The following is a 56,783-nucleotide window of genomic DNA, read 5'->3' as shown; positions in this document are numbered from 1 at the left end:
GTGCGTGGTGACTCATCGGTACGTCGAAGTGCCGGGCCGGAGGTGGGGGCGCTGGTTGGCGGGGCGGGTGCGGCCACCGTGACCGTCCCGGGAAACCGCCCCGTGTCCCCCGCGCCCCTTCACGCGGTCTCCTGTTCCTGGATCGTTCGTGCTGCCCGGCGCAGTTCCGTCAGGACCGCGCGGACCGCCTTTCTGGCCGTGCGCTCGGGGCGGCACAGGGCGTCGATATGGCGGCGGGCCTGCACGCCGCTGAGCGGCCGCAGGACCAGGGCCGGGTGTCGGCGGGAGGTCCAGCGGGGCATCAGGGCCAGGCCTCCGCCCGCGGCCACCGCCTCCGCCGCCACCGAGAACTCGTTGATGGTGTGGGCCAGGTGGAGCCGCCGCCCCGCCGCCGCGGCGATCGCCTCGATGGTCGCCCTGACCGGGAAGCCCTCGTGCACGGCGATCCACGGTTCGTCGGCCACGTCACCCGGGGTGACGCGCCGCTTGGCGGCGAGCGGATGGCCCGCGGGCATGGCCACGTCCAGCGGCTCGCGCAGCAACGTCGTCGCGGTCACCGCGCGCGGCCACGGCGGGGCGTGGTCCAGGCGGTGGGCCAGCACGATGTCGTACTCGCGGGTCAGCCGCGGGAAGTCGTCCTGCGCGACGTCCTCGTCGGCGAGCGCGAGCACCGGATGACCGGGGCCGGCGAATGCGCGCAGCAGCAGTGGGAAGAAGGCCGCAGCCGCGCTGTGGAAGGCGGCCACCGACACCTCGCCGTCCGGCCGCCCCACGAACTCCTCGACCGTGTGCCGGGCGCGCGCGAGTGCCGTCTCCACCTCGATCGCCGCGCCCGCCAGCGCCTGCCCGGCGTCCGTGAGCACCAGCCGCCGCCCTTCACGCTCGGTCAGCGGTACGGGGATCGAGCGCTGCAACAGCCGCAACTGCTGGGAGATCGCCGACGGTGTCACCAGCAGCGCCTCGGCGACCGCGGTGACACTGCCCAGCTCGCCGAGCTCCCGCAGGATCCGCAACTGCCGTTCGTCCACCCCCTCAGTGTAGAAGTACCGTGTAGGACTGCTAAAAGATCCTTTTAGAAAGTGGTTCTGGGCTTCAGTGGCCTCGCCGGTGCACCGTGGGCAGGTGTCCGACGCCCGCCGTACCGATGCGGTACTCCTCCTGGTCGCGCTCGTCTGGGGTTCCAGTTATCTGTCCGCCCAGACCGCCACCGCCGCCCTCCCCGTCCTGCTGGTCCTCTTCGTGCGCTACGCCCTGTCCGCACTCGCCTGTCTCGGGCTCGTCGCCTCCCGCGCCGGGTCACGGCACCGCTCCCGCCGCTGGACCCGCGACGAGCTCCGGGTCGGTGTGCCCCTCGGGGTCACCCAGGCCGCGGTCCTGGTCGTGGAGACGTACGGCGTCGCCCACACCACCGCCGCCAACGCGGGGCTGATCATCAGCCTGACCATCGTCCTCACCCCCTTCCTCGACCGCACCGGCCACCCGGGCGGCCTGCCTCCCGCCTTCTACGCCGCCGCCGGCGTGTGCGTCCTGGCCGTCGGGCTCCTGATGTCCGGCAACGGCTTCCACGCGCCCCGCCTCGGCGACCTGCTGATGCTGGCCGCGGCGTTCGTCCGGGCGGCGCACGTGGCACTCGTCGGCCGGCTCACCGCGGGCCGCGCGATACGTCCCCTGCACCTGACCACGGTGCAGACCCTCGTCGGCTCGGCCCTGTTCCTGGCACCGGCCGCCCGCGAGCTGCCGACCCTGGCCCGCACCGACGCCGCGACCTGGACGCAGCTGGTCTATCTCGCCCTGTTCTGCAGTGTGTTCGCCTTCCTCGCCCAGACCTGGGCGGTCCAGCGCACCTCCGCAAGCCGGGCGAGTTTGCTGCTGGGCACCGAGCCGATCTGGGCCGCCGCGGTGGGCATCGCCCTCGCGGGGGAGCACTTCACGCCGGTGACCGGCCTCGGCGCGGCCCTGATGGTCGCCGGCACCTACTGGGGGCAGGCGGTGGAACGCCACCACCGGACGGCGACGGCACCGAAGGCCTCCGCGCCCGCGGCCACCTCCTCCCCGACCGCAAAGGAACCCCCATGCCCGGCCACGACACTTACGAGCACCTGATCTCCCTGCTCGACACCTCCTGCGTCGACTACCGCCTCATCGACCACGAGCCGGAGGGCACCACCGACAAGGTCTGTGCGCTGCGCGGACACCCCGCCTCCGAGGCCGCGAAGTGCATCGTGCTGCGGGTCAAGGTGGACCGGCGCACCACCCGCCACGTCCTCGCGGTCGTCCCCGGGGACCGGCGGGTGGACCTGGGTGCCGTCCGCGCGTTGTTCGACGCCCGGTACGTCGGCTTCAGCGACGCGGAGACAGCCGAGCGGCTCGCCCGCACGGTGCCCGGCACGGTCCTGCCCTTCAGCTTCGATCCCGAGCTCGAAGTCCTCGCCGACCCGGACGTGGTGGCACAGCCGAAGCTGTACTTCAACGCGGCCCGGCTGGACCGGTCCCTGGTCATCTCGGGTGGCGACTACGCGCGGCTCGCCCGCCCCCGGGTCGAGCCCATCGCGAGCCCTGCCGCCTGAGGCCGCGGTGTGACGCCCGGTGTCAGACCGGCTCGTCCGCGAGTTCCCGCAGCGGCCAGGTGCCGTCCACCACCGCGTCCGTCTCGCCCTTGCGGCGCAGGAAGCTCTGGAAGTCCGCCGCCCACTCGGCGTACCACTCGATCTGGCGGCGGTGCAGTTCCGCCGGGCCGAGGGTCGCGACCTTGGGGTGGCGGCCGGCTATCGCGCAAGCCAGCCGGGCCGCGGCGAGGGCGTCGGCCGAGGCGTCGTGGGCGGCGTCGAGCCGGACGCCGTACTCCGTGCAGACCGCTTCGAGGTTGCGTTTGCCGCGGCGGTAGCGGTCGGCCCAGCGGTCGATGGTGTACGGGTCGACGACCGGGGCCGGATCGACGCCTCCGAGGCGGTCCCGCAGGGACGGCAGGCCGTGCCTGCGCAGTTCCGCGGAGAGCAGGGTCAGATCGAAGGCCGCGTTGTAGGCGACGACCGGTACGCCCGTCTTCCAGTACGCCACGAGGACGTCGGCGACCGCGTCCGCGACCTGGTCGGCCGGGCGGCCCTCGGCACTGGCGCGCTCATTGCTGATGCCGTGCACGGCCACCGCGTCCGCCGGGATCTCCACGCCCGGATCCGCCAGCCACTCCCGGCGCCCGAGGGGCTGCCCGTCCCTGACCTCGATCACGGCCGCCGTGACGATGCGCGCCTCGCGCGGATCGGTTCCCGTGGTCTCCAGGTCGAAGCCGATCAGCAGCTCCCGGTGCCAGCCCATGGGTGGTCCCCCCTTCTTGGTGGTGCTTTCCCCCAGTGGTCTCCACGATCCCATGGGCCACTGACAATCCGAGGACCGCATTCCGCTTACGGGCTTGCGCGGGGGGACAGTTCAGGACACCGGCCGTGAATCCGCCCAGGCCACCTCGAACTCCTCACGATAGGTCGGGAAGAGACCGGCCTCGTCGGCTTCGCCCGACCTGACCAGCTTGCTCCCGCCGCGCAGGACCAGCACCGGCGCCTCCATGCCCCGCGAGCGCCGCAGATAGGACTGCACCACGGCGATGCCGTCCGCGCCGTCACCGTCGACGAGGTACGCCGTGAAGCGGGGCGTCTCGTCGTAGACCTGGATCTCGAACGCCCCGGGGTCGCGCAGTTTGGAGCGCACCCGACGCATGTGCAGGATGTTCATCTCGACCGCGCGGCTCATCTCGCCCCGCTTGATGCCGAGTTCACGCTCGCGCCGCTTGACCGCGCTGGAGGCCGGGTTGAGGAACAGCAGCCGTACCCGGCAGCCGGACTCGGCCAGGCGCACCAGGCGGCGGCCGGAGAAGTTCTGCACGAGCAGGTTGAGGCCGATGCCGACGGCGTCGAGCCGGCGGGCGCTGCCGAAGATGTCCTCGGCGGGGAACTGGCGCATCAGCCGCACCCGGTCGGAGTGCACGGCGACCACGTCCCCGTACCGGTCGCCGACGAGGTCCTCGACCGCGTCGACGGGGAGCCGGCGTGCGGAGGGCACGTCGCCGGCCGTTCCGAGTATCTCCAGGAGACGGGCGGAGGCCCGCTCGGCCTGGCCCAGGACGGCCTCGGACAGGGCTCTGTTGCGTGAGACGACGTTCCGGGTGACCTCGAGCTCGTCCAGGGCGAGTTCGACGTCCCGTCGCTCGTCGAAGTACGGCTCGAAGCACGGCCAGTGCTGCACCATCAGCTCCCGCAACTGCGGGAGGGTGAGGAAGCTGAGGACGTTGTCGTCGGCCGGGTCGAGCAGGTAGCCCTTGCGGCGGCTGACTTCGCGTACGGCGACCGCGCGCTGCACCCACTCCTGGCCGGCGGGTCCGGCGGCGGCGACCACCCACTCGTCGCCGTGGACGGGTTCGTAGATGGGGCGCAGCACGGCGGCCACGACGGCCCGCAGCCGTTGTTCGACGAGGTTCAGCCAGATGTAGGCCCGACCGGCACGCTGGGCGCGGGTACGGACCTCGCGCCAGGCGTCGGCGTCCCAGTCCAGCTCCGGCCCGATGGTGGCACCCGCGTCCATCGGCCGTGCCAGGGACACCGTGCCGGGCGGGGCGTCTGCGGAGTTCCCCTCGTGACCCTCGTCACCAGGGGGCAACTCCAGCCCTCCCGAGCCCACCCGCGCACCGCCTTCCGCTCCCCCGAGCACTCCCCGTGCCAACGATCAAGGAAGGGTACTCCGGGAGCGGTCGGCGGTGCAGCCGGATGGACAGGTCGTTTCTCAACTACCGTCCGTCGGAGCCCCGTTCTCCCCGGCGAGGGCGGGCGGAGTGAGCGGATTCATAGCGGTGACGTCACGTGGGGCGATGGAGAAGCCCTGCCAGTGGACCGGCATGGGCTGCTGGTCCTCGTCCCGGGCTATGTGGTGGAAGCCGACGTTCACCCAGGCCACGGGGTGGGTGAGGGTCTGCCCGCTCACCCACTTGTCGACGGACTTGGGATGGGTCCGGGGGCAGCGCGGGTTGTTGCTGGCGAACAGCTCGCACTTGTTGTACTGGGTGAAGTAGACGTCGTGCTGGGTGAAACCGCGGCCCGGGTAGCGGGTGGTGGGGCCGGGGACGATCTCGTACGACCGCGCGTGCCCGTCCTTGTTCTTGCCGGTCGCGCTGACCATGCGCCACCAGCGATAGGCCTTGGCGTCGCCGGCGCGTTCCTTGGTGACCTTGGTGCGGGTGGTCTTGGTGGTCGGGGTCAGCCGGCCGCGGGTGGTGACGGCCGAGTCGTACTGCTCGACCCGGTTCTTGGTGAAGCCGTCGAGGGCGAAGTCGAGCCGCCAGAACGCGTTGTGGCTGTGGCTGGTGGCCTTGCCCTTGGCGCCCTTGCCGATGGGCCAGCCGCGCCCGTCGCCCGCGTCGTAGTCGACCGGGGAGAGGCTGCCGGTCGCGCCGACGTTCATGTTGACGGTGCCGTCGTCCTGGAAGCGCCACTCGGTCATGTACTCGTACCAGCCGACCTGGTTGACCGTGTAGACGAGCAGGTCCTTGCCCTGGGCCTGGTAGACCTTGTTCCCGGTGTCGCCCTGCATGCGGTAGGCGTGGCCGCGGGAGCGTGTGGTGGTGCACAGGCCCTTGACGTTCGGGTTCTCGCCCGGGTACTGGTCCGGGATCTTGACGGTCTTGATGGTGCCGCCGGGGCACTCGGCCGCCGCCAGCGGCATCAGGTCCTTGGCGAAGTCCTGGCCCGTGAGGTCGTCGTACTCCTCCTTCCCGTCGTCGTACGGGACGTGGATCTGGCCGAGCCGGGCACTGTTGAGGACCTTGATCGGCTTGGGCTCGCCCTTGGGCTGGTAGGAGACGTCGTCCAGGACGAGGCCGGCCATGCCGTCGTAGCGCCAGCACATCCGCCAGGTCGTGCCGGTGGAGAGCTTCTGCTCGATGCGGTAGGCGGCGCTGCAGTCGGCCGCCGCCGCGGCGGCCGCTCCCGGCTGGGCGGCGGCCGGTCCCGCGCCGGTGGTCAGACCGGCGGCCAGCGCGGCCACGGCGAGACCGAGGGCGGCCGGCCGCTTGCGAGCACGGCTGATGGTGTTCACGCGCATGAAGGAAGTGACTCCCTTGCAGGAGATGCAGGTACGGAAGATGGACGAAAGCCGGACAAAACCTGTCGAAGGCCGGATGGCGGTCGAAGACCGGTCGAAGGCCGGCTCAGCGGTCGAGCTCGGCGACCTTGCGGGCGCTCAGGTCGATCACCAGGGACCTGGTGTCGATCCACGGCCCGTTCCTGACCTTCAGGAACAACCGCACGCAGCGGTGCTCACCGCACGCGTCCAGTGCGGCGGGCTGGGCACCGGGCGTGGCCCGGTAGACGCCGCCGCTCAGCTTCAGCTGGTCCGGGGAGGTGAGCTCCTTGCCGGTGGCGTCCTGGTAGTCGGCCTTGAGACCGGCGCCCAGCGGGTCGCCGATCAGGAGGTTCGCCGCCTCGATGCTCTCGGCCCGGCTCGGCGGCGGCTGGACACCCTGCTGCTCGGTGGTCCCGACGACCTTGCCGGCATCGAGGTCGACGGTGCGGGTGACGAGGGTGTCGTCCCGGTAGTCGTAGAACGTCACGTCGGCGCGCCGGGGCGCGTTCGTGGCGTCGGTCTCGTCCGCTTCCGGTTCGGCGAGGTCGACGGTGAGGCGCTGCGGGCCGCGCTCGCCCCCGACGTCCTCGCTCGCGTTGAACATCTGCCGGCTCACGGCTATCTGCTCGACCCGCTCGATCTCGTCGCCGGTCAGCGGATCACTGCCCTTGCCCTTCTCACCCTCGGCCGGGGCCTGCTCGACCACGCCGGGCGCGACGGCCGCGCCCTGCTCCTGGCCCTCGTCCCGGCCCTGTCCCGCCTGCTGTGTGGACTGGCTGCCCGCCCGTCCGCCACCCGTTTCGTCCGCCCCCGCCGATCCCGGCAGGGTGATGGCTACCATCGCGGCGGTCGAGGCCACCGCGATGGCCGTACCGGCCACCACCTTGCCGAGATGACGGTGCACTGCGTCGCGCACGTCTTCCCCCCTGCTCCCCCAAGATCCCGGGAGTGCGAATTTGCCCCACTGGTTCGGCATACCGGCCGCATGAGGCGGGGTATGCACTGGTCGCTCGGTAAGAGGGAGCCACGTCATAGGTGGTTCCACCAGTTTCGTGGACACTCGGGGCCAAGGCGCCCCAGCGGCGCAGGACACCTGGAAGAGTCGTATCCATGCAGGTCTGGCCTGGAGAGGCATATCCGCTCGGCGCCACGTACGACGGCGCCGGCACCAACTTCGCGGTCTTCTCGGAGGCCGCGGACCGAGTAGAGCTGTGTCTGTTGCACGACGACGGCTCGGAGACGGCGGTGGAACTGCGGGAGAGCGACGCGTTCGTACGGCACGCCTACCTGCCCGGCATCATGCCGGGACAGCGGTACGGCTTCCGTGCGCACGGGCCGTACTCCCCCGAGCGAGGTCTGCGCTGCAACTCGTCGAAGCTGCTGCTCGACCCGTACGCGCGTGCGATCAGCGGCTCGATCCACTGGGGCGAGGAGGTGTACGGCTACCACTTCGACGAGCCCGAGCGGCGCAACGACCTGGACTCGGCGCCGCACACGATGACGTCCGTCGTGGTCAACCCGTACTTCGACTGGGGCGACGACCGGCGGCCGCGCACCGAGTACCACCACACGGTGATCTACGAGGCCCATGTCAAGGGCCTCACGATGCGGCACCCGGGGCTCCCGGAGGAGCTGCGCGGCACCTACGCCGCCCTCGCGCACCCGGCGATCATCGAGCACCTCACCGAGCTGGGCGTCACCGCGCTGGAGCTGATGCCCGTACACCAGTTCGTGAACGACCACCGGCTGGTCGACATGGGCCTGAACAATTACTGGGGCTACAACACCATCGGCTTCTTCGCCCCGCACAACGCGTACGCCTCCTGGGGCGACCGCGGCCAGCAGGTCCTGGAGTTCAAATCGGCCGTGCGGGCGCTGCACGAGGCCGGCATCGAGGTCATCCTGGACGTGGTCTACAACCACACCGCCGAGGGCAACCACCTGGGTCCGACGCTGTCCTTCAAGGGCCTCGACAACCCGCAGTACTACCGGCTGACGGACGACCCGCGCTACTACATGGACACCACGGGCACCGGGAACTCGCTGCTCATGCGGTCCCCGCACGTCCTGCAGCTGATCATGGACTCGCTGCGGTACTGGGTGACCGAGATGCACGTCGACGGCTTCCGCTTCGACCTCGCGGCCACCCTGGCGCGGCAGTTCCACGAGGTGGACCGGCTGTCGTCGTTCTTCGACCTGGTGCAGCAGGACCCGGTGGTCTCCCAGGTGAAGCTGATCGCCGAGCCCTGGGACGTCGGCGAGGGCGGCTACCAGGTGGGCAACTTCCCGCCGCTGTGGACCGAGTGGAACGGCATGTACCGCGACACCGTACGGGACCTGTGGCGCGGCGAGCCGCGCACCCTCGCCGAGTTCGCGTCCCGGCTCACCGGCTCCTCCGACCTGTACCAGGACGACGGGCGGCGCCCGCTCGCCTCGATCAACTTCGTGACCTGCCACGACGGCTTCACCCTGCGCGACATGGTCTCGTACAACGAGAAGCGCAACCACGCCAACGGCGAGGACAACCGGGACGGCGAGAGCCACAACCGCTCCTGGAACTGCGGGGTGGAGGGTGAGACCGACGACCCGGCCGTGCTGGAGCTGCGGGCGAGGCAGAGGCGGAACTTCATCGCCACGCTGATGCTGTCCCAGGGTGTCCCGATGATCAGCCACGGCGACGAGGTCGCGCGCACCCAGCGCGGCAACAACAACGCGTACTGCCAGGACAGCGAGCTGGCCTGGGTCCAGTGGCCGGAAGCCGAGGGGCCCGAGAGTGAGCTGCTGGACTTCACGCGCGCGCTCGTGCGGCTGCGCAAGGAGCATCCCGTCTTCCGCCGACGGCGCTTCTTCCACGGGCGGCCCGTGGAGGGCACGCACGACGAGCTGTCGGACATCGCCTGGTTCACCCCCGAGGGCAAGGAGATGACGCAGCGGGACTGGGACCGCTCGCAGGCGTCGGCGCTCACGGTCTTCCTGAACGGCAACGCGATCTCCGAGCCCGGCGCGCGCGGGGAGCGGATCACCGACGACTCGTTCCTGCTGATGTTCAACGCCTCGCCGAAGACCCTCGACTTCGTGGTGCCGGTCAACCACGGCCGGCAGTGGCAGGTCCTCGTCGACACCGCCCGCACGGACGGGGTACCGCCCGGCACGGTGGCGAAGGTGCAGGCCGGGGACCGGCTCACCCTGGTGGACCGGAGCATGACGGTGCTGCAGCGGCCGGTCTAGCCGGTCCCGCGCGACGGCATATGGAGGGAGTGATGACACGAACGGCCGCCAGGCGGGTACGTAGGTCTGCATGACACCTGAGCGACCTGACCCGGCGGTGCCGTCGGCCACCTACCGGCTGCAGCTGCAGCCCGCCTTCCCGTTCTCGGCCGCGGCGGCGGCCGTGCCGTACCTGGCTTCGCTCGGCGTCTCGCACCTGCACCTGTCGCCGGTCCTCGAGGCCGTCCCCGGCTCGGCGCACGGCTACGACGTCGTGGACCACGCGCGCGTACGCGAGGAACTGGGCGGCGAGGAGGGGCTGCGGGCGCTGGCGCGCACCGCGCGGGATCACGGGCTCGGCCTGGTGGTGGACCTGGTGCCCAACCACATGGCCATGGCCCCCCGGCACAACCACGCCCTGTGGGAGGTCCTCAAGGAGGGCCCCAAGTCGCCGTACGCGCGCTGGTTCGACATCGACTGGGAGGCGCAGGACGGGCAGGTGCTGCTGCCGGTGCTCGGGCATCCGCTCGGCACGGAGATCGAGCACCTGCGGGTCGACGGGAGCCTGCTGCGCTACTACGACCACGTGTTCCCGCTGCGGGAGGGCACCGAGGAACTGCCGCTGCCGCAGCTGCTGGACGCGCAGTGGTACCGGCCGGTGTGGTGGCGGCTGGCCCGTACGGAGCTCAACTACCGGCGTTTCTTCAGCATTTCGGAGCTCATCGGGGTGCGGGTCGAGGACCCGGAGGTGTTCGAGGCCACGCATGCCAAGATCCTGGAGCTGCTCCACGAGGGCGTGATCGACGGCCTGCGCATCGACCACCCCGACGGCCTGGCCGACCCCGACGCCTACCTGCTGCGGCTGCACGAGGCGACCGGCGGCCGCTGGACGGTCGTGGAGAAGATCCTCGCGGACGGGGAGCCTCTGCCGGCCTCCTGGCCCGTCGCGGGCACCACCGGCTACGACGCCCTGCGGCACGTCGACGGTCTCTTCGCGGACCCGGCGGGGGCCGGGGAACTCCTCGGGCAGTACCGGCGGTTCGCGGCCCCGCAGACGGACCGGGGCGGGGACTGGGACGCGACCGTGCGGCGGGCGGCGTACAAGGTGCTCACGCACGAGCTGGCGGCGGAGACGGACCGGCTGACCCGGGCGGCGAGCCGCCTGTGCGCCCTGTCGCCCGAGCCGGCGCTGCGTGACCGGGCGCCCTGGGCGCTGCGCACCGCGCTCCAGGAGCTCCTGGTCCGGCTGGAGGTCTACCGGCCGTACGCCTCCGGGGACGCGGCCCGGGTCGTCACCGAGGAGGCCGCGGCGGAGGCCCGGCTCGCCTTCGTCGTCCCCGAGGAGGCCGCCGCGGTCGACGTCGTACGCGACCTGGTGCTCGGGCGTTACGGCGACGGTCCCGGGCACGTGGAGTTCCGGACCCGGTTCGCGCAGACCTCGTCGGCGCTGCGCGCCAAGTCCGTGGAGGACACGGCGTTCTACCGCTATGTGCCGCTGCTGTCGGCGACCGAGGTGGGCGGGAACCCGGGGAGCCCGGCCGTGTCCCCGGAGGACTTCCACGCCTACTGCGCGCGCGTGCAGCGCGACTGGCCGGCGTCCGGGACGGTCGTGTCGACCCACGACACCAAGCGCAGCGCCGACGTGCGGGCGGCGCTGGCGGTGCTCACCGAGTGCCCGCAGCGCTGGGCCGACGTGCTGGCCGAGGTCACCCGCACCGGCGAGGGCGTGCCGGACGCGCAGCTGGCCTGGGCGGCCTGGCAGACGGTGTTCGGGCTGGGCCCGGCCGCCCCGGAACGCGTCCAGGAGGCCGTGCTGAAGCACGTGCGCGAGGCCGGCCTGTACACGAGCTGGACAGAGCAGGAGCCCCCGTACGAGGAGGCGGTGGCGGCGTTCGTCGCGGCGGGGCCGTGCGGGGCGCCGGGCGAGCACGTGAGCGCCTTCCGGAGCCTGCTGGAGCCCCACATCCTGGCCAACCTGCTCGGCACCGCCCTGGTCCACCTGACGATGCCGGGGGTGCCGGACATCTACCAGGGCACGGAGAGCGAGTACCGCGCCCTGGTCGACCCGGACAACCGCCGGCCGGTGCGGTTCCCCCCGGAGCATCCCGGTGCCAAGGACGCGCTGACGCGCGCGGCGCTGGGTCTGCGCGCCCGACGGCCCGACGTGTTCGGCGACGCGGCGACATACGCGCCCCTGACCGCCGAGGGCCCGGCGGCCGCCCACTGCGTGGCGTTCACGCGCTCGGGAGAGGTCCTCACGGCCGTGACCCGGTTGTCGCTGCGGCTGGCGGAGGCGGGCGGCTGGCGGGACACCGTGCTGCCGCTTCCGGCGGGCCGGTGGGCCGACGTCCTGACACCGGGACGGGAGTTCACGGGGCACGCGCGCGTGGCGGAGCTTGTGGAGGGTCTGCCCGTGGCGCTGCTGGAGCGGGTGGGCTGAGGCGGACCGGCGGTGTGCCGCGGTGGCCTCTCGCCCGGCGTGCGCCACTCGCCGCGCGCCGCGGTCCCGTCCTCGCGACCGGCGTGCACCCGTGCGCGCTCCCGGGGCGCGTGCCGGAGGGCCGGCGCGTGGTGATGGCCGTGGGAGTGCTGGAGCCGAGGGGGCTCGACGAGGGCGTACGCGTGCGTGGGCACGCGGCGGCCGGTGGGTGCTGTCGGCGTCGGCCGGATGTGGACCGTGGCGGCGGCGTGTGCGAGGCCCGCCGCCCCGGCGGGCCGGATGCGCGCAGGTCCCCGGCACGTACGGCTCTGCCCGTCGGCGGTCAATGCTTCCGGGCGCCCCCTGGAGCCTCCCCCCAGGCGTCCTTGACACGTCAATGACCGCGTGGGCTACTGCGATGGCGAAGCCGGGCGGATGTGACGGGGGTGAGTCTCCTGCCGGAGCTGCGCTACCCCACGGTGACCGAACTGGTCGCGTCCGCTCGGGCGCTGGCCGCCCACCGGCCCGGCGTGTGCGCCCTGAGGCAGGTGGGCGTCTCCCGGGCGGGCAGACCCCTGCTACTGCTGTCCGTAGGGCACGCCCGCCGTGCCGTGCTGGTGGTCGCGGGCGCCCACTCCAACGAACCGACCGGTGGCGCCACGCTCCTCGCGGTCGCCGAACGGGTGCTGGGGGAACGGGGGTTGCGTGACGGCACGTCCTGGCACTTCCTGCTGTGCGCCGATCCCGACGGGGCGAGCCTCCATGTCACCCCGGCGCCGCGCAGCCTGCTCGACTACCACCTCGGGTTCTTCCGGCCCGCGGGACCGGAGCAGCCGGAGTGGGCGCCTTCGGTGCTGCCTCCCGACCGGCTGCCGCCGGAGACGCGTGCCCTGACCGGGGTCATCGACGAGCTGCGTCCCTATCTCCAGGTGACCCTGCACGGGACGGATCTGGGCGGCAGCTGGGTGCAGTTGACGAAGGACGTCCCGGGCCTGGCCGAGCCGTTCGCCAAGTCCGCGGCGGAGCTGCACATCCCGGTGGAGACGGGTGCCTCGGACGCGGCGGGCTGGCCCGCCTCGGGTCCCGGCGTGCACGTCATGCCCGCGCCGGGTGCGGGCGCCGCCTACCCGAGCATGCCGGACGACGCCCGGCGCAGCACCTGGTACCACACCCACCGGTACGGCGGTCTGACCGCGATCGTCGAGGTGCCGATGTGGGCGAGCGACCTGGTGGACGACCCGGCTCCGCACCCGGCACCGGCCGCGGCGATGCGGCAGCTGGCGGGACGGCTGCTGCGGGACTCGCTGGAGGTGGAGCGGGTGCTCACCGACGCGCTGCCGCGGCTGCGGGGCGCCGACGGGCCCCTGCTGCGGGCCGCCAGGTGGGGGCTGGAGCTGGTGCCGGGGCTGGCCGCGGACCTGATCCACACTCCGCCCGCCGACAACACCAGGGCGTACGTGGGCAGCGTGGACGCCTTCGCGCGCCGGGTGCCGCTGCGGGCCGCGGCCATGCTGCTGCGGGTCCTGCGGGAGACCGACGACCGTGCGGCACCGCCTCTCGAACGGCTGGTGGCGACCTGGAGCCATGCCTTCGGGGAACGCTTCCGGGCTCGCTGGGTGCCCCTGGAGCATCAGGTCGAGCACCAGTCCCGCACGGTCGTCGCGGCGGCGCTGCACGCCCGCGACCGGGTGGTGTGAGACTGCCGTCAGGCGTCGGCGACGGCGACGGCGTCAGCCGTCAAGCGCGAAGACCGCCCCCGTGCGCGCCTGCAGCACACAGGTGTTCGAGAAGGTCTCCCGGTACTCGACGGGCCGTCCGTGCCACTGCCCGCGCGCGTGGGCGGTCACCGGTGCGTAGATCATGGAGCAGTACGCCTCCCGGGTGGGTACGGCGCCGATGTCGCCATCGGCGGCCGCCAGTTGCGCGCAGGCCTCGGCGGCGCGTCCGTGGCCCTGCGGCGGGTCGCAGAGCAGGAGGGTGCCGCGGGTGTCGCTGGAGCGGGTGTCGCCCGTGGTGAGCGTGACGAAGAGCCAGTCGCCCCCCGCGGACCGCTGGGGCGCTGCCTGCGCCGGGGCCGCTGTGGCGAGGAGAAGGGTGGCCGCCGCGAGCAGGCCGCCCCGTACCGCTGTCGCTGTGGTGGTGTACGTCATTCCCGGTGCATCGGCACGGCGGCCTCGGAACCCCAGCCCGACTCACCCGAACGGGAGCGGGCGGGCGCGTACCGTCCGGCGAGCTCGAAGGCGGCGAGGACGACCCGCGACTGGTACTCCACCTGGCGTGCGACGGGGATCCAGCGCGCCCCGCAGCCGTCGCGATAGTCGGCGCACCACTCGTCGACCAGCCGGTCCAGCTCCGGCAGCGCACCGGCCGGGTCGATGCCGGAACGGGTCACGAGCTGGTGCAGCAGCCCCGCCGTCCGCAGGGCCAGGCGTCGCCCGGCGATGCGCAGGGCCGTCAGGTGGGCGGTGCTGAGGGGCGGCAGCGGGCGCTCGCCCACGGCGACGTCGGGGTCCCACGCGTCGGCGAGGCCGGGGCAGACCAGTAAATAGTCCTCGACCGGGGCGAGCAGGTGGGCCGCGTCCGGTGCGGCGGCCAGGTGCGGCCGGATCCGGGCGAGGATCCGCTCCAGGAGGTCCGCGTCGTGGCGCAGGGTGTGACTCACGGTGCGCAGCACCGCGGCGGCGTCGGCGGGCGTCGTGCCGTCCGCCACGGCGGCCACGCCCCACATGGGCGCCTCCACGACGGCGGTCACGGTGCCGTGCCGGTGCGGGTGGAACCAGGTGGACTCGACGGCGGCCTCGGTGATCGCCGCGGCCAGGTCGGTCGGTCTGGGCGGCGGTATCCGGTAGACGGCGGGCCCGAGGTTCGGCCAGTACAGGGTGTCGTACGGGCCCAGCTCGCGCGGTATGCCGAGGCGGGCCGCGGTCTGCGCGACGCGCTGCGCGAGGCCGGGCAGGTCGCGGGTGAGCTCGACGAATCCGCCGCCGACGTCGACGCCGTGCAGGGAGCACTGGAAGAAGGGCCGCAGTTCGTCCTGGAGGCCGAGCAGGGCCCGGGTTTCGGGGAGTACGGCGCCGGCCGCGCCGTCGGGCAGCCATTCGGGCTGTTCCAGGAAGCCGGGCCGGAAGAAGTTCCGGAAGTAGTGGCCGAGGGTGTACGGGCCGCGCAGCCAGCGTTCGTTGCGGCGCAGGCCGTCCGGGTCGAGGCAGAGCAGCAGGTTCCAGGTGGCGTCGGCGCCCACGGTGAGCGTGGGATCGGCGAGGGCACGCTCGGCCAGCCGCAGGACGGTGGCACCGCCCACGGGCTCGTTGGCGTGCGGGCCCGCCACGACGAGGGCCTGGCGGCTGCCGTGACCGACGGAGAGCAGCCACATGGGGGTGCCCGCGCGCGAGGTGCCCGCCCGGCGCAGCCGGGCGTCCTCGGGGTGGCGGGCGACGAGGGCGGCCGCCCGGGCGCCGAGTTCGTCGACGGTCGGGTAGCGGAGGAGTGGCGGCAGGGCGCACCTCCACACAGTGGTGCCGTCGGTTCACCTGATGTACATGGTGTACGCACAGTCAGTCACGAGTTGAGGGGTACGTCAACACCACGAAGGGCAAAGGGACTTGATACAACACAGTGGGTAAAGCGTGGGCCAGAACCAAACATTGATTCCGTGGACTCCGTGGACTCCGTGGAATCGGTGGGCTCAGTGGGTCGAGAGCCGGAACGCCATCCGTCCGAACCCGACCTGGTCGCCCTCGCGGACCACGGCGGCGCCGATGACCCGTCGCCCGTTCACGGTCGTGCCGTTGGTCGAGCCGAGGTCGCGCAGCACCCACATGCCGCCCTGCCGGCTGAGTTCGGCGTGCACCCGGGACACCGTCTCGTGGGTCAGACGCAGCCCGTTCGCCGGGTCGCGGCCGATCCGCAGCGCGTGGCCGTTGCCGGGGTGGGGCAGCAGCAGCTTGGGCAGCCGCTCGGCCTGCCAGGCCCTGCGCAGCCGTACGGTGAATCCCGAGACCGCCTCGACGGTGCCGAACACCATGCGGGAGAGGCGGCTCTCCGTGGGCAGGTCGGCGGTGAGCACCGCGAGCTCGTCGGAGCGGCGGGCCGAGAGCGCCAGTTCCATCCGCCGGACGAACGTGTCGTGCGAGAGCCGTCCCATCGCGACGCCGTCACGGAGCACCTGCAGCGCCTTGTCGCGCTCCGCGTCGGACAACCGCGCGGGGTACGTGTTGAACTCGAAGGACGACGTCACGCTCGTGATTGTCGGCCAGTGAACGCCGGGTGTCCAGAAAACCCGGAAACGGCCGCCACTCCACGCCCACCTGGCGACACCTGCCGCAATGGGACGGATTCACCGGCACATTGATCGCGTTTGAAGCACGATGGACGGGCTACATCACTGAGCAGACGAAGGGGAACCGTCCGTGCAGTTCGAGGTGTGGGCACCGCAGGCCGATCGCGTGACGCTCCATTGCGACGGCGCCACGCGCGCGATGGAGCGCGATCCGGCGCGCGCCGGCTGGTGGCGGAAAGACGCGGAAGCGCGGGACGGCACGCGGTACGGCTTCGCGGTGGACGACGGCCCGGTGCTGCCCGATCCGCGCTCGCGCCGGCAGCCGGACGGCCCGGACGGGCTGAGCGCGGTCGTCGAGCACGACCGGTACGCGTGGCGCGCCCGGTGGCCGGGCCGGCCGCTGCCGGGCGCGGTGCTGTACGAGCTGCACGTGGGCACGTACACGCGCGAGGGCACCCTGGACGCGGCGGCCGAGCGGCTCGGACACCTCGTGGAACTGGGCGTCACACACGTCGAGTTGATGCCCCTGTGTCCCTTCCCCGGGCGGCACGGGTGGGGGTACGAGGGGGTCTCGCTGTGGGCCGTGCACGAGCCGTACGGCGGCCCCGAGGCGCTGAAACGCTTCGTCGACCGGGCGCACGAGCTCGGTCTGGGCGTCGTCCTGGACGTGGTGCACAACCACCTGGGGCCCTCCGGCAACTACCTCCCCGCCTTCGGCCCGTACTTCACGGACACCCACCACACACCCTGGGGTTCCGCGGTCAACCTGGACGCGCCCGGTTCGGACGAGGTGCGGACGTACCTGCTGGACAGCGCGCTGGCATGGCTGCGTGACTACCGGATCGACGGGCTGCGCCTGGACGCGGTGCACGCGCTGGCCGACACGCGCGCGTGCCACTTCCTGGAGGAACTGTCGACGGCCGTGGACGGCCTCGCCGACGACCTGGGCCGGCCCCTGTTCCTGATCGCCGAGTCCGACCTGAACGACCCGCGGCTCGTCACCCCCCGCGCGGCGGGCGGGCTCGGGCTCCACGCGCAGTGGAACGACGACTTCCACCACGCCCTGCACGCCGCGCTGACCGGCGAGTCCCAGGGCTACTACGCCGACTTCGCGCGCGCCCCGCTCGCGGCGGTGGCCAAGACCCTCACCGGCGGCTACTTCCACGACGGCACGTACTCGAGTTTCCGGGACCGCCGCCACGGGCGCCCCCTGGACCGCAACCGTGTGCCGGCGCACCGGCTCCTCGGCTACACCCAGACCCACGACCAGGTGGGCAACCGCGCCCAGGGCGACCGCCTGGCCGCCTCCCTCTCCCCCGGCCTGCTGGCCTGCGCGGCGACGCTGACGCTCACCTCCCCCTTCACGCCGATGCTGTTCATGGGCGAGGAGTGGGCGGCGGGCACGCCCTGGCAGTTCTTCACCGACCACACCGATCCCGAGCTCGCCGAGGCCGTACGCAAGGGCAGGCGGCGGGAGTTCGCCCCGCACGGATGGGCCGAGGAGGACGTCCCCGACCCGCAGGACCCCGCGACCCGTGACCGCTCCTGCCTCGACTGGTCCGAGCCGGAGAGCGAGCCCCACGCGCGCGTGCTGGCCTGGTACCGGCGGCTCATCGCCCTGCGGCACGAGCAGGCGGACCTCACGGATCCGGATCTGGCCGACACGAAGGTGGCGTACGACGAGGAGAGCCGCTGGCTCGCCTTCCGGCGCGGGGACATCCGGGTGGCCGTGAACCTGGCCCAGGAGCCGGCGGCGATCCCCCTGGGCTCCCGCCCCGCGCAGGTCCTCGCCGCCTGGGAGCCGGTCGAGGCGCCGGGCGCGGACGGGGCGCTGCGTGTGCCCGGCGAGTCCTGCGTGGTGCTCCTGCAGGACTGAGTCCGTCCGGCTCGTCGCCCCTCGCTGGCGGCCGGGAAGGCGTCACCAACCCGGAAACCGGACGTCCCGGTGCCGCTACTCGTCCGTCTCCTCGTCCCGCAGTTCCGTCACCCGTTCCAGCAGGATCGCCTCCCAGGCCAGCCGCAGCCGGGTCCTGAGAAGGGGCAGGGGGGTGTCGTCACGGCCCTGGAGGCGGGCGGCGAGGTGGACGACCGTGTCGCAGCGGGCCAGCCAGAGGCCGCGCAGACAGGGGCGGGCGCCGTAGCCGGCGAGGGTGGCGGCGCGGACGGCGGCCGGGGAGCCGACGGCGCGGGCGAGGCCGGCGATGTCCTCGGCGGGGTCGCCGATGACCGCGTCGGTCCAGTCCAGGACCCCGCGCACCCGGCCGTCGGCGCTGACCACCAGGCGGTCGCCGGTGAGGCCGTGGTGGACGAGGACCGCGCTGCCGGACTGGGCGGCGAGCTGGACCGCGGCCGGGGCCGTGAGCTGCTGGAGGCGGGCGGGGTCGAACTCGTCGGCGGCGGCGAGACGCGCGGCGGAGCGCTCGGCCTCCCGGCGCAGGCCCTCCAGGGACCGCGGGCCGGTGCGCGGCACCCCGAGCGCTTCCGCCTGGCGGACCGGCACCTCGCGCAGGCCGGTGAGCAGCCCGGCCAGGTCGGCCTCGCCGACCGCGGACACGTCGTGCTCCTCTCCCGAGCCGCCGGGCACCTTGGTGTCCAGCGTGTACGTCAGCCCGGGTGCCCACTCGCCGTGCGCCACGCTCACCGGCACCGCGACCGGCAGGTGGGGGCGGACGAGGTCGCGCAGGCGCAGTTCGCGGCGGCGGCGGACCGCGGCCTCACGGTCGGGGGCCAGGCGCAGCACATGGCGGGTGCCGACCCACCAGGTGGCGGGCTCGCCGCCCTCGACGACGGGCCGGACGTCGGGGCCGGCGGCGTTGGCCGCGCTCTCCTTGAGGAGCGTACGGACCAGCCGGCGGACGGTGTCCGCGGTGGGTGTCGGTGCCTGGGTCATGGTCGCGCCGTTGTCGTTCCTGAGGACGTAGGGGCTCCTGCTCCTGCCGGTGTCACCGCTGCTGCGTCTGTGTCAGTCCACTGTCACCATCTCGCGGGTCGTGTCGTTGAGGCGGCGGCCGCCGTCCCCGGTGACCGTGACGATGTCCTCGATGCGTACCCCGAACCGGCCCGGCAGATAGATCCCGGGTTCCACGGAGAAGCACATTCCGGGCACGAGGGGCTGTTCCTCGCCCTCGATCATGTACGGCGGCTCGTGCGTGGTGACGCCGATGCCGTGGCCGGTGCGGTGGATGAAGTACTCGCCGTACCCGGCGTCGGCGATGACCGCGCGGGCGGCCCGGTCGACCTCCTGGCAGGCGATGCCGGGCCGTACCGCCGCGAAGCCCGCCTGCTGGGCCTCGCGCACGAGGTCGTGCACCCGTCGCTCCTCGTCGGTGGGCTCGCCGACGTGGACCGTGCGGGAGGTGTCGGATCCGTAGCCGTCCTTGAGGCCGCCGAAGTCCAGGACGACCATGTCACCGTGCTCGACGACCCGGTCGCCCGCCTCGTGGTGCGGGTTGGCGCCGTTCGGCCCGGAGGCGACGATGGTGAAGTCGACCTGCTCGTGCCCGTGTGCCCGCAGCAGCCGGGCGAGGTCCGCGGCGATCTCGGACTCCCTTCGGCCCGCGAAGGGAACGTTCCGGATCTCCTCGAACGTGGCGTCCGCGGCCGCACCCGCGGCCGCCATCAGCTCCAGCTCCGCCGCGTCCTTGACGGCGCGCAGCATCGGCAGCGCCTCGGTGAGGGACGCGTAGGACGTGCCGGGCAGGGCCCTCTGCAGTCCCAGGAGGTGCATCGCCCAGGCGTTGTCGCTGACGCCGAAGCGGCCGGAGGCGTCGAGGAGGGCTGCGGTGGCGGCGTAGGGGTCCTTGCCGTCGGTCCAGTCCCGCAGGGTCATGGCGGACGCACCCGCCGCCTTCGCCGCGTCCGGGGCCTCCAGGGCGGGGACGACGAGGACGGGGTCCTGTTCCGGGGCGAGGACCAGGAGGGTGAGCCGTTCGGTGGTCGCGGGGGGCGCGTAGCCGGTGAGCCACACCAGGTCCGGTCCCGGTGCCACCAGCAGCGCGGCCAGCCCGGCGTCGGCGGCCGCCCTCGCCGCCCGCTCCATACGGGCCCGGTAGTCGTCGGCGGTGAAGGGCGCGGCCGTACTGCCGGTCATCCGGGCCTCCCGGGGCAGGTGAAGGGACTACGGGCAGCATCCTGCCCGGACAGCGGGGGCAGCGCGAGCCGGTTGCCAGGTCTTTCGGTCACGCCGCCGCACACCTCGGCTGACGTCAGGACGTTGCGCCACCTGAAAGCCAGCGCTCGGGCCCCTCGTTCCAGCAGGCGCACATCAGGCGTACTCGCCCACATCAGCCCTCTGCATCCGGACGACTCGGACGACCGGGCGCGCCGAGCGCGTACGCGACCGGCTACGACGGCTGCAGGACCGCCGGACGCGCTGCTCCAGAGGGCCGTACGCATTCTCGGGCTGCGCGAAGACGACCCGCCGTCCCCGGTGCTGACCCGCCGGGGCAACCTCGTCATCCGGGCGCCCTGCCGCAAGGCCCTGCTGGGCCGACCCGTGGCCTTACGGACCGGTCGACGGCGTACACGTCCTCGACGGCGACATCGTACTGATGTACGACTCCAGCACTTCGGGCAGCGACGAAGGCGCCCTGGACGAGGAGACGTGTGCGCCCGGATCGAGGCGGCCCTCGACGAACTCGACGGCAGCCTGCCGGTCCCGATCACCCGCCACCACCCGCCGGCCGCGCTGCACCCACCCTCCCCCACTGCCCGAAGGGGCGTGGGAGATGCCCCCGGCCCGACGCCTACCGGCTGCCCGGCCGGTCACGCGCACACGCCCACCGGCCTTTCATGTGCTGGACGGCGAGCGGCGGCCGACGAGTCACCTGCGGGGGTCACGTGACCACGCCTGGGCGGACCGTCAACTGCTGGTAGCCGCCACTGCGGTGCCGCACCGTCAGCACGACCGCCTTGCCGGGACGCGCGTCGGCGACCGCTCGGGCGAGGTCGGCCGCCGAGTCGACCCGGGTGCGGCCGAACACGAGGAGCAGGTCACCGCGGACCAGGCCCGCCGTGTACCCCGGGCCGGGGACATGGACGCCGACGACCAGGGCGCCCGCCTTCTCGGCGTCCACGACCTCCAGGCCGAGGGTCGCGCGGACCGGCGCCGGAGAGGCGGTCGTGGGCGGCGCGGAGGTGCCGGGGTGCGCGGAGGCCGACATGCTCCCCCGGACGCCCGGCGCTCCGGCTCCCGGCCCCGCCTGCCCCTGTTGCCCGGCCTGCCGCTGGAGGTCGGCGAGCTTGCTCATGCCGATCACGGTGGCGCCGACCGTGCCGAGGCCGATCCCGGACAGCACCAGGACCGTGCCGGCGAACACGCCGAACAGCAGGGTCCGCAGCCGCCGGCCCCGCCGGCGCACGGCGTGCGGGCGCCTGGCCGGGCCGGACCTGGTGTCGCCGCCGGGTTTCTGGCCGGGCATCGGCTTGGGTCGCAACGCAGTCTGTTCCATCGATCGCCTCCGGATGTTGATCTACCCGGGACACCGGCGCCCGACGAGCCACGAACGAGTGAGACTGACCCCCGGTCAGGAGCGGGAAGGTACTCACGCCCGCCCCGGCAACACCCTCACCAGCAGAGCCGCCGACCCCCGCGGCACGCAGGCCCACACCAGTTCCGTCCGGCGCAGGACCCACGGCTCGGAGACCGGGACGGCGACCGCGCCGGGCACCCCGATCGCGGCGGGCCGGGACAGCGGGGGCGGGCCGTGACCCGCCGCGGACGGGGCGGTCGGGCCACGCACGGCCGTGCCCTCGTAGCGCGGGGCGGGGCGGGGCGGAAGCCGTGGCCGCCGTCTGTCGCACGGAGCTGGGCGAGGGACGGGCGGGCCCTGCCCTCGGCGCGCGTCCGGTGCGTCCGGCCGGCGCGCGTCGGCGAGGTCCGTGAGGCGCAGCCCGGCGTGCCGGGTCAGCGGACGGGTGTCGGGGAGCAGGTCGCGCACGGGCTCCTCGCCGACGCCGTGCGTGGTCAGCCGGGGCCACCCCGGGCGGCCGGAGCGGATCGCCGGGCGCGGCCGGGCCGTCGAACAGGCCCAGGTCGGCCGTGCCGGTGGCGACGGCAGCCGGGATCCCGTCGCGGGCCCGTGCGCGAGCCGACGGAGGGCGGTGCGACGGCGGGCGGCGGCCCGGGCTCGGGTGCGGCGGCCATCCGTACGACGCGCCGCGCGCGCACGGCCCGCGCCTCTCCGGGTACGACGAGGACGGCCATGTCCGGATCGCCGAACTGCCCGGCCGCCCCTTGTTCCTCACCTCGCCCTTCCAGCCGGAGCTGTCCGGCGACGGCTCGCGCCCGCACCCGGTCGTCCGGGCGCCGGCGCGAGCGGCGGTGGAGCACGCCGGGCGGGCCGCCGGACAGCCCGTGCGACGCCTGACCTCAGCCGACCGGCACGGCGGGAGGGCGGTCCGGAAGGAAGCCGTGGGCCCGGCCGGCCAGCCAGTCGGCCTTGTAGCGGTCGACCTCGCGATGCCAGTTCAGGATGCCCGCCATCCAGTTCTGCAGATCGAGCACATAGCCCTCCATGACCTCGCGCGCCTCGGCCGAGAGCGCGAAGTCGTCGTACACGATGGGCAGTTCGTGCGCGGCGACGTGCTCGAACTGCTGCATGCGCTGGGTCATCAGATCGTGGACGACGGCGAGCGCGGCCGGGTAGTCGCAGCCGAAGAAGTTCTGCACGACGAGGATCGCGTTGTGGATCTCGCCCTCGTACTCGATCTCCTTCTGGTACGAGAAGACGTCGTTCAGGAGGCACGCGTAGTCGACGGCGGCGTTCTCCAGGGAGCGGACCGGCCCGGTGCGGTAGACCTCCGGCGGGACGGCGGGGCCGTGCCCCATCCGGCACAGGCTCATGGTGAGGTCCGCGCCGAAGGTGGCGCGGCGCATCTCCAGGTAGTCGACGGGGTCGGGGACGCGGTTCTGGATCTGGTTGGACACCTCCCAGACCCAGCTCTCGGTCATCACGTTCACCGAGTCCTTCAGGCCGCGCCGCTGGTCGGGCGTCATCTCGGCCGTCGTCCGCGCCCACAGGTCGACCAGTCCGCGCTCCATGGCGTTGAGCGGGACGGCGATCTCCTCCCCGTCGACGGACATGCAGTCCGACAGGCGCTGGGTGGTCACCCGGGCGGTGGCCAGGTCGCGGCGGTGGCCGAAGACGAGCGGGTAGTAGTCGTCGCCGTACGTCCCCCAGGCGAGCCACTGTGAGCTGAGGTCGAGGGCCTCGGGCGTCGCGTCCGGGTCGAGGCCCGCAGCACACAGCGGCAGGTCGTACGCGGCGAGCTTGTCCTCGTCCCAGACGCCCTCCTGGAGGATGCCCATGGCGTTCGTCCAGTCGGTGAGGCGGTGGCGGGCGCCCTCCAGATGCGGGCTGAGTTCGAGCGGGAAGGGCATGTAGAAGTCGGGCAGCAGGGACGGGCCGACCTTCTGGAACGGCACGTGCGTGTAGGCGCGCAGGCGCTCCGCGCCGGCCGACGCGAGCAGGGCGCGGACGTCGGCGGCGGAGGTGCCGGGGCCGGTCAGGCCCTGCCAGGGCGCGGTGGACCGCGCGCGTGCGTTCATGTACCGGCTGGAGCGCATGTGCCACTCGTGGCCGCCGGACTGCCAGTCCTGAAGGCCCTGCGTGTACTTGGCCACGGCGGCGACCTCGGCCGGGGCGAGGCCCTTCTCCAGGGCCAGCGCGGGCACTTCGGTGACGGCGGTGTGCTCGAACTGGTGGAGCCGCGAGGTGAGGATGTCGTTGACGGTCTCGGCTGCCTCCTGGGTGGTGCAGCCGAAGAAGGTCTCCAGGACGAGCACGCCGTTGCTGAGCTCGCCCTCGTCCTCGACCTCCCGCTGGTAGGAGAACAGGTCGTTGCGCAGGTGGACGCCGTCGGAGAAGGTCTCCATCAGCACCCTGAGCGGCCTCGACTCCGCGACGGCCGGGGGCACTTCGGCGGTCGCGTACTCCACGAGTCCGGCCGACCAGGGGGCGCCGCCCACCTTGCGGCGCATCTCGATGTACTCGACGGGGTTGGCGATCCGCCCCTCGTTGATGTTGGACAGCTCCCACAGCGACTCGTTGAGCAGGTGCTCGGTGGCCACGGCGAAACGGCGGCGCCAGTCCGCGGACATCGACGGCACGGTGCGCGCCCACAGGTCGGCGAGGCCCGCCTCGACCGGGTTCTGCGGCTCGGGCATCGGCGTCGACAGGTCCATCGGCATGAACAGCGGCAGCCGGTCCAGGTAGGCCTTGCCGCCGGCCCGGTCCTGGGTGCGCTTGAAGATCTCCAGGAAGTGGTCGTCGAAGAAGAAGACCCACACGTACCAGTCGGTGATCAGCGAGAGGGCGGGGCCGTCACAGTCGGGGTGGGTGTAGGCGCAGAGCAGGCCGTAGTCGTGCGCGTCGAGGTCGGCCTGCTCCCAGACTCCGGACCCCTCCAGCATGCCCATGTCCCGCGCCCACCGGGTCGAATGAGCGCGGGCCTCGTCGACGTGGGGGTTCAGCCGCGCGGGATACGGCATGTAGAAGTGCGGGAGTTCGAAAGGCTGCTGCGTCATGGCCGGGCCCTACCCAGGGCCCTGTCGGGGCATCCGGAGGGCCGGGGATGATCACACCATCGTGTGAATCTGGCCGTAGCTCCTTGGAGAACCGGCCCTCACTCCTCGGGAAACGGGCCCTCACTCCTCGGCGAAGTGGGAAACGACCTCGTCGGCGACCCAGGCGAGTGCGTCCGGCAACGCGTCCGTGGCCACCGGCAGCCACAGTGAGCACGCGGCGAGCCCGGCGTCGGCCAGCTGCCCCAGCTCCTCCCGTACGCTCTCCGCGGTCGCGTCCGCACCGCCCAGCGGACGTCCGGGCGGGGGGACGGCCGCCGGGAAGCCCGGCGGCAGCAGGAACTGCCCGGCGGTCAGCTCCAGCGGCGGCCTGGCCGGATCCCGGCCCGCCTCCTCCCCGAGTACGGCCAGCCGGTCCCGCACCCCGGTGAGCCGGGCCGCGTCGAGGCCGGCGCCGTGCCAGGCGTCGCCGTGACGCAGCGCGCGGCGCAGCGCCGCGTCGCTGTGTCCGCCCACCCACACCCCGGGGCCGCCGTCCGTGCGCGGTCGCACCCCGAGCCGCGGCTGCCCCTCGCCGCCCCGCCACAACCGCCGTATGACGGACAGCTGTTCGTCGGCGCGCCGGCCACGCCCGGCGAACGACACGCCCGCCGCGGTGAACTCCTCGGCGTCCCAGCCCGTTCCGACCCCGAGGGTGAAGCGCCCGCGCGCGAGGCGGTCGAGGGTGGCGGTCTGGTGGGCGATCACGACCGGGTTGTACAGCGGCAGGATCAGGACGCTGGTCACCAGGCCGATCCGGGTGGTGGCCCCGGCCACGGCGGACAGCAGGACGACCGGGTCCGGGGTGACTCCGAGGTTCCCGGCCAGCAGGTGGCTGCTCGCGATGACGTGGTCGAAGCCCAGCTCCTCGGCCCTGCGGGCGGTTTCCAGGACGCCGTCGAGCTCGTCCTCCCCGGTCGGCCACAGGCGGTGCGGTGCCACTCCGATGCGCATGTCGACGGCTCCCTCGCTCGGTGTCACCGGAGACAACACCGCGGTCCCCGTCCCTCATCCCGCACTTTCGGACGTCGCCTCCGCTTTCAAATCCCCTACCGTGCGCGGGACATGAGACCCTGAAGTCGCGAGAGGGGTTCGGACGTAGCCGTCGAGGTGTGTGCCGACAGGGGGTCCTCGATGTTCGGGGCAGAGTTGTTCACCCAGACCGCTGCCGCCGCCGCGGGCACGATGGTCGCTCTGATGACCACGGACGCGTGGCAGGCGGCCCGGCAGAGGATCGCGCGGATCCTGGGGCGCGAGGGAGTGGCGGAGCTGGACCGGGCGCGGGCGGCGCTCGATGCCGCACCGCCGGGCCGGCAGGAGATCATCCTGCGTGAGCAGCGGGAGCGGTGGGACGCCACGCTGCGCACGCTGCTGGCCCGGGACCCGGAACTGTCCGGCCGGCTGACCGCGTTCGTGGAGGAGTTCTCCGGCGCGGGCCGGCCGATCGTCATCCATGCCCCGCACGCCCAGTTCGGGCTTCCCGCGGCGGCACCCGAGTCGCCCGCCCCGGGCGCGCTGACCGTCGCCCCGCCGCTGGGCCGGCTCGACCGCCGGGTGCGCGGGCGTGAGCCACTGCTCGACGCGCTCAAGCAGCTGGTGGGCAAGCCCACGTCGGGCGTGCGGGTGCTGCACGGGTTGGGCGGTGGCGGCAAGACCACGGTCGCGCTGGAGATCGCCGCGTACGCCTCCGCGCTGGGCGTGGACGTGTGGTGGGTGACCGCGTCCAACCCGGCCGCGCTGAGCGCCGGGATGCGCGAGGTGGTGGCCGCGCTGGGCACGCCCGCCGATCTCATCGACCGGGCCTGGTCGGGGCGTTCCAGCGCCACCGACCTGCTGTGGCGGCGGCTGTGCGACCGGACGGACCCGTGGCTGCTCGTCGTGGACAACGCCGACGAACCCGGACACCTCGCGCCACAGGGGAGGTTGGCGGAGGGCACCGGCTGGATCCGGCCGGCCGCCGAGCTGCCCGGCCTGGTCCTCATCACCAGCCGGGACGGCAGCCCGGCGACCTGGGGCCCGTGGGCGACCCTGCACCCGGTGGACGCGCTGGCCGGCACCGACGCCACCGACGTGCTGTGCGACCTCGCCGGAGAGCGGGCCGGGTCGCGCGAGGAGGCGGAGCTGCTGGCGCAACGGCTCGGCGGGCTGCCGCTGGCGCTGCGCATCGCGGGCTCCTACCTCGCGGCGGCGTCCGCGTTCCCGGCCTGGCCGGGCACCAGCGCCGTGCGGAGGTACACCGACTACCACGCGGCCCTCGACGAACGCTTCACCGAACTCCTCGACGAGGACCCGCCCGGCCAGCCCGGCGGCACCAACACCGCGACGGTCAGCCGTACGTGGGAGCTCTCCCTGGATCTGCTGGAGCGGCGCGGCATCGTGCAGGCCCGTCCGCTGATGCGCCTGCTGTGCTGCCTGGGCGACGCGCCCGTGCCCCTGGTCGGGCTGCTGCGCCCGGACCGGCTCGCCGAGTCGGCGCTGCTGCCCGCCATCACCCCGCAGGAGCTGTACACCGCGCTCACCTCGCTCGCCGACTTCGGCCTGGTCGAGCTGCACACCCCGCGCGGCGGCGACGAGCACGCGCGCAGCCTGCTGCTGCACCCGCTCGTCCGGGACGCCGGCCGCCGTCAGCGGGACCTCGCCGAACACCTCCAGGAGTACGGCGCGGTGGTCGCCGACCTGGTCGTCGCGGCCACCGCCGAGCTCAGCGAGGACGACCCGCGCGACTGGCCGCTGTGGCGGTTGCTGCTCCCGCACTGCGACGCGCCGCTCGCCCTGATCGGCGATCCGTACGAGGCCGACGACGAGCTGGTCTCCAAGGCGCTGCGCGCGGCGGCGGCCGGGGCGCGGCATCTGTTCCGGCGGGGCTGGCTCGACCGGGCGGAGGCGGTCCTCGACGCCTGCGAGCCGATCGTCCTCGCCTGCGGGCCACGCGACCCGGACGCGCTGGAAGTACGGTCCGCCGCCGCCCACCTGCTGCAGTTGCGCGGTCGGCTCTCCGCCGCCGAGTCACTGGTCCGTACGGTCCTGGAGGACACCCGTGACCTTTTCGGCGACGCGGCGGGCGAGACCGCCGACGCCCGCTACGCCCTCGCGGAGCTCTTGTGCGACCGGGGCCGGCCCGCCGAGGCGGAGGCCGAGTACCGCACGGTGTACGCCACCCGGCGCGCGCTGCTCGGCGAGCGCGACCCGCAGACGCTCGCGGCCCGCAAGGGCGTGGCCCGGATGTCCCGGCAGCGCGGGCTGCTCGCGGAGGCCGAGGAGGAGCACCGCCTGGTGCTCGACGCCTACCGCGAGGCGCTCGGCGACCGCCACCCCGACACCCTGGCGAGCCGCCACGACGTGGCGCAGGTGCTGCACGAGCGGGGGATGTTCCGGCAGGCCGAGCTGGAGCTGCGGGAGACCCTGGAGGTGTGCGCGGAAGTCCTCGGCGAGCGCAATCCCGGCACCCTCGCCGTCCGCCACGACCTCGCCGACGTGCTGCGGGACCGCGGTCTGCTGGCCGAGGCGGAGCGCCAGTTCCGTACGGTGCTGGAGCTGCGCGGCGACTCCTACGGCGAGGACCATCCGGACACGGTCGCCGCCCGGCACGGTCTGGCCACCGTCCTGCGCGACCGGGGCTGGCCGGGGGACGCGGAGAGCGAGTTCCGGGAGGTCTTCGAGGTGCGCCGCAGGCTGCTCGGCGACATGCACCCGCACACCCTGGTGGTCCGCCACAACCTCGCCGACCTGCTGATGGAACGCGGCCAACTGGAGGCGGCGGAGACGGAGTTCCGTGAGGTGTACGAGGCCCGGCGCGAGGTGCTCGGCGAACAGCACCTGCTCACCCTCTCCGTACGGCACGGCGCCGCCCACGTCCTGCACCTGCGCGGGCGCACCGACCGCGCCGAGACGGAGTACCGCACCGTCCTGGCCGACTGCGTCGACACCCTCGGCCCCCGCCACCCGGGCACCCTCGCCGTCCGCCACAACCTGGCCGACCTGCTGACGGACCGGGGCCGGCTGGAGGCGGCCGAGACGGAGTTCCGCGAGGTGTACGAGGCCCGGCGGACGGTTCTCGGCGAGCAGCACCTGCTGACGTTGTCCGTACGCCACGGCGCGGCCCACGTCCTGCATCTGCGCGGGCGCGTCGAGCAGGCGGAGGCGGAGTACCGGACGGTGCTGGCGGACTGTGTGGAGACGCTGGGGCGGCGCCATCCGGGGACGCTGGCGGTACGGCACAACCTGGCCGACCTGCTGTGCGTGAAGGGTGAACTGACCGCCGCCCAGGACGAGTTCAGTGAGGTCCGGGAGGCGTGCGAGGAGGTGCTGGGGCTGCGGCACCCGCGGACCCGGGCCGCACGGGAGGCGCTGGATGTCGTGGCCCGGCTACGGGCCGGGAATCGGGGAACGACGGACGAGGACCCACCGGCCGGCCCCGGGACTCACGCGCCCAGCGACCCCGACTCGGCCGCCGCCGGCTCGTAGCCGGGGAAGCGGGCCGGGATCTGCCCGAGGTCCCAGAGCGCGAGCGTCTTGTCGTCGTAGAAGTCGTCGGACTCGTCGTCGCCGATCACCCGTAGCGGCTCGGGCAGCCCGAAGGGGGCGAGCCGCAGGTTGATCGGTCGCCACCAGCCGGTGAGGATGTCCGTGTTGGCCGGGGTCCGGGAGAAGGTCGTGGTGAGCAGGTAGCGCGAGCCGCTTTCCCGGAAGCGGGTCAGCGCCTCCACCACGTGCTGGTAGGAGAAGTGCACGAGGGCGTCCCGGCACAGGATGAGGTCGACGCGCGGTACCGGCTGGGCGGTGAAGTCGAGGAGCTGGAAGTCCCGGCCGGGCGCGCGGAAGCGGGCACGGTTGCTTTCGACGAGTTCCGCGACGACGTCCCCGCCGAGGTAGTCGGCGCCGTGCAGATCGACGTGCCGCATCCAGTTGAAGTCGCCGCAGGGTGCGTCCAGCACCGAGCGCACACCCAGCTCCCGGACCAGCTCGCCGATCTGGGCCATGACCCGCTTCATGCGCTGCAGTTCGGAGCCGGGCCCGGAGCGGGTCTCGTCGGAGCCCCAGCGGTTGGTGCGGTAGATGTCCGTGAACACGTCGTGCAGGTCGGCCTCGTCCCGGGCGTCCGTGACCTCGACGTACCGCCGTGCGTCCACGTCGTAGACGGGCTCCCCTGGATTTCTCAGGTACCGCGGGGTCAAGGCCGTCCTCTTTCGCTGCCCGTCGGCGGGACGTATGGCAGCCCACCCGTACAACTCGGCAGCATAACGCTCCTCATGGCCTGACCTGGATCAGCGCATGGGTGCCGCCGGTGCGCCAGCGCTGCCCCTCGGCGGCGACCAGGGTCGCCTCGGTGTCCGCGTCGAGGCCGGTGATCACGTCGGACTTCAGGGTGCGCAGGGCCGCCACCCGGCCGGGGAAGTGGGCCGTGACGTCGGCGAAGGGGGTCGTCGGGGGCCACGTCCGGTCTCCGACCAGGCGGCGGTAGTTGAGGTCGCCCTTCACGACGGTCAGCGCGGCCCCGGTGAGTTCGGCGCGGAGGTCGTCGGGCATGTCCGCGTACGGCAGCGGGGCGCAGGAGAAGGGGTGGGCGCGGACCGTGAGGCGGCCGTCGGCCATGGCGGACCACAGCAGGCGTCCGTGCACGCCGGCCTGACCCGGTGCGGCCGTGAGCCGGCGCAGGGCGTCCACCACGTCGGCGGTCGTGGCGTCGGAGACGTAGTAGGGGTACGGCTTGACGTGCAGGACGGCACGCTCGATGCGGCCGTGGGCGAGGAGGTGGGCGATGAGCAGCAGGTCGGGGATCAGTTCGCGGCCCGCGTTGTCGGCGATCAGGCACAGTGTGCCCTTGCCGGTGAGGAACGACCAGAGGGTGTCGCTGTCGTCGGCGACCAGGCCCGGGGCGGCGGCCCGGGCCTCCGCGGCGGCGTCGGAGAGACGGAAGCCGAGGTCGGCGCGGTTGCCCCACAGCGAGCCGTGCAGCAGAGCCGTGGCCTGTTCGTCCTCGGGCCGGTCCGCGAGGTCGTCGAGGGCCGCCAGTTCGTCGTCGGTCTCCGGGGAGTGGAGCTCGGCCAGCTTGGAGGGACGGAAGGGGTCGATGCCCTGCCAGGCGCCGGGGCCGAAGTAGCCGACGGCGTCGAGGAGCCGGCGGTAGAAGTGGCTTTCGGACCACAGCCAGGGCACGTCGAACCAGGAACGGCCGACGTACCTGTCGATGCCCCAGGTCTTCCACCGGTCCCGGTCGTGCGCGTCGGCGGGGAGCGCTTCGACGACACCCTCGGCGCAGCTCGCGAGCAATTCGTCGAGGGCACGGTGCTGCTCGGGGCCGTACGGGAACGCCTCACGCACCTGACGGACGATGGCCGGATGCCGCTCAGCGAGCACACTGCGCGGGAAGGAACCGGGTGCGTTGCCGAGGATCACGGGCGACAGCGGAGAGTCGGGCATGCGCCTCACGCTACCGGGCAGCCCCGGCTTCTCCCGTCAGACCGCCCTCACCTCCCGCTCCAGCTGCGTGACCAGCGTCAGATAGCGGGCGCGGCGGGGTACCGGCACCAGGCCCCGGATCAGGAGGTGCCACATCTCGGCGAGTCTGCGGGGCTGGCGGGTCACGGGTTCGAGGTGGCGGCTGACGACGCGGGTGCCGACGAAGGAGCAGACGAGGGAGTGGGCCGCGGCGTCGACGTCGGTGTCCGGGTGGAGGTCGGACTCCCGGACCGCGCTGAGGAGTTTGCGGGAGGCGATGTCCAGCCACTCGGTGAAGGGGTGGCGCAGAGGGGCGCGCACCTCCACTCCCCCGGTGGCGAGCCGGAGGCCGGCCCGGGGGATCGGGTCCTCGACGGACAGGTGCGCGATGCCGAACGTGAGGCGCATCAGGGCTTCGAGCGAGGTGGAACTGCGGGCTTCCATCTCGTTCGCCAGTCCGCGCGAGGCATGGGACTGCAGCTCCATGATCGCGTGCGCCAGGTCTTCCTTCGCCGCGAAGTGGAAGTAGAGGGCACCCTTGGTGACTTGGGCGTGCTCGACGATGTCGCTCAGGCTGGTCGATTCGTAGCCGTGCCGGTCGAACAGGTCGGCTGCGGCCGTGATGATCGTCGAGCGGGTCTGCTCGGCGCGTAACTGCCTCGGCATCGACTGCACACTCCCGGTGGAAAAGAACGGTCTGCGCCGTTTGTTTCTTCCCCCGCCATACGATAACTCACCGCACCGGACAGCCCCGACCGGTTTTCCCGATCAGGGGACGCGCCTCCTCTCCGTCGTCCTCCTACGGCCCCTACCTCCGCCTTCGAGGGGCCAACCCCCCGCGGAAGAGGAGGAGTCGACCCAATCGTCACGCGGTGTGTCGATGCGGTGACCGTCGTGTGGGCGTGCCGTCGGCGAGGGCGCCGTTCATCGGCGCGGTGACTTTCCCGGGGGTGTGACGGGCCGGCAGGTCCTCGTGGGTGCGGCGCGCCTGCTCCAGGCGGGTACTCGGCGGCCGGTGACCGGCCGCAACCGCCCCCGCAGGGGGAGTTCGAGCGGTTCCTTGCCCGCTCTACCGCTGGGAGCCCGCCTCCGGGGCGACTTCGCGCGCCGCCTCGGCCGCGGCCCTGGCATCGGCGAAGGCGCGCTCGCCACGTGCCGGCGAGGTGTCCACCTGTCCCAGCAGACCGGGGACGGCGATGCTGGGCAGCACGAGGTCGTAGAGCAGCGAAACCCGCTCGGCGAAGTCGGCCATGTCCGTCGTGGCCTGGGACATCAACTGGATACCGGTGAACGCGGCGACCATCGTCTCGGCGGTTCTCACCGGATCCACGTGCGGCAGCACTTCGCCCTTCTCCTTGGCGACGGCCAGCCGGTCGGCCGTCACCGCCGACCATTCCTGCCAGGGCCGGCCGAAGAAGCGCTGCGCGCTCTGGTCGGCCGCGAGCCGGGCGGCACCGCGCAGCAGTGGTTCCCGCGGCAGCCGGTAGGCCAGGATGAGGCCCAAGTCGACGAACGACTGGACCTTGATCGGCTGTTCCGTGGGCAGTTCGGTCACGGCGTGTTCGAGCACACCGTGCGCCAGGTCCTCCTTGGACGGGAAGTGGAAGTACAGCGCTCCCTTGGTGACCTCGGCACGCTCAAGGATCTCCACGATGGTGGCCGATTCGTAGCCCCGCTCGGCGAAGACCGCCGCCGCGGCCTCGAGCACCGCGTTGCGAGTCCGGATCGCGCGTTCCTGTCGAGCCATGCGTGGTCTCCCGCCGAGTGCCAAGATGTCTGGCAAGCCCTGTTTTCAAACCGGTTGGGCCGTATGATACGGCACGCTTGGCGACCGTTACCAGCCATGGATTCACGCGAGAACGCGCTGTTTCCCGGGCTTTCCCGAGGAATAGAACCGCGTGACCCGTATGCGGGTGTCAGCCCCGCACCGTCAGGTGGCGGCGGCCTCGTTCACGCCGCGCTCGCACGGGCGGGCCGGCCGGTGCTCCATCCGCACCGGCCGGCCCGCCTGTTGTCTGCCTGTCCTGCTGCTGTCTTGCTGTCCGTCTTGCTGTCCTCTGTCACGCCCGACGGCTCAGAAGGTGAGCTTCCAGCCGTTGAGCGTGCCCGTGTCCTGCGCCGCGGTGTCCTGGACGCGCAGCTTCCAGGTGCCGTTGGCCGTCTCCGAGGAGGCGTTCACGGTGTAGGTGGTGGCGACGTTGTCCGCGGAGTCCGAGGAACTCGCGGCCTTCAGGCGGTACGCCGTGCCGTCCGGTGCGATCAGGTCGAGGACGAGGTCACCGCGGTAGGTGTGGGTGATGTCGACACCGACCGGGAGGGCGGAGGGGGCGCTGCCGCTGCGGCCGCTGACGGCGATGGAGGACTCTACCGCCGAGCCGTTGTCCGGGATGGCGACGGCGGTGGTGCTGGAGAAGGTCGTCCCCGTGCTCGTACCGCCGCTGACGGCCGCGACGGTCTTGGCCGCGTCCGCGAGACCCGCGCCGCAGCCGCCCGAGCAGGCGCCCGGCAGGGCACGGGCGTTGTTCTTGATGGCCGTCTCGATCTGCGCCGGGGTCAGCGCCGAGTTGGCCGACTTCAGCAGCGCGATCAGGCCCGCGATGTGCGGGGTGGCCATGCTGGTGCCCTGGTAGTAGGCGTACGACTCCGTGGACGCCGTCTTGGTGCCGGAGTTGAGCGTGGACAGGATGCCGTTGGCGGTGCCGGTGCTGGTCTGGCCGCCGGGCGCCGAGATGTCCACCAGGGAGCCGTAGTTGGAGTAGGAGGCCTTGGCGCCGGTGCGGCTGGTGGCGGCGACCGAGATCACGTTGTTGCAGTTGCCCGGCGAGTGGTTGGCCACGTTGTCGTTCTCGTTGCCCGCGGCCACGGCCACGGTCGTACCGCGGCTCACGGCGGCGTTGATCGCGCTCTGGGTCGCGGAGGTGCACGCCCCGTCGCCGCCCAGGCTCATGTTGATGACCTTGGCGACGTTGGTGTTGGCGGGGACACCGGAGACGGTGCCGCCGGACGCCCAGGTGATGGCGTCGATGATGTCGGAGTCGTAGCCGCCGCACTTGCCGAGCACGCGCACCGGGGAGATCTTCGCGCCGTACGCGATGCCCGCGACGCCCTTGCTGTTGTTCGTGACCGCGGCGATGGTGCCGGCGACGTGCGTGCCGTGCCAGGAGGAGTTGCTGGCCGGGATGCCCGAGCCGCACTCGTTGGCGGCGTAGTAGTCGCCCGGGTCGGCCGGGTTGCTGTCGCGGCCGTTGCCGTCCACCGAGACGGCGGTGTCGGCGATGAAGTCGTAGCCGCCGACGATGTTCGCGGCGAGGTCGGTGTGGGCGACGTAGCCGGTGTCGATGACGGCGACGGTGACGCCGGTGCCGGTCGTGGTGTTCCAGGCGCCGGGCACGTTCATGCCGGCCGTGGACTCGAACAGGTCCCACTGCTTGGCGTACTCGGTGTCGTTCGGGTCGGCCTTCGCGGTGTTCAGGCGGTCCGGTACGACGTAGGCGACCTGCGGGTCGGCCTCGAACTCGGCGACGACGTCGGCGACGTCGGCCCGGGTGAGGTCGGCGCCCAGGTCGACCAGGGCGGCTCCGGTGCCGAGGCGGCGCTGGAAGTCGAGGTCCTCGCCGGCCTCCTTGCCCTTGGCCGCGGCGTCGGCCTCGGCGGCCTTGTTGGACTTGGCCTCGGCGGCGCCGGACGTGTAGCCGACGATCAGGCGCTCGGCCGCCGTGCCGGGGGCGGCCTCGGTCAGCGCGGCCGGGACGGCCGACTCCTGGGAGGCGGGTTCCTGGGCGACGGCGACCGTGGTGGTGGCGGCCGTCAGGAGGGCGGCGGAGACCGCGGCGACGGATATCAGCTTCCGTCTGGAGGAGAGAGAGGTACGCAAGGGCTTGCCTTTCGTGGCCGTACTCGGGGCAGCGCGGAGTGGCGGTCGAATCGCTTCGTCGATGAAGCGGCGGGGGGTGAAGCCGAGTGGGGGGTGAGGCTGAGGGGCGCGACGCTGAAGGGCGTGGCGCTGTGGGGGGGGTGACGCCGTGGGGGGAAGCGGACGCCGTGGGGCGGTGACGCTGTGGGGCGGTGACGCTGTGGGGCGGTGACGCTGTGGGGTGAGGCGAAAGGAGCGCGCGCGGTGGCCGACCAGGCGCGGGGCCGGCCCGTTCGGGGTCACCTGTGGGGCGGCTGTGCCCGAACGATAGGCAAAGGAACGGTCACCGGGATACAGGGGAAACCCTTGATCCGGCCGGGAACCCACCCTCGACACCGGGCAGTTGACCGGGAACGGTCCGCTTTGCGCCGATTGGCGGCGCCGTGAACGCGCCGGGCCCGTTGCCCGTACTCCTTCGGAGCACACCGTTCAACCGCACGCGAGCAGTTCGATCCCGTTCAGGCCGAGGAGACGTTCCGGATGTCCCGGACCACCGCACACCGCACCGCCGCCCTGGCGGCCTCCCTCACCAGCTCGCTGCTGCTGGGCCTGTGGGCTGCGGCGCCCGCGCAGGCGCACGGTGCCCCGACCGATCCGGTCAGCCGGGTCTTCGCCTGCTCCCCCGACGGCGGCAGCGCGTCCGGTTCGGCGGCCTGCCGGGCGGCCGTCGGCGCCAACGGCACGTCCTTCTCGGCGTGGGACAACCTGCGCGTCGCGAACGTGAACGGCCGGGACCGGCAGACCATCCCCGACGGCGAGCTGTGCAGCGGCGGCCTGCCCGCCTACAAGGGCCTGGACCTCGCCCGCTCCGACTGGCCCTCGACCCGGATGACGCCCGGGGCGACGCTGACCATGCGGTACGTCTCGACCATCCCGCACACCGGCACCTTCCGGCTCTATCTGACGAAGCCGGGCTACGACCCGGCAAAGCCGCTGACCTGGTCCGACCTGCCGGAGCGGCCGTTCGCGCAGGTGACGGACCCGGCACTGACGGACGGCGCGTACCGGTTCAGGGCGACGCTTCCGGCCGACCGGACGGGACGGCAGGTGCTGTTCACGATCTGGCAGAACAGCAGCACGCCGGACACGTACTACTCCTGCTCGGACGTGGTGTTCCCCGCGGCGAAGAGCGCGGGGGCCGCGGCGAGTTCCCCGACGCCCACGGCGGACCGCGGCGACGCGGACCGGGACCGGACGAGCGCGACCGCCTCGGTGACGCCGACGCCCGCCAAGAAGAGCACCCCGCAGGCCACCCCGTCCGTTACGGCGAGCCTGCCGGCCGGCACCGGCGCCGCGGCCGGCGCCGCCCCCGACAGCACGCCGGTGGCCGCCACCGGGGACTCCGGCTCCGGCCCGTCCGCGCCGACCCTGGCGGGCGGCGCCGCCGCGATGCTGGTGCTCGTCGGGGGCGCCGCCCTGGCGCTGCGTCTGCGTCGACGCTGAGTGCCTTCTCCGCTTTCCCGGTGCTGAACTCCTCTGCTCCGAGCTCTCTTGCTATGAGGGTCAGTTGACGTAGACCAGGGCGTCCCCGTCGGTCACCGGGGCGTACTTCGCGGTGAAGTAGCCGTTGGCGAAGCAGAGCGAGGAGCCGGACGTCTTCGTGAACTGCTGGTTGGCGAAGGCGATGCTGTTGTCGGCGTTGTCGGCCGTGCCGACCAGGGCGGGCGTCTGGTAGACGCAGTTGATGCTGCCCAGCAGGGTGCGCAGCACGACCGTGGTCTGGATGGCGGAGCCGCTCGCCGCGGTGACCGTGACGGTTCCGTCGGAGGTCACGGAGGTGGTGTACGGCAGGTTGTTGACCGTGATGCTGGTGACGCCGAGCACGCCGATGACGTTGGCGCTGCAGGAGCCGCCGGCGAAGGTGTGCGCGTCGAGCGACTCGGTGGCCGTGCCGGGGGCGGCCGGGTTGTCGGTGACGGTGGCGGTGAACTGCGAGGACGTGCAGGAGATGCCGCTGGTGCCGGTCGCGCTGGAGTAGAGCGTGGCCGCGGTGCCGGCGGCCAGCGGCGCGGTGAGAACGTCGCCGACCGCTGCGGCGGTGCCGCCGAGGCCGCCGGTGGTGAGGACCGCGCCGTCGGCCGCCGCGGCGGGCGAGAGAGCGGGGAGGGTGAAGGCGGCGACGGCGGCGGTGAGGGCGAGGAGGGATCGCGTACGCATGCGGGTGCCTCTTTCTGGGGGTGGGGGGGGCAAGGGCGACCGGCACGGCCCAGGGGGAAGCGGCCGTGCGGGCGCCTTGGAGGGGGCGTGCTCGTACTGAGTCGGACTCGGGGTCGAGCTCGGGGATGCACTCCGGTTGCACTCGGAGGTGCACCGGGCAGTGGAGTGCCCTGCTGGACAGAACGTCCGGGAAGCGGCTGGATCCGGCGCCACGGATCTGGGGGAAGCCAGGGAGAGTTGTAGACCCGCCGATCCGCCAACGTCAAGGATTTGTACGGGAGTTGGCACTGCGGTACACAGGCGGCACACAACCACCACACTTTTCCCGCAACACGCTTGACCCCTAGATGTAACCCCCGGTAACTTCCTCGACGGCTACTGACGCGTAACCAGAGAAAGCCCTTGCATCCGCCGGGAGTCGCGAGGGACGTGCGCCCAGTTCCGCTGTCCGCGCCAGGACAACGTGCGCCACTGAACCCCCACCGCATTGACTATGCCCACGGGAGCAGAACCATGGCCTCGTCCTCTCCAGCAGTCCCCGAAACCTCTCCAGCGGTCCTCGAAGCCTCCGAACTCCCCGCGAGACGCGGGCGGGTCCGGGCCAGACGGGCCGCGATCATGGCCGTACCGGCCGTCGCGGTCGCCGCAGGGCTCGCGATCCTGACGGCCGAAGGGGCGCTGGGCGTGCAGTTCGCCATCTCCGGCATGCCCTTCACGGTCACCGCCACCGAACTCAACGGCACCGGCTTCGAGCAGTTCGGCGGCCTCGACCAGATGGCACCGGGCAGCCCCAACGAGGGCGACACCGGCGGCCAGGTGCTGGTCATCACGTCCGCGATCAGGAAGGCGACGCTCACGAAGCTGTGCCAGAGCGTCGACCTGGGCGGCACCAACCTGCTGATCACGGCGGGCGGCGGGAAGGACAAGGTCGAGGCGACCGACCTGACCACCGACTCGACCGAGCTGTCCGGCGACGCCTCCTTCGACAACATCGAGATCGGCAACGACGCCAGCACCCTCACCAAGGCCGGCGTGAAGGGCCCGATCGGTGTGTTCAGCCAGCAGGCCGACACCGTGCGCATCGCCAACCTGCGGCAGACCAACTACGCCACCACGGCCGCGGTCTTCAAGCTGCCGGGCCTGAAGCTCGGCTTCAGCAGCAAGGGCTGCTGATGTCGGAGCGGCCACGTCAGGGCATGCGGTCCGCCTTCCGGCGCTGGCGGGCCGCCCGTCCGTTCTGGGGCGGACTGCTGCTCGCCCTGGGCGGAGCGGAGATCCTGCTCACCGTGAAGGCGTCGCTGGAGGTCATGCTGCACGCCGGCGCACAGGCTCTGGCGGGCTACCTCCTGCCCGCCCTGATGCTGGTGCTCGGGCTGCTGATCCTCTTCAACCCCGTGCAGCGGCTCTTCTACTCGATCACCGGTGTCCTGCTGTCCCTGGGCACCTGGGCCACCTCGAACCTGGGCGGCTTCTTCATCGGCCTCCTGCTGGGCGTCCTGGGCAGCTGCCTGACCTTCGGCTGGCTTCCCGACCAGGAGCCGCGCCTGAGCCGACGGCAGCGGCGCCGCGAGAAGGGCGAGCCGAAGGCGGTCCAGCAGGCCGCGTAGGCACCGGATTGGAGGAACCTCCCTCTCCTGCTCAACTGTGCGAGATTAGAAGCGAGTTGAGTATGGGAAGGGAGGTGCATGGAGCGAGACATCGACACCGGGAGCGCGCACTCCGCGCGGATCTACGACTACATCATCGGCGGCAAGGACCACTACCCGGCGGACCGCGAGGCAGGCGACGCCATGTGCCGGGAGTGGCCCGCGCTGCCAATCCACATGCGGGCCAACCGCGACTTCATGAACCGGGCGGTGCGGCATCTGGCCGAGGAGGCGGGGATACGCCAGTTCCTCGACGTCGGCACCGGCATCCCGACCTCCCCCAACATCCACGAGATCGCCCAGTCGGTGTCCCCGGACGCCCGGGTCGTCTACGTCGACAACGACCCCCTCGTCCTCGCGCTCTCCCAGGACCTGCTGAACGGCACGCCCGCCGGGAGGACGGCGTACGTCGAGGCGGACATGCGGGACCCGGCGGGCATCCTGGACGCCGCCCGACTGCGCGCGACCCTCGACCTGACGCAGCCGGTGGCCCTGACGGTCATCGCGATCGTCCACTTCATGATGGACGAGGACGACGCCGTGGGGATCGTCCGCCGTCTCCTCGACCCGCTGCCCTCCGGGAGTTACCTGGCGATGTCCATCGGCACCGCCGAGTTCGCACCGGACGAGGTGGGCCGCGTCGCCCGGGAGTACGCGGCGCGGGGCATGCCGATGCGGCTGCGCACCTTCGCCGAGGCCGAGGAGTTCTTCACGGGACTGGAACTCGTCGAACCGGGGATCGTCCAGGTCCACAAGTGGCGTCCGGACGGCACGGGCACCGGCACCGGCACCGGCACCGAGGTGATCCGGGACGAGGACATCGCGATGTACGGGGTGGTGGCGCGCAAGCCGTGACGGTGGGCGCCGCGGCGCCCTCAGGTGCGTTGCCCGGGGGCGGCGGGTGCCCGTCCCGCCACCTCGCGGGCACCGCCGTCGGCCCTCCCGCCAGCGGCGGAACCATCACGATGCGGCACCGACAACTCACTGCGAGCGGTCGATCACTTGACTACCGGCGGTCACACACGGTTGGCTCCGAGCCAGTGAAGGTTCAACCGGCCGGCGCACCTGCGACGGCCTCACTTTCGCGTTCCACTTGCTCGGCCGCACAGCGAGGTGCTCCCTCATGAACAATCCTCCCCCACCTCAGGCCTCCTCCGCTCCCGTCCGTGGGGCCGCGGTGGCCGCCGCGGTCTGTCTGCTCCTCGCCGGCTGTTCCGGTTCCGGCGGTGCCCGGCTCGACGCGGACGCGGACACGGTGGGCAAGGCGGGCTCCGGCGGGCTCACGGTCGCCCTGATCACCCATGGCGCCAAGGGGGACGACTTCTGGGAACTGGTGCAGAAGGGCGCCCGGGTCGCGGCCGCCAAGGACGGCATCGAGCTGAGGTACGCGAACGACTCCGACCCCGACGGGCAGGCGGAGCTGGTGCGGGACGCGATCCGCGACAAGGTCGACGGCATCGCGGTGACCCTGGCCAAGCCGCAGGCGATGAAGGCGCCGGTCGCCGAGGCCAGGGCGGCGGGCATCCCCGTCGTCGGTCTCAACTCCGGCATCGACGCCTGGCGCTCCGCCGGCCTGCTGCAGTACTTCGGCCAGGACGAGGGCGTCGCGGGCCGGGCCGTCGGGGACAAGCTGGACGGCCTCAAGGCCGCACACGCCCTGTGCGTCATCCACGAACACGGCAACGTCGCCCTGGAGGCGCGCTGCGCCGGCGTGAAGAAGACGTTCACCGGCGAGACCGAGATGCTCTACGTCGAAGGCACCGACATGGCCGCGGTGAACGCCGCCATCACGGCCAGACTGCGCCAGGATCCCAGCATCGACGAAGTCGTCACGCTGGGCGCGCAGTTCGCGCTGGCCGCGGTCAAGTCGGTGAAGGCGGTGGGCAACGGCGCCCGGGTCGCCACCTTCGACCTCGACAAGGACCTGGTCAAGGCCGTGCGGGACGGGGACGTACAGTTCGCGGTGGACCAGCAGCCGTATCTGCAGGGCTATCTCGCTGTGGACTCCGTGTGGCTGTACAGGACCAACGGCAACCTGAGTGGCGGTGGTGTGGCTCCCGTACTGACCGGTCCGGCCTTCGTCACCAAAACGAACGTCGCCTCGGTCGCGCGGTTCGCCGCGGCCGGAACCCGCTGACCGGACCGGGCGGCCGCAGGCCTCGGCCGCTCACGCCTCTCCCCTCCCTCACCTCCCCGCCGATCGCCCAAGGACGGCCATGTCTAGACGGACAGGTGCCCGACGCCGCCGCCTCGGTTCCATACGTCTCTCCCTCATCCTTCTCGCCCTGGTCCCGAGCGTCACCCTCGCCGCCATGTGGGCGCTGACGACGACGCAGATGTTCTCGGAGGGCCTCCGGCTGCGCTCGCAGACGGCCCTGAGCCGGTCGACCGGCGCCATGGGCACCGAGGCCACCCTCGCGCTGCAACAGGAACGCGGCCTGTCGGCCGCCTGGCTGGCCTCACAGCCCGGTGCCCGGGCCGCGCTGGAGCGGGCGCGCACGGAGACCGACGAAGCGGTCGGCAAGCTCGCCGGCCACTCGGACCAGCTCGAGCGGGCCCCGGCCCGGATAGCGGACCGGTTGTACTCGGTGGTCGGATCGGTGGGCAGCCTGGAGTACTACCGGAGTCAGATCGACGACCCGAGTGACATCACCGCCGAGCAGGCGCTGGACCAGTACACCTCGATCATCGACGACCAGATCCACGCCTTCCAGGAGCTCTCCCAGGTCGACGACGGCGACCTCACCTCACAGGCCGGTCCGCTGGTCTCGCTCGAGCACGCGGCGGAGCTGGTCTCCCAGGAGGACGCGATGCTCACACTGGCCTGGCCGGCCGGCTACCTCGACGAGAAGAACTGGACGGCGTTCTCCGAGGCGGTGAGCTCACGCCGCTGGATCGTCGAGGACGAGATCGTCCCGTCGCTGCGCGGCAGCACGAAGACGCAGACCGAGCGCATCCTGCAGAGCCCGGAGTGGCAGACCCTGCAGACCGTCGAGGACAAGGTGCTCGCGGCCCGCCCGTCCGGCGACGCCCGCAGGATCGGCCTGCCCGCCGATGTGCGGGGGCAGTGGACCACCGCGCTGCAGAAGGTCTCGGACGAGTACGGCCTCCTGATCCAGCAGCAGACGTCCCAACTGCTCGCCCGCAGCTCCGACAAGGCCGACGACCTGCTCCTGACGGCCGCCTCCCTCAGCGCGGGCGGCCTGGTCGCCCTGCTGCTGTGCGCCGGCATGTCCTGGCGGATCACCCGCTCCCTGTCCCGCCGGCTGCACGGCCTCAGGCAGGCCACGCTCAGTCTGGCCGAGGACCGGCTGCCCGACGTGGTCCGCCGGCTGGACAAGGGCGAGACGGTCGACGTGGACCTGGCCGCGCCCCCGCTGGACTACGGCTTTGACGAACTCGGCCAGGTGGCGCAGGCCTTCAACACCGCGCAGCGCACGGCGGTGGTGACCGCCGTCGAACTCGCCGACACGCGGCGCGGCTTCCAGAAGGTGATCCTGGGCATCGCCCGGCAGAGCCAGAACCTGGTCAACCTCCAGCTCAGCCAGCTGGACGCGCTGGAACGCGAGCACCAGGACCCCGACGTCCTCAAAGGGCTGTACGAACTGGACTCCATGGCGAGCCAGTTGCGCCGCTACGAGGAGAACCTCGTCATCATCAGCGGTGAGCAGCCTCGGCGCAGCTGGACCGAACCGGTCGCCCTGATCGACATCCTGCGCAGCGCGGTCGGCGAGGTCGCCGAGTACCGGCGGGTGGAGGTGCACACCGACGAGGAGGTGTGCCTGGCTCCGCCCGCGGTGGCGGACGTGATCCATCTGCTGGCCGAGCTCATCGACAACGCCACCGTGTACTCCCCCGCGCCCAGCCCCGTCGGGGTGCGGGCCGCGATGGTGGCGAAGGGGCTGGCCGTGGAGGTCGAGGACCGGGGCCTGGGCATGTCCGAGGACGACTACGCCTCGCTCAACGCCCAGTTGGCGGGGCCGTCGAAGTTCGACGTGGTGGCCCTGGCCGACGACCTGAGGCTCGGCATGTTCGTGATCTCACGGCTCGCCAACCGGCACGGCATCGCCGTGACGCTGCGCTCCTCGCCGTACGGCGGGACCACGGCGATCGTGCTGATCCCGCACGACATCGTGGTGCGGGAGGATGCCGACGCGGGCCCGGACGACATGGCGGACGCGGAGGCCGTACCGGACGCCGAGCTGGTGCAGGTCGGCTCCACGGCCCGGCCTGCCCGGCCTCTCCCGGCCGCACGGACCGTCCCCGTCCCCGCCGCCGCGCCCGCACCCGCGCCCGCCGCTCGTGCCTCCCGGCCCGACGGACTCACCCCGCTGCCCCGCCGGGTGCCGCAGACGAACCTGGTCGACGAACTCCGCGAGGACTCCGCGCCTGCCGTGGAGGACGGCCTCGATGACTTCACCGCGGAGCAGGCCGCCTCCTCGCTCGCCTGTTTCCAGCGCGGAACGCTCCGCGCCAGGGACGACGACGAACAGAAGCCGCACGACGGACAGGCGCCGCACGACGAACACCAGCCGCACGACGAGCAGGCGCCGGACGGCGACGACACGCCGGCCGTCACCCCGACTCCGCACACCGACCGCTCATGAAGGACACCGCCATGACACGCCCCACCCCCGCGACCGACACCGCGCTGGACCAGTTGCTCACCGGCCTCGTGGACCGGGTCGCCGACGTGAACCACGCCGTGGTGCTCTCCGAGGACGGACTGGTCGTCAGCAGGTCCACCGGGTTCGTGCGCGACGACGCCGAACGGCTGGCGGCGACCGCGTCCGGTCTGATGAGCCTCAGCAAGGGCGTCAGCATGGACTTCCGGGGCGGTCCGGTGCGCCAGGCACTCATCGAGATGGCCAACAGCTACCTGATACTGACCGCGGCCGGCCCCGGCGCCCACCTTGTCGTACTGACCGGGCCGAAGGCGGACGTCGGTGTGGTGGCCTACCAGATGAACATGCTGGTGAAGAAGATCGGCGAGCACCTCGGCGCGGCGCCGCGGGCGCATGTGGGCCCAGCGACCGCCACCGGCGAGTGAGGTGAGCGGAAGCGACGCGGCGGGCCGGCTGGTACGGCCCTTCGCCCTGACCGGCGGCCGGACCCGGCCCAGCCGCGCCGACTTCACCCTCATCACGACGGTGACCGCGGTGAACCCGCCACCGGAGCGGGCCCCCCGGCCACAGCCCGAGCAGGCGCGGATCCTGCGCCGGTGCGAGCGGCCGCTCGCCGTGGCGGAGCTCGCCGCCCGCCTGGATCTTCCGGTGAGCGTGGTCGTCATCATGCTCTGCGATCTGCTGGAGGCCGGCCTGATCACCGCCCATCCGCCGCACCCCGTCTCCCGCATCCCGGAACTGGACCTGGACCTGCTGCAGAAAGTGAGGGACGGCCTTGGCCGGCTCTGATCCCGCCGCCCGGGCGGCACCCGAGGCGACCGGCGCGTACGTGGCGCCCGTCGCACCCGACACCGTCAAGATACTGATCGCCGGAGGGTTCGGCGTCGGCAAGACCACGATGGTCGGTTCGGTCAGCGAGATCGTTCCGCTGCGCACCGAGGAACCCCTGACCGTGGCGGGCCTCGGCGTCGACGACCTCGCCGGCATCGAGACGAAGGCGGCCACGACCGTGGCCCTGGACTTCGGCCGGATCACGATCAACGACCGGCTGGTGCTGTATCTCTTCGGCACCCCAGGGCAGCAGCGGTTCTGGTTCATGTGGAACGACCTGGCCGTCGGCGCGCTGGGCGCCGTGGTGCTGATCGACGTGCGCAGACCGGAGTCGAGCTTCGCCGCCGTGGACTTCTTCGAGCGGCGCGGCATCCCGTTCGTCGTCGGGGTCAACGGCTTCCACGGGAAGCACCCGTATCCGCCCGAGGAGATCCGGGAGTCCCTGGCGCTGCCGGAGCACGTTCCGGTGCTGCTGTGCGACGCGCGCGAGCGCGAGTCGAGCCGGGACCTGCTGATCGCACTCCTGGACCGGCTGATCGCCGACGCGGGCGGCGGCGGCGCTCAGCTCACTCGTCCGGGCCGGTGAGATCCCTGTTCGAGGGTGCGATCAGCCGGGCCGTGAGGTCCGGGTCGGGCATCTCGGCGTCGAGGGGGAACACGGGCCGGCGGATGCGGCGGTGGCCGAGCCGGGTCAGTTCCTGGTCGACGCCGCCCGGCGTGAGCGCCATCTTCCAGTCGGCGGCCATGGCGAACAGCCCGGGCTCCAGACAGCCGATCTTCACGATCACGATGTCGGCCGCCCTGGGGTCCAACTCCAGGTCGGTGAAGTCGTGTTCGTGGTGATACGGCTTGCGCTGCCGGGTCAGGACCACGTGGACGCAGCCCACCCGCAGCACGACCTCGGTCTGCGCGTCCCGGTCGCCGTGCCGGACCGAGTGGACCACGCCGGTGAGGGTGAGCGGGCCGGCGTGGCGGTCGTCGACCTCGGCGCCCGCGGTGACCGTGACGGTCGCGCCGACGCCGGCCGCCACCGCGGTGTCGACGGCGCCGGGGCCCGGCAGTGAGGCGTAGATGACCGTGGGGCCCGACGGTTCCTTGAACTCGGGACGGTCCAGGACCCGCTGGAGTCCCCAGGTGACGTCCCCGGCGCCGCCCGCCGTCGGGTTGTCGCCGGTGTCGCTGACGAAGCAGGGGCGGGCGGTGGAGGCGAGGGCGGCGTCCAGGCACTCGTCCAGTGAGGCCGTCGGCGCGACGAAGTCGAAGGAGTGGCGGGCCTTCCACAAACCGGCGGCCAGCTCCTCCGCACCGGCGGTGACGGCGTCCTGCGAGGGGCCCGTGACGACCACCGCGGCCCGGTTGCGCGGTTCGTCCGCCCAGGCGTAGCCGACCCAGACCGCCGCGTCCGTCACGCCGTCGGCCGCCTCCACCTCGTCCACGGTCGCGTACACGCTCTTCGCGGGTTCGGTCCGGGTCGAGGTCTGCTCGCCGGTCAGCAGCACCGGCACCGGGATCCAGGCCTTGGCGGGGCGGGGCGCACCGCTCGCCAGCAGGTCCACCAGGTTGCGGGCCGCGCGTTCCCTGGTGTCCATGGCGTCCTCGTGCGGAGCCATGCGGTGGCAGGTGATCAGGTCGCTCTGGTGGACGAGGTCGCGGGAGACGTTGCCGTGCAGGTCCATGGAGGTGGACACGAGGACGTGCGGGCCGACCACTTCCCGGATGCGCTGCAGGAGTTGGGCTTCGGCGTCGTCCAGTCCCTCGACGGTCATCGCGCCGTGGATGTCGTACCAGAGGCCGTCGATCTGCCCCAGCTCGCTCAGGTTGTTGAGGAGTTCGGCGGCCAGTTCCGCGTACGCGGTGGAGGTCACCGTGCCGCCGGGCAGGGCCTTGCCGACCAGGGCGCCGCGCCAGTCGGCTGCGGTGCGCAGGGGCTGCCCGGGGGCGAGGAAGGGGTAGCGGGTCAGGACGTCCGTGCCGCGCCGCGGATGGAAGGCGGGGGCCCTGGTGCGGGCCGGGGAGAAGGTCGAGGACTCGATGCCGAGTCCGGCGACGGCGATGACGGGACGGGCTTGCGGCATGAGGGCTCCCTGCGTCGGCGGAAGGTCAAGCGTGGCTGCCCGTGGCTCGGGAGTGGTTGCCGACAGGTGAGGAGTGATTGCCGGGAGGTGAAAGGTGCGCGCCGGTGACCGCCCCCGGCGTGTCCGCCGCAGCGCGAACCGACTCGTGCCCACCGAGCCGGCGCCGGTGCCGAGGCCGGCCCGCTCGGTGACCAGGTGTCGGTGACGAGGGGATGACAGTTCCCCGTGGAGGCGGCCGCGCGCGGCGGCGGGGTTGAAGAAGGTGAGCCTCGGGCCCGTCGTCGCGGGCGGGCGGGCCGTACGACGTCCGGGCGGGGCGGCGGCACGCGCCTACGGAGCTCCGCCAAGCCTGATCTCACGGGTGGCGCACACGCCGCGACCGCCCGCGTCCACCACTTCCGCCGCCGTCACGTCACCCCACGGCGGGCGGTGCGCTCGGTGGCGGACGGGGAGGACGGTGCGTGGGCCGGCGGCGCCGAGCCGTGCGCGGTGGGCGCGGCTGTTGTCGGCGAGCCGTGCCGGCGTGCCGAGGTCGCGTCCCGTGCCGTCGAGGACGGCGCGGGCGCCCTCCGGGTCGGAGGGCACCCGCGCGGCCCTGGACGGCACGTCCGGGCGACGGTGAGTGGCGTCAGTTGAGGCCGACCGACTTCAGCCAGGCCTTGGCGACGTCGAGCGGGTCCTTGCTCTCGAGCTGCACCTGGGAGTCCATGTCGAGGAGCGCCTTGGTGTCCAGCTTGGCCGAGACCTCGTTGAGGGCGGCCACGCCCTCCTGGGAGAGGCCGGACTTGTGGACCAGCGGGGTCACGTTCGCGAAGCCGAAGAGGTTCTTCGGGTCCTGCAGGACGACGAACTTCTCCTTGGTGATGGTCGGGTCCGTGGTGAAGATGTCCGCGGCCTGCACGGTGTTCTTCGTCAGCGCCGCCTGGGTCAGCGGGCCGCCCGCGTCGAGCGCCTTGAACGACTTGAACTCCAGGCCGTACGCGGACTTCAGGCCGAGCAGGCCCTGCTGCCGGGTCTGGAACTCGGGCGAGCCTCCGATGACCAGCTCCGGAGCGATGTCCTTGAGGTCCGCGAGGGTGGACTGGGCGGTCAGGTTGTACTTCTTCGCCGTCTCCGCGTTGATGCTGACGGAGTCCTTGTCCTCGGCGGGTGCCGAGTCCAGCAGCGTCAGCTTCGAGTCGAGCTTGGCCTTCGCTGCCGCGTTCACCGCCTCGGCCGTCTTCTGCTCCGCCTTCGGGTCCAGGTAGGCCAGAAGCGAGCCGTTGTACTCCGGCAGGACCGTGATGGAGCCGTTCTTCAGCAGACCGTAGGTGGTCTCCCGGCTGCCGATGTTGGGCTTGTAGGTGACCTTGACGCCCTTGGCCTTCAGGGCCTCGCCGTAGATGTCGGCGAGCAGGATGCTCTCGGCGAAGTTGTTGGAGCCGACGACGACGGTGCCGCCGTCCGCCTTGTCGCCGGCGAGCGGGTCCGACGTGTCGTCGGAGGAGGAGCATCCCGCGAGCAGGGCCGTGGCGGCGGCGAGCGCGACGGCGGCCACGCCGGGGTGTGTCCTGCGGAACCTGCTGTGTGCGGTGGTAGAAGTCACGATTCCCGTTCCGGACTCTGGATGGATGCTCGGAGATGGTTGCTCGCAAGCTCTTGCGCTGATCCAATCCAGCGGGTTCTTGGTCAGTCAAGTGCAGCATGGTCACCAATTGGCTTCAATGCGTTGCCCATTGTGAACACGGTGTGAACGGGTCGACGCCGAACCCGCCGAAGCGGAGCGGGTCGTAATGGATTCTTGACTCAGGGTGGCATGAACCGGTGTCCGAAGAGGCTGTAGTCTCGCGGAAGTTGGCGCCGGTCACAGTGGCGTGCGGGGGCCGCACCGGTGTTGTTCCGCACCTTGACCGGGGCGTTCACACCGACGTGGGTGCCCCTGGCACACCGGACCGCAAGCGATCACAATCGGTCACGAAGGAGGCCTGGTGTCCACGAACGAGCCCCGGGGTGGCGTTCGGGGATTCGCCGACCGCTGGCCGTTCCGCCTCAAGCTCAACGTCCTCGTGGGCGTGCCGCTGGCCGTGGTCGCCGCGCTGCTCGCCTACCTCATCGCCGACCAGGTGGACCAGGCACGGAACGCGAACGCCGCGGCCGAACTGGTCCGGAACAGCACACGGGTCGCCGAGTTGGTGGACCGCGTGGAGCAGGAGCACCAGCAGGCCATCCTGCTGTCCGTGCGGCACGAGGCGGCGCCCGAGGGGGGCCGCCCCTCCGACGCCGACTACCGCAAGGCGCAGGCCGCGGTCGACGCCCAGGTGGAGAAGGTGCGCGACACCTTCGGGAGCCGGCTGCCGGACACCGAGGCCCAGGCGCTGCGCGAGATCAACGGCCTGACCAGCCTCCGCGACACCGTCGAGCAGGGCTATCTGCCCGCCGACAACATCGACCCGGCCTACACCAACGCCTCCACGGGCCTGATCGACGGCCTCGGCCTGGACCACAACGCGGCCCTCGCCGGCACCTTCACCGGCAACCTGCTGGACTCCCTGCTGCGCGCCGACGCCGCCCACAGCGCCTTCGAGACGGCCGTCTTCTCCGCGCGCACCGGCGACAGCAACGCCCAGATCGAGTTCATCGGCGCGGTCGGCTTCGAGAACGAGTACAACCACCAGGCCGACCGCTTCGCCCGGTTCGCGACCGAGGCCCAGGCGAACGAGCTGGGCGGGATCGAGCACAACTCCTCGCAGGCGACGATCGGCCGGCACTACGCCGAGCTGCAGATCGACCCCGGCAACCTCCAGGCCGGTACACCCGCGCAGATCCGCGAGGCCTTCACCGAGGCGCTCGGCTCCTATCGCGACTACCGGCTGCAGTCAGAGACCCGGCTGAAGATCACCGCGTCCCTCATCGACCAGATCGCCGACCGTGCCGACGCCGCCTCCAGCGAGGCCGCCTGGCGCGCGGCCTCGCTGCTGGGGCTCGCGCTGTTCCTCTTCGCCGTGTGGATCACCTTCGCGGTGCTGGTGCGCCGCTCGGTGGTACGGCCGGTGCAGGCACTCACCGGTGCCGCCCGCGAGGTCGCCGACGTCGCCGGCCGCGAGCTCGCCCGGGTCGCCGACGAGGACACCGAGGACGACGGGCCGGTCCGGCTGCGCGAGATCCCGGTCACCGCGAAGGACGAGATCGGCGATCTCGCCGACGCCTTCAACCACGTACAGACCACCGCGTCCGCGCTGCTGGAACGCCAGGTGCTCAGCCGGCGCAACGTCGCCGAGATGTTCGGCAACGTCGGCCGCCGCGTCAGCAACCTGACCACCCGGCAGCTGGCGCTGATCGACGCGGTGGAACGCGGCGAGACCGACCCCGCCCTCCTCGAGCGGCTCTACAGCATCGACCACATCGCCGTCCGCCTGCGCCGCAATGCCGACAGCCTGATGCTCCTCGCCGGTATCCGCGAGACCGTCCTCGACTCCGGACCGCTCGCGCTGACCAACGTCGTACGGGCCGCGCTCGGTCAGATCGAGGGCTTCCGGCGGGTGCATCTGCACGCCGCGACCGAGGTCATGGTCGAGCCCGACATCATCGGCGACCTCACCCTGATGGTGGCCGAACTCGTGGAGAACGCCGTGTCGTTCTCGCCCGAAGGCAGCCCCGTCGAGGTGACCGTCCGCGACAGCGCCGAGGGCGCGCTGGTCGTCGTCTGCGACCACGGCCTCGGCATGAGCGCCGAACGGCTCGACGAGGAGAACGCCCGCCTGATCCGCCGCGAACGCCTCGACCTCGTCCCGACGAAGGTGCTCGGCCTGTTCGTGGTGGGCACGCTGGCGCGCCGCTGGGACGTGGACGTGATCCTGTCCCGCACCCCGGGGGGCGGCGTGACCGCCGAGGTGACCATTCCGTCGTCCCTGCTGCTGACGATGAGCCCGATGGCGATCACCACGGGTGCCTCCGGCGGTGCGGGTGCCTCCGGCGGTGCGACGCAGGGCGCGAGGCGCGCGTTGCTTTCCGGATCCGCTGCGGAGTCGGCGGCGGGCTCGGTTTCGACCTCAGGCGCGGGAGCGGGTGCGGGAGCGGGTGCGGGAGCGGGTGCGGGAGCGGGTGCGGGTGCGGGTGCGGGTGCGGGTGCGGCCACAGGCTCCGGCTCGGAGCCGGAGGCGGGCTCGGGCTCGGGCTCGGATTCGGGTCGGCTTTCGGCGACAGCGGCCGTGCCTGCCGGCGCGGCGGGTCGCGCGGGCTCGCCCGCAGCGGTCACGGGCGCAGGCTCCACGGCGGACCAGCCCGTACGCACCGCCCGCACCGCTTCCCCGCACGGCACCGACCCGGTCGACGGCGAGCCCGCCCCGCTCCCCCGCAGGGTGCCCCGGCGCGACCCCGCCCCGGCGGACACCTCGCCGGCCTCGGAGCGGAACGGCACGTCAGGCGTCCCCGGCCCCGACGGCACGCCGGCGCTCTCATCGGCCGGCCTCGACGGCGGGTCGACCGTCCACGACCCGAAGGGCAAGGCCCCCGACGACTCCCAGCCCGCCGATGCCCCCTTCATCCCGAGGGCCCGCACCGAGGGGACGGTCCCGGCCGGGACACCCACCGGCCCCGCCTCCGACGACGGTCCCGGCGCCCGCCCGCTGCGACGCCGCGTCCGCGGCGCCACCCTCCGTACGACCTTCGGAGCCGATCCCGACCAGCAGACGTCCCGCCGGGACGCGCCCCGGGCCGCCGACGCGGACGCCGTCCGTGACGCACTCGACGAGTTCGAGGCGGCCGTGGAGCGCGCCCACCGCGACAGCGGAAACGACACCGGCACCACCCCCTACCCAGCGACCGCACCCAACTCCCCGCACCATCAGAACCACTCCCCGGAAGGAGCGGAGCAGTGAGCACGTCGACAGGTGACACTCCGGCGGGAGGCACCACCCCGGCCGAACTTCAGGCCGCCGCAGCCGACTTCACGTGGCTGTTGAATCGTTTCGCGACGGAGACGGCGGGCGTCGTGGACGCCATCGCCGTGTCCTCCGACGGCCTGCTCATCGCCGTGTCCGAGCTGCGCGAGCATGCCGACTCCGAGCGCCTCGCGGCGATCGTCTCCGGCATCACCAGCCTGGCCGCCGGTGCCTCCGGCAACTACGGCCTGGGCGGTCTCAACAAGGTCATCATCGACCTGGAGGGCGGCCACGTGCTGGTCTCCGCGGTCGGCAGCGGCGCCGTCCTCGGCGTCGTCACCGACAAGGAGGCCAAGCTCGGCAACATCGCCTACGAGATGACGCTGTTCGCCAACCGTGCGGGCAGCGCGCTCAGTCCCCAGCTGGTGCTCGAACTGAAGAACAGCGTCGGCGCCGCGTCGAAGCGCTGACCGGGCGCCGCCCGGCCGAGGAGGAAGAACGCCCCATGGCGGACGGCCGCACTCCCAGCAGTGCCGGCGATGACGGGAACACACCGCCGGGCCCCGACCCGGGCGGCCCCGTCGCCGCCGTACGGCCGTTCCTGGTCACCGCCGGCCGGGTGGCACCCAGCGCCAACGGCAGGACGATGCCCGTCGAGACCCAGGTGGTGGCCACCGCCGAAGGGCTCGCCGGGCTCGACCGGCTCTCCTTCGAACAGCACGACATCGTCGCCGCCTGCCGCCGCCCGCAGTCCATCGCGGAGATCGCGGCCCGGCTGCGGCTCCACCTGAACGTGGTCCGCATCCTCTCCGAGGACCTGCGCACGGCGGGGCAGCTGACCGTGCACGTGCCCGACTCCGGCGTCACCCACGACGCATCCGTTCTGCGAAGGGTTATCGATGGCCTCCGGGCCATCCCCGACTCCCGAGGGGTTCTCCGTGACACCGACTGAACCGGCCACCCGCCCCGGGGCCGCGCAGACCCCGGCCGTACGGCCGCCGCTGCCGGTCAAGATGGTGATCGCGGGCGGCTTCGGGGTGGGCAAGACCACCGCCGTCGGCTCGATCTCCGAGATCGCGCCGCTGACCACCGAGGCCGCGATCACCGAGGTCGCGGCGGGCGTGGACGACCTCAGCCACACCCCGCGCAAGACCACCACCACGGTCGCGATGGACTTCGGCTGCATCACCATCGACCCGACCCTGAAGCTGTACCTGTTCGGCACGCCCGGCCAGGAGCGGTTCGGGTTCATGTGGGACGACCTCGTCGAGGGCGCGATCGGCGGGCTCGTCATCGTGGACACCCGCCGCCTCGACGACTGCTACGCGGCCGTCGACTACTTCGAGCACAAGCAGATCCCGTTCGCGGTGGCCGTCAACGCCTTCGACGGCAAGGTCGGGCACACGCTGGACGAGGTCCGCTGGGCGCTCGACGTCAACGACCGCGTCCCGGTCGTGGTGTTCGACGCCCGCGAGCGCGGCTCGGTGCGCGACGCGCTGCTCGTCGTACTGGAACAGGCCCTGGCGCGCACCGAGGGCTGACACGTGACAGGGCCCGGGGCGGATGTCACCACCGCCCCGGGCCCTCGGCCGGCTGCTTCCGGGTCAGCCGCTTCGCCGTACCCCGCGCGACACCGCAGTCCGGTGCACCGCCCAGAACACCGCGAGCGTGACCAGTGCCAGCCCGGCCACCAGCGTGGCGCCGCCCACGACCTTCTCGTAGTTGCGCTGGTAGAGGCCGTCGACGATGTACCGGCCGAGGCCGCCGAGCGAGACGTACGCGGCGATGGTGGCCGTGGAGACGATCTGGATGGCGGCGGAGCACAGGCCGCTGAGGATCAGCGGGAGCGCCGCCGGCAGTTCGACCTGGAACAGCACCTGGGCCTCACTCATGCCCATGCCCCGGGCGGCGTCCACCGGCGACGGGTCGACGGAACGCATCGCCTCGTAGGTGGTGACGAGGATCGGCGGGACGGCGAGGACGACCAGCGGGATCATCACGTTCACCAGGCCGAACCCCAGGAGCAGGGTCATCAGCACGAGCAGGCCGAAGGTGGGCAGGGCCCGCCCGGCGGTGGCGATCAGGGAGAGGGCGTTCCCGCCGCGCCCGTAGTGACCGGTGATCAGGCCGCCGGGCAGCCCGATCGCGGCGGCGAGGACGAGCGCCTCCAGGGTGTACTGGATGTGTTCGCCGACGCGCGTGGGGATGCCGTCGTAGCCGGTCCAGTGGGCGCTGTCGCTGAAGAAGGCGTTGATGAAGTTGAGCAGGTTCACCGGGCTGCGTCCTCCAGGGCGAGGGCGGCCGGGTCGGGCCGGTCGGCCTTGGGTTTCGTGTGCGCCCGGCGCGGCATCCACGGCGTCAGCAGGAGGCGCAGGGCCACCAGGAGGCCGTCGGCGAGGATCGCGAGGGCGGCCATGGTCAGCACGGCGTTCACCGCGAGTTCGGGCCGGTTGTAGATGGTGGCGTCGTTGAGCAGGTTGCCGAGGGCGCCCTGGTTGCCGATGAGGGTGCCGACGCTGACGAGGCTGATGCTCGACACGGTCGCCACCCGCAGCCCGGCGGTGATCGCGGGCACCGCGATCGGCAACTGGACCTGGAGGTAGCGGCGTACGGGTCCGAAGCCCATGGCGGTCGCGGCGGCGATGGTCTCCTGCGGGACCGAGCGGACGCCGTCGACGATCGACGGGACCAGGACGACGAGGCTGTAGACGGTGAGCGGGATCATCACCGTGAGCTCGGTCTGTCCGGTGTAGTCGATGAGGAGCACGAAGAAGGCGAGCGAGGGGATGGCGTACAGCACGGTCGTGATCCACAGCACCGGCGGGTACAGCCAGCGGAAGCGCACGCACAGCTGGGCGAGCGGCAGCGAGATCACCAGCCCGGCCAGCACCGGCAGCAGGGCCTCGCGCAGGTGCAGGCCGACGAGGCCGAGCCAGCTGTGCTGGAGGTCGCTGGGGATGTCGAAGAAGCCGTTCATGGGGCGATCCGTGCGGCCTTGGTGACCGTCGAGGCGGCGGAACTCCCGCCGTTCGTACGGCCTTCCGCGTGGGCGCCGCGGATCGCCTCGCCGATGGTCTGCTGGGAGACGACTCCGGCCGCCCGGCCCTCGCCGTCCACGGCGACGGCCCAACCGGTGGGCGAGAGCACCGCGCAGTCGAGGGCGGCCCGCAGCGAGTCCTTGCCGGCCACGAACGGCCGTCCGTACGGCAGGAGTTCCGCCGCCTCGACGGCGCCGGCGGTCAGGTCCCGCGGCTCGCTCCAGCCGAGGGGCCTGCCGTCCAGGTCGGTGACGAGGAGGTAGGGGGTGTCGGCCGCGCTGCGGGCGGCGATCTGCTCGGCGGTGGCGTCGATCGCGACGATCGGCGCGGTCAGCAGGTCGAGTCCCGTGGAGGAGAAGAAGGACAGCCGTCGGATGCCGCGGTCCGCGCCGAGGAAGTCCTCGACGAAGGCGTCGGCGGGGCTGGACAGCAGCTCGGCGGGCGGCGCGAACTGGGCCAGCTTGCCGCCGGTGCGCATCACGGCGACCATCGTGCCGATCTTGACGGCCTCGTCGATGTCGTGGGTGACGAAGACGATGGTCTTGCCCAACTCCTCCTGGAGGCGCAGGAGTTCGTCCTGGAGTCCTTTGCGGACGACGGGGTCGACGGCGGAGAACGGCTCGTCCATGAGCAGCACCGGCGGGTCGGCGGCGAGCGCCCGGGCCACGCCGACGCGCTGCTGCTGTCCGCCGGACAGCTGGTAGGGGTACCGCTTGGCGAGCGCGGCGTCCAGACCGACGCGCTCCATCAGCTCACGCGCCCGCGCGCGGGCCTTGTCCTTGCCCCAGCCGAGCATGCGGGGCACGGTGGCGATGTTGTCGACGATCGTGCGGTGCTGGAAGAGCCCGGCGTTCTGGATGACGTAACCCATGGACCGGCGCAGCGTGTTGACGGGCTGCTGCAGGATGTCCTCGCCGTCGAGGAGGATGGTGCCCTCGCTGGGCTCGACCATCCGGTTGATCATGCGCAGGGTCGTCGTCTTCCCGCAGCCCGAGGGTCCGACGAGGACGGTGATCGAGCGGTCGGGTATCTCCAACGAGAGCCGGTCGACCGCCACCGTGCCGTCCGGGTACCGCTTGGTGACTGAATCTATCCGTATCAAAACGCCGAATGCCCCTCGGATTTGGCAGAAGCTGCCCATTTTCGGTCACGGTCGTGCAGGCCGTTGCGGGGAGAGTCTAGACCTCGTGTGTTGCGGGCCCTTGTCGGGCGAGTGGCCGGTTCTCCCGGGTGGCGGGCCGGAAGGGAATCCGCTCCCACTCGTTGTTTCGACTCGGGCTCCGGGGCGCGGCCTTGGCGTCCGGCGTCACCGCGCTGTGCGCACCCTGTGAGTCCGCCGATTCTCACCTCCCGCTCAGAGCGGCCTCAGGGATCCCCCAGAAGCGGCCCCGATGGTCACTGGCATGAACGAAACGAAGGCGGCAGGCGTCCGGCGGCGGCCTGTGGCCACCGGCCTGACGCTGCGGCTCCCTCACGTCCACGCCATGCGCCTGGACCAGAAGGGCCGGGGCCGCGCACTGAAGTACGTGTGGAGCCGGTCCGATGCGGACGTCGTCGCCTACATGGACGTCGACCTCTCCACCGGCCTCGAAGGCTTCCTGCCGCTGTTGTAGGAGCGGGAGACGAACTCCGGTTTCAGGCCCCGCACGACGTCCGCCCGGCATGGGCCGCATGCTGCGCGCCACCGTGACCGGCCGCCCCCGCGTCACCGCCCTGCCGCGCCGGACCAGCGCCCCGCAGGTCCCCGCCGCCCACACGGTTCCCGCCCACCCTTCCCACCAGGCGAACCTGGAGTACGCGTCATGACGACCCTCGCCCCTTTGCCCGCACCCGTCCAGCAGGACGGGCCCCGGCACCGGGTGGCACCGCCCGCCGGCGGCGGCCTCGCCGCCCGTACCCGCAGGCTCCTCACCGGCGGCTCCGAGGAACCCCCGCTGGGCACGCCCCGCCCTGTGGGCGGTCCTGGTGCTGGCCACGGCCCTGTACGCCTGGAACCTCACCTCCGTCACCGGCAACACCTTCTACAACGCCGCCGTCTACAGCGGCACCAAGAGCTGGAAGGCGTTCTTCTTCGGGGCGCTCGACTCCGGCAGCTTCATCACCGTCGACAAACCACCGTTCGCCCTGTGGGTGATGGGTCTCTCGGCCCGCGTCCTCGGCTACGGCACCTGGCAGTTGGCGCTGCCGATGGTCGCGGTCGGCGTCGGCTCCGTCGCCCTGCTGTACCGCATGGTCAAGCGGGACTTCGGCCCGGTGGCGGGCACTATCGCCGCCCTCGTGCTCACCCTCACCCCGATCACGGTCGCCATCACCCGGGACACCAACCCGGACCCGGTCCTGGTCTTCCTGATGCTGCTCGGCGCGGCCACGCTCATGAAGGCGGTGCGCACCGGGCGGCTGATGCCGCTGGTGTGGTCCGGCGTGGCGATCGGCTTCGCGTTCAACACGAAGATGATGCAGGCGTACGTCGTCCTGCCCGCGTTCTTCCTGGTCTACCTGTGGGCCGCCAAGGGCGGTGTGGGCCGCCGCCTGCGCAACCTCGCCGTCGGCACCCTCGCGCTCGTCGTCTCCAGCGCCTGGTGAATGGTGGTCGTCGACCTGATCCCGGCCTCCTCCCGCCCCTACATCGGC

Annotated in this window: 51 protein-coding genes and 1 pseudogene (2 of these 52 running past the window's edge); 26 read left to right on the top strand and 26 right to left on the bottom strand. The window is 72.3% G+C overall.

The genetic code is table 11. The features are described from left to right. Window positions 1-82 carry the 3' end of an acyltransferase family protein gene (locus ACZ5XS_RS04885; protein ID WP_468647807.1) on the top strand. The gene continues 1,190 nt to the left of window position 1, outside the view, so only the last 82 of its 1,272 coding nucleotides appear in the window; its start codon lies beyond the left edge, outside the window; the stop codon is at window positions 80-82. Window positions 83-119: 37 nt separating this feature from the next. Here the strand turns inward: ACZ5XS_RS04885 and ACZ5XS_RS04880 are convergent, their stop codons facing one another. Next, a complete protein-coding gene (locus ACZ5XS_RS04880; protein WP_468647805.1) occupies window positions 120-1,028 on the bottom strand; it encodes a LysR family transcriptional regulator in 909 nt (302 codons plus the stop codon). A gap of 94 nt (window positions 1,029-1,122) precedes the next feature. On the opposite strand from ACZ5XS_RS04880, the gene ACZ5XS_RS04875 reads away from it, so the two are divergent. Both ACZ5XS_RS04875 and ACZ5XS_RS04870 read left to right on the top strand, forming a co-directional pair. Beyond that, a complete protein-coding gene (locus ACZ5XS_RS04875) occupies window positions 1,123-2,103 on the top strand; it encodes a DMT family transporter (protein WP_468647803.1) in 981 nt (326 codons plus the stop codon). Then, window positions 2,073-2,567 (top strand): YbaK/EbsC family protein, encoded by a 495-nt coding sequence (locus ACZ5XS_RS04870; RefSeq protein ID WP_468647801.1) that lies wholly within the window; start codon window positions 2,073-2,075, stop codon window positions 2,565-2,567. The genes ACZ5XS_RS04875 and ACZ5XS_RS04870 overlap by 31 nt, the downstream gene beginning before the upstream one ends. Window positions 2,568-2,589: 22 nt before the next feature. Here ACZ5XS_RS04870 and ACZ5XS_RS04865 read toward each other — a convergent pair whose 3' ends face one another. The 4 genes from ACZ5XS_RS04865 to ACZ5XS_RS04850 all read right to left on the bottom strand — a co-directional run bounded on the left by ACZ5XS_RS04865 (window position 2,590) and on the right by ACZ5XS_RS04850 (window position 7,018). Continuing rightward, window positions 2,590-3,312 carry an exonuclease domain-containing protein gene (locus ACZ5XS_RS04865; protein WP_468647799.1) on the bottom strand — a complete coding sequence of 241 codons (723 nt, stop codon included), beginning with the start codon at window positions 3,310-3,312 and terminating at the stop codon, window positions 2,590-2,592. Between the two features lie 111 nt (window positions 3,313-3,423). Beyond that, the gene (locus tag ACZ5XS_RS04860; protein WP_217236810.1) at window positions 3,424-4,665 is read right to left on the bottom strand and encodes an SAV2148 family HEPN domain-containing protein; all 1,242 of its coding nucleotides are present in this window, start codon (window positions 4,663-4,665) and stop codon (window positions 3,424-3,426) included. Between the two features lie 102 nt (window positions 4,666-4,767). Beyond that, entirely contained in the window at window positions 4,768-6,081 is a 1,314-nt protein-coding gene (locus ACZ5XS_RS04855; protein WP_468647798.1) for a copper amine oxidase, read from the bottom strand. Window positions 6,082-6,187: 106 nt separating this feature from the next. Further along, the gene (locus ACZ5XS_RS04850; protein WP_468647796.1) at window positions 6,188-7,018 is read right to left on the bottom strand and encodes a Tat pathway signal sequence domain protein; all 831 of its coding nucleotides are present in this window, start codon (window positions 7,016-7,018) and stop codon (window positions 6,188-6,190) included. A 194-nt stretch (window positions 7,019-7,212) separates the two neighbouring features. Here ACZ5XS_RS04850 and glgX point away from each other — a divergent pair, with 194 nt between their 5' ends. The 3 genes from glgX to ACZ5XS_RS04835 all read left to right on the top strand — a co-directional run bounded on the left by glgX (window position 7,213) and on the right by ACZ5XS_RS04835 (window position 13,425). Beyond that, entirely contained in the window at window positions 7,213-9,330 is a 2,118-nt protein-coding gene (gene glgX, locus ACZ5XS_RS04845; protein ID WP_468647794.1) for a glycogen debranching protein GlgX, read from the top strand. A 70-nt stretch (window positions 9,331-9,400) separates the two neighbouring features. Next, the gene (gene treY, locus ACZ5XS_RS04840; RefSeq protein ID WP_468647793.1) at window positions 9,401-11,749 is read left to right on the top strand and encodes a malto-oligosyltrehalose synthase; all 2,349 of its coding nucleotides are present in this window, start codon (window positions 9,401-9,403) and stop codon (window positions 11,747-11,749) included. Between the two features lie 425 nt (window positions 11,750-12,174). Beyond that, window positions 12,175-13,425 (top strand): M14 family zinc carboxypeptidase, encoded by a 1,251-nt coding sequence (locus ACZ5XS_RS04835; protein ID WP_468647791.1) that lies wholly within the window; start codon window positions 12,175-12,177, stop codon window positions 13,423-13,425. A gap of 33 nt (window positions 13,426-13,458) precedes the next feature. On the opposite strand, the gene ACZ5XS_RS04830 is transcribed toward ACZ5XS_RS04835, so the two are convergent. From ACZ5XS_RS04830 to ACZ5XS_RS04820, 3 genes are all read right to left on the bottom strand, one after another. Further along, entirely contained in the window at window positions 13,459-13,878 is a 420-nt protein-coding gene (locus ACZ5XS_RS04830; protein ID WP_468647789.1) for an SSI family serine proteinase inhibitor, read from the bottom strand. Then, complete coding sequence (locus ACZ5XS_RS04825) at window positions 13,875-15,239, bottom strand: M14 family zinc carboxypeptidase (RefSeq protein ID WP_468647787.1); 1,365 nt, start codon at window positions 15,237-15,239, stop codon at window positions 13,875-13,877. The genes ACZ5XS_RS04830 and ACZ5XS_RS04825 overlap by 4 nt, the downstream gene beginning before the upstream one ends. Before the next feature lie 174 nt (window positions 15,240-15,413). Continuing rightward, a complete protein-coding gene (locus ACZ5XS_RS04820) occupies window positions 15,414-15,965 on the bottom strand; it encodes an FHA domain-containing protein (protein ID WP_468647786.1) in 552 nt (183 codons plus the stop codon). A 172-nt stretch (window positions 15,966-16,137) separates the two neighbouring features. Between ACZ5XS_RS04820 and treZ the strand changes: the two genes are divergently transcribed. Continuing rightward, window positions 16,138-17,883 (top strand): malto-oligosyltrehalose trehalohydrolase, encoded by a 1,746-nt coding sequence (gene treZ / locus ACZ5XS_RS04815; RefSeq protein WP_468647784.1) that lies wholly within the window; start codon window positions 16,138-16,140, stop codon window positions 17,881-17,883. A 75-nt stretch (window positions 17,884-17,958) separates the two neighbouring features. Here the strand turns inward: treZ and ACZ5XS_RS04810 are convergent, their stop codons facing one another. The 4 genes from ACZ5XS_RS04810 to ACZ5XS_RS04795 form a co-directional block, all read right to left on the bottom strand. Next, window positions 17,959-18,897 carry an aminoglycoside phosphotransferase family protein gene (locus ACZ5XS_RS04810; protein ID WP_468647782.1) on the bottom strand — a complete coding sequence of 313 codons (939 nt, stop codon included), beginning with the start codon at window positions 18,895-18,897 and terminating at the stop codon, window positions 17,959-17,961. Window positions 18,898-18,969: 72 nt separating this feature from the next. Beyond that, window positions 18,970-20,097, bottom strand: coding sequence for a M24 family metallopeptidase (locus ACZ5XS_RS04805; RefSeq protein ID WP_468647780.1), 1,128 nt, complete (start codon window positions 20,095-20,097; stop codon window positions 18,970-18,972). Window positions 20,098-20,842: 745 nt separating this feature from the next. Further along, window positions 20,843-21,457: a PDZ domain-containing protein gene (locus ACZ5XS_RS04800; protein ID WP_468647778.1), complete on the bottom strand. Its 615-nt coding sequence runs from the start codon at window positions 21,455-21,457 to the stop codon at window positions 20,843-20,845. Between the two features lie 93 nt (window positions 21,458-21,550). After that, entirely contained in the window at window positions 21,551-21,946 is a 396-nt protein-coding gene (locus tag ACZ5XS_RS04795; RefSeq protein ID WP_468647776.1) for a hypothetical protein, read from the bottom strand. Window positions 21,947-22,158: 212 nt separating this feature from the next. Between ACZ5XS_RS04795 and ACZ5XS_RS04790 the strand changes: the two are divergent. After that, window positions 22,159-22,347: pseudogene (locus ACZ5XS_RS04790) on the top strand (hypothetical protein); the annotation flags it as partial. A 30-nt stretch (window positions 22,348-22,377) separates the two neighbouring features. Here ACZ5XS_RS04790 and cyc2 read toward each other — a convergent pair. Both cyc2 and ACZ5XS_RS04780 read right to left on the bottom strand, forming a co-directional pair. Next, window positions 22,378-24,534 carry a germacradienol/geosmin synthase Cyc2 gene (gene cyc2, locus ACZ5XS_RS04785; protein ID WP_468647774.1) on the bottom strand — a complete coding sequence of 719 codons (2,157 nt, stop codon included), beginning with the start codon at window positions 24,532-24,534 and terminating at the stop codon, window positions 22,378-22,380. A gap of 120 nt (window positions 24,535-24,654) precedes the next feature. After that, complete coding sequence (locus tag ACZ5XS_RS04780; RefSeq protein WP_468647772.1) at window positions 24,655-25,524, bottom strand: LLM class flavin-dependent oxidoreductase; 870 nt, start codon at window positions 25,522-25,524, stop codon at window positions 24,655-24,657. Between the two features lie 180 nt (window positions 25,525-25,704). Between ACZ5XS_RS04780 and fxsT the strand changes: the two genes are divergently transcribed. Further along, a complete protein-coding gene (gene fxsT, locus ACZ5XS_RS04775) occupies window positions 25,705-29,034 on the top strand; it encodes an FxSxx-COOH system tetratricopeptide repeat protein (protein ID WP_468647770.1) in 3,330 nt (1,109 codons plus the stop codon). On the opposite strand, the gene ACZ5XS_RS04770 is transcribed toward fxsT, so the two are convergent. The 5 genes from ACZ5XS_RS04770 to ACZ5XS_RS04750 all read right to left on the bottom strand — a co-directional run bounded on the left by ACZ5XS_RS04770 (window position 28,992) and on the right by ACZ5XS_RS04750 (window position 34,882). Next, complete coding sequence (locus tag ACZ5XS_RS04770; protein ID WP_468647768.1) at window positions 28,992-29,744, bottom strand: class I SAM-dependent methyltransferase; 753 nt, start codon at window positions 29,742-29,744, stop codon at window positions 28,992-28,994. The two genes, fxsT and ACZ5XS_RS04770, sit on opposite strands and share 43 nt — an antisense overlap. A 73-nt stretch (window positions 29,745-29,817) precedes the next feature. Further along, complete coding sequence (locus ACZ5XS_RS04765; protein WP_468647766.1) at window positions 29,818-30,990, bottom strand: damage-control phosphatase ARMT1 family protein; 1,173 nt, start codon at window positions 30,988-30,990, stop codon at window positions 29,818-29,820. 36 nt (window positions 30,991-31,026) lie between these two features. Next, window positions 31,027-31,674 carry a ScbR family autoregulator-binding transcription factor gene (locus tag ACZ5XS_RS04760; RefSeq protein WP_468647764.1) on the bottom strand — a complete coding sequence of 216 codons (648 nt, stop codon included), beginning with the start codon at window positions 31,672-31,674 and terminating at the stop codon, window positions 31,027-31,029. 403 nt (window positions 31,675-32,077) lie between these two features. Then, window positions 32,078-32,755, bottom strand: a complete 678-nt coding sequence (locus tag ACZ5XS_RS04755; RefSeq protein WP_468647762.1) for a ScbR family autoregulator-binding transcription factor — start codon at window positions 32,753-32,755, stop codon at window positions 32,078-32,080. Window positions 32,756-33,082: 327 nt separating this feature from the next. Further along, window positions 33,083-34,882 (bottom strand): S8 family peptidase, encoded by a 1,800-nt coding sequence (locus ACZ5XS_RS04750; RefSeq protein WP_468647760.1) that lies wholly within the window; start codon window positions 34,880-34,882, stop codon window positions 33,083-33,085. A 519-nt stretch (window positions 34,883-35,401) separates the two neighbouring features. Here ACZ5XS_RS04750 and ACZ5XS_RS04745 point away from each other — a divergent pair. After that, on the top strand, window positions 35,402-36,364 hold the full coding sequence (locus ACZ5XS_RS04745) for a lytic polysaccharide monooxygenase (protein ID WP_468647758.1): 963 nt from the start codon (window positions 35,402-35,404) through the stop codon (window positions 36,362-36,364). Window positions 36,365-36,424: 60 nt separating this feature from the next. Here ACZ5XS_RS04745 and ACZ5XS_RS04740 read toward each other — a convergent pair whose 3' ends face one another. Continuing rightward, on the bottom strand, window positions 36,425-37,078 hold the full coding sequence (locus tag ACZ5XS_RS04740; protein WP_468647756.1) for a Tat pathway signal sequence domain protein: 654 nt from the start codon (window positions 37,076-37,078) through the stop codon (window positions 36,425-36,427). A 513-nt stretch (window positions 37,079-37,591) separates the two neighbouring features. Here ACZ5XS_RS04740 and ACZ5XS_RS04735 point away from each other — a divergent pair. From ACZ5XS_RS04735 to ACZ5XS_RS04700, 8 genes are all read left to right on the top strand, one after another. Continuing rightward, entirely contained in the window at window positions 37,592-38,251 is a 660-nt protein-coding gene (locus tag ACZ5XS_RS04735; protein ID WP_468647754.1) for a DUF6230 family protein, read from the top strand. After that, window positions 38,251-38,685, top strand: coding sequence for a DUF6114 domain-containing protein (locus ACZ5XS_RS04730; RefSeq protein WP_468647753.1), 435 nt, complete (start codon window positions 38,251-38,253; stop codon window positions 38,683-38,685). The genes ACZ5XS_RS04735 and ACZ5XS_RS04730 overlap by 1 nt, the downstream gene beginning before the upstream one ends. Window positions 38,686-38,763: 78 nt before the next feature. After that, the gene (locus ACZ5XS_RS04725) at window positions 38,764-39,579 is read left to right on the top strand and encodes an SAM-dependent methyltransferase (RefSeq protein WP_468647752.1); all 816 of its coding nucleotides are present in this window, start codon (window positions 38,764-38,766) and stop codon (window positions 39,577-39,579) included. A gap of 268 nt (window positions 39,580-39,847) precedes the next feature. After that, a complete protein-coding gene (locus ACZ5XS_RS04720; RefSeq protein WP_468647751.1) occupies window positions 39,848-40,861 on the top strand; it encodes a substrate-binding domain-containing protein in 1,014 nt (337 codons plus the stop codon). 79 nt (window positions 40,862-40,940) lie between these two features. Beyond that, window positions 40,941-43,331, top strand: a complete 2,391-nt coding sequence (locus ACZ5XS_RS04715) for a sensor histidine kinase (RefSeq protein ID WP_468647750.1) — start codon at window positions 40,941-40,943, stop codon at window positions 43,329-43,331. 11 nt (window positions 43,332-43,342) lie between these two features. Continuing rightward, a complete protein-coding gene (locus tag ACZ5XS_RS04710; RefSeq protein WP_217236682.1) occupies window positions 43,343-43,774 on the top strand; it encodes a roadblock/LC7 domain-containing protein in 432 nt (143 codons plus the stop codon). A 1-nt stretch (window position 43,775) separates the two neighbouring features. Further along, the gene (locus ACZ5XS_RS04705; protein WP_217236681.1) at window positions 43,776-44,138 is read left to right on the top strand and encodes a DUF742 domain-containing protein; all 363 of its coding nucleotides are present in this window, start codon (window positions 43,776-43,778) and stop codon (window positions 44,136-44,138) included. Then, window positions 44,125-44,766, top strand: coding sequence for a GTP-binding protein (locus ACZ5XS_RS04700; protein WP_468647749.1), 642 nt, complete (start codon window positions 44,125-44,127; stop codon window positions 44,764-44,766). Before ACZ5XS_RS04705 ends, ACZ5XS_RS04700 begins: the two co-directional genes overlap by 14 nt. On the opposite strand, the gene ACZ5XS_RS04695 is transcribed toward ACZ5XS_RS04700, so the two are convergent. The 3 genes from ACZ5XS_RS04695 to ACZ5XS_RS04685 form a co-directional block, all read right to left on the bottom strand. Then, window positions 44,747-46,255 carry a M81 family metallopeptidase gene (locus ACZ5XS_RS04695; protein ID WP_468647748.1) on the bottom strand — a complete coding sequence of 503 codons (1,509 nt, stop codon included), beginning with the start codon at window positions 46,253-46,255 and terminating at the stop codon, window positions 44,747-44,749. The two genes, ACZ5XS_RS04700 and ACZ5XS_RS04695, sit on opposite strands and share 20 nt — an antisense overlap. A 330-nt stretch (window positions 46,256-46,585) precedes the next feature. Then, window positions 46,586-46,861, bottom strand: a complete 276-nt coding sequence (locus tag ACZ5XS_RS04690) for a hypothetical protein (RefSeq protein WP_468647747.1) — start codon at window positions 46,859-46,861, stop codon at window positions 46,586-46,588. A 22-nt stretch (window positions 46,862-46,883) separates the two neighbouring features. Next, window positions 46,884-47,840 (bottom strand): ABC transporter substrate-binding protein, encoded by a 957-nt coding sequence (locus ACZ5XS_RS04685; protein ID WP_468647746.1) that lies wholly within the window; start codon window positions 47,838-47,840, stop codon window positions 46,884-46,886. A 382-nt stretch (window positions 47,841-48,222) separates the two neighbouring features. Between ACZ5XS_RS04685 and ACZ5XS_RS04680 the strand changes: the two genes are divergently transcribed. The 4 genes from ACZ5XS_RS04680 to ACZ5XS_RS04665 are packed head-to-tail and all read left to right on the top strand — an operon-like array spanning window position 48,223 to window position 52,655. Continuing rightward, window positions 48,223-51,111 (top strand): sensor histidine kinase, encoded by a 2,889-nt coding sequence (locus tag ACZ5XS_RS04680; protein ID WP_468647745.1) that lies wholly within the window; start codon window positions 48,223-48,225, stop codon window positions 51,109-51,111. Continuing rightward, window positions 51,108-51,584 carry a roadblock/LC7 domain-containing protein gene (locus ACZ5XS_RS04675; protein WP_468647744.1) on the top strand — a complete coding sequence of 159 codons (477 nt, stop codon included), beginning with the start codon at window positions 51,108-51,110 and terminating at the stop codon, window positions 51,582-51,584. The genes ACZ5XS_RS04680 and ACZ5XS_RS04675 overlap by 4 nt, the downstream gene beginning before the upstream one ends. A gap of 35 nt (window positions 51,585-51,619) precedes the next feature. Then, window positions 51,620-52,066, top strand: a complete 447-nt coding sequence (locus ACZ5XS_RS04670) for a DUF742 domain-containing protein (protein ID WP_468647743.1) — start codon at window positions 51,620-51,622, stop codon at window positions 52,064-52,066. Further along, window positions 52,053-52,655 carry a GTP-binding protein gene (locus ACZ5XS_RS04665; RefSeq protein WP_468647742.1) on the top strand — a complete coding sequence of 201 codons (603 nt, stop codon included), beginning with the start codon at window positions 52,053-52,055 and terminating at the stop codon, window positions 52,653-52,655. The genes ACZ5XS_RS04670 and ACZ5XS_RS04665 overlap by 14 nt, the downstream gene beginning before the upstream one ends. A 63-nt stretch (window positions 52,656-52,718) precedes the next feature. Here the strand turns inward: ACZ5XS_RS04665 and ACZ5XS_RS04660 are convergent, their stop codons facing one another. Genes ACZ5XS_RS04660 through ACZ5XS_RS04650 form a run of 3 tightly spaced genes read right to left on the bottom strand, consistent with a single transcriptional unit; the run spans window position 52,719 to window position 55,254 of the window. Then, window positions 52,719-53,387: an ABC transporter permease gene (locus tag ACZ5XS_RS04660; protein ID WP_468647741.1), complete on the bottom strand. Its 669-nt coding sequence runs from the start codon at window positions 53,385-53,387 to the stop codon at window positions 52,719-52,721. Beyond that, window positions 53,384-54,091, bottom strand: coding sequence for an ABC transporter permease (locus ACZ5XS_RS04655; protein WP_468647740.1), 708 nt, complete (start codon window positions 54,089-54,091; stop codon window positions 53,384-53,386). Before ACZ5XS_RS04655 ends, ACZ5XS_RS04660 begins: the two co-directional genes overlap by 4 nt. Continuing rightward, on the bottom strand, window positions 54,088-55,254 hold the full coding sequence (locus ACZ5XS_RS04650; RefSeq protein WP_468647739.1) for an ABC transporter ATP-binding protein: 1,167 nt from the start codon (window positions 55,252-55,254) through the stop codon (window positions 54,088-54,090). The genes ACZ5XS_RS04655 and ACZ5XS_RS04650 overlap by 4 nt, the downstream gene beginning before the upstream one ends. 301 nt (window positions 55,255-55,555) lie before the next feature. On the opposite strand from ACZ5XS_RS04650, the gene ACZ5XS_RS04645 reads away from it, so the two are divergent. From ACZ5XS_RS04645 to ACZ5XS_RS04630, 4 genes are all read left to right on the top strand, one after another. Then, window positions 55,556-55,765 carry a hypothetical protein gene (locus ACZ5XS_RS04645; protein ID WP_468647738.1) on the top strand — a complete coding sequence of 70 codons (210 nt, stop codon included), beginning with the start codon at window positions 55,556-55,558 and terminating at the stop codon, window positions 55,763-55,765. Window positions 55,766-55,823: 58 nt separating this feature from the next. Continuing rightward, window positions 55,824-55,958, top strand: coding sequence for a hypothetical protein (locus ACZ5XS_RS04640; protein ID WP_468647737.1), 135 nt, complete (start codon window positions 55,824-55,826; stop codon window positions 55,956-55,958). Between the two features lie 159 nt (window positions 55,959-56,117). Next, entirely contained in the window at window positions 56,118-56,735 is a 618-nt protein-coding gene (locus ACZ5XS_RS04635; RefSeq protein WP_468647736.1) for an ArnT family glycosyltransferase, read from the top strand. Then, window positions 56,736-56,783, top strand: the 5' portion of a protein-coding gene (locus ACZ5XS_RS04630) for a hypothetical protein (RefSeq protein ID WP_468647735.1). Its footprint extends 906 nt past the window's final position; the window shows 48 of its 954 coding nt (coding positions 1-48); its start codon is at window positions 56,736-56,738; its stop codon lies off the right edge, out of view. It begins immediately after the preceding gene.

Source organism: Streptomyces sp. NPDC033131 (assembly GCF_055578365.1).
The sequence above is the reverse complement of the archived record's forward strand: the minus strand, read 5'-3'. Positions and strand labels throughout refer to the sequence as shown.

Coding starts and splice junctions, on each gene's coding strand:
- ACZ5XS_RS04870 (WP_468647801.1), top strand. CDS start 2,073: ATGCCCGGCCACGACACTTACGAGCACCTGATCTCCCTGCTCGACACC.
- ACZ5XS_RS04865 (WP_468647799.1), bottom strand. CDS start 3,312: ATGGGCTGGCACCGGGAGCTGCTGATCGGCTTCGACCTGGAGACCACG.
- ACZ5XS_RS04855 (WP_468647798.1), bottom strand. CDS start 6,081: ATGCGCGTGAACACCATCAGCCGTGCTCGCAAGCGGCCGGCCGCCCTC.
- glgX (WP_468647794.1), top strand. CDS start 7,213: ATGCAGGTCTGGCCTGGAGAGGCATATCCGCTCGGCGCCACGTACGAC.
- treY (WP_468647793.1), top strand. CDS start 9,401: ATGACACCTGAGCGACCTGACCCGGCGGTGCCGTCGGCCACCTACCGG.
- ACZ5XS_RS04830 (WP_468647789.1), bottom strand. CDS start 13,878: ATGACGTACACCACCACAGCGACAGCGGTACGGGGCGGCCTGCTCGCG.
- ACZ5XS_RS04810 (WP_468647782.1), bottom strand. CDS start 18,897: ATGACCCAGGCACCGACACCCACCGCGGACACCGTCCGCCGGCTGGTC.
- ACZ5XS_RS04805 (WP_468647780.1), bottom strand. CDS start 20,097: ATGACCGGCAGTACGGCCGCGCCCTTCACCGCCGACGACTACCGGGCC.
- ACZ5XS_RS04800 (WP_468647778.1), bottom strand. CDS start 21,457: ATGGAACAGACTGCGTTGCGACCCAAGCCGATGCCCGGCCAGAAACCC.
- cyc2 (WP_468647774.1), bottom strand. CDS start 24,534: ATGACGCAGCAGCCTTTCGAACTCCCGCACTTCTACATGCCGTATCCC.
- ACZ5XS_RS04780 (WP_468647772.1), bottom strand. CDS start 25,524: ATGCGCATCGGAGTGGCACCGCACCGCCTGTGGCCGACCGGGGAGGAC.
- fxsT (WP_468647770.1), top strand. CDS start 25,705: ATGTTCGGGGCAGAGTTGTTCACCCAGACCGCTGCCGCCGCCGCGGGC.
- ACZ5XS_RS04765 (WP_468647766.1), bottom strand. CDS start 30,990: ATGCCCGACTCTCCGCTGTCGCCCGTGATCCTCGGCAACGCACCCGGT.
- ACZ5XS_RS04760 (WP_468647764.1), bottom strand. CDS start 31,674: ATGCCGAGGCAGTTACGCGCCGAGCAGACCCGCTCGACGATCATCACG.
- ACZ5XS_RS04755 (WP_468647762.1), bottom strand. CDS start 32,755: ATGGCTCGACAGGAACGCGCGATCCGGACTCGCAACGCGGTGCTCGAG.
- ACZ5XS_RS04745 (WP_468647758.1), top strand. CDS start 35,402: ATGTCCCGGACCACCGCACACCGCACCGCCGCCCTGGCGGCCTCCCTC.
- ACZ5XS_RS04740 (WP_468647756.1), bottom strand. CDS start 37,078: ATGCGTACGCGATCCCTCCTCGCCCTCACCGCCGCCGTCGCCGCCTTC.
- ACZ5XS_RS04735 (WP_468647754.1), top strand. CDS start 37,592: ATGGCCTCGTCCTCTCCAGCAGTCCCCGAAACCTCTCCAGCGGTCCTC.
- ACZ5XS_RS04730 (WP_468647753.1), top strand. CDS start 38,251: ATGTCGGAGCGGCCACGTCAGGGCATGCGGTCCGCCTTCCGGCGCTGG.
- ACZ5XS_RS04725 (WP_468647752.1), top strand. CDS start 38,764: ATGGAGCGAGACATCGACACCGGGAGCGCGCACTCCGCGCGGATCTAC.
- ACZ5XS_RS04720 (WP_468647751.1), top strand. CDS start 39,848: ATGAACAATCCTCCCCCACCTCAGGCCTCCTCCGCTCCCGTCCGTGGG.
- ACZ5XS_RS04715 (WP_468647750.1), top strand. CDS start 40,941: ATGTCTAGACGGACAGGTGCCCGACGCCGCCGCCTCGGTTCCATACGT.
- ACZ5XS_RS04710 (WP_217236682.1), top strand. CDS start 43,343: ATGACACGCCCCACCCCCGCGACCGACACCGCGCTGGACCAGTTGCTC.
- ACZ5XS_RS04695 (WP_468647748.1), bottom strand. CDS start 46,255: ATGCCGCAAGCCCGTCCCGTCATCGCCGTCGCCGGACTCGGCATCGAG.
- ACZ5XS_RS04670 (WP_468647743.1), top strand. CDS start 51,620: ATGGCGGACGGCCGCACTCCCAGCAGTGCCGGCGATGACGGGAACACA.
- ACZ5XS_RS04655 (WP_468647740.1), bottom strand. CDS start 54,091: ATGAACGGCTTCTTCGACATCCCCAGCGACCTCCAGCACAGCTGGCTC.
- ACZ5XS_RS04645 (WP_468647738.1), top strand. CDS start 55,556: ATGAACGAAACGAAGGCGGCAGGCGTCCGGCGGCGGCCTGTGGCCACC.
- ACZ5XS_RS04640 (WP_468647737.1), top strand. CDS start 55,824: ATGCTGCGCGCCACCGTGACCGGCCGCCCCCGCGTCACCGCCCTGCCG.